Here is a 44,086-nt window from a genome sequence, read left to right on the forward strand (position 1 = left end):
CACCCGACGGGCCGGCGCCGCCGGACGGTCCGGCGCCGCCGGATGGCGCTGCCCCCCCGGGCGGCCCGCCTGACGGCCCGCCGCCCGCGGCGATGGTGACCCGCCAGGTGCCGCCGACGACCTCGGTCAGCGCGGCGCACAGGACGTCCACGTTGCTGCCCTGGCCGAACATCCGGGCGATCGGTGGCGCTGAGAAGGCCAGGACGACCTCGTCGCGGCGGACGTCCGCGACCGATGCGTACTCCTGCAGCAGGGCATGTGTGGTGGCTTTGCGTGACCGGGTTGCGCGCAGCACGTCGCCCCAGACCGCGCGCAGCCGGCCGACGTCGGCTCCGCCGCCCGGCCCGCCCGGCCCGCTTGGCCCGTCCGGCGGAGCCGCGGGAGGAACGGGAGCGAAAGAGCCAGGACGGACGTCGGCTGGTGGCGGCACCTCGGCCGCGGGAGCCCAGCCAGCCGGACCGGGAGCCGGCGCCGCGGCAGTCGCGGCAGGCCGCTGCGGGGCTCGGATCGGCGCGCCGGTTCCCGGCGCGGCCGCCGCGCCGGGAACCGTTCCCCCAGACCCAGGACCCGCCACGTTGGCCGGAGCTGTTCTGGATGCCGGTCCGGCGGCGGCCGGAGCTGCCGTCGGGACGCCCGGAGCCGCCACAGCGGCAACCGCGCCCACAGCGGCAACCGCGCCCACAGCGGCAGCCGGGCCCGTGGGAACCGCACCCGCCGCGACGTTTGGGCCTGCCGCGGCAACCGCGCCCGCGGCGGTGGCCGGACCTGGAAGGACGGCCGGTTGCGTGCCGGGGGCCGTACTCGCGACGCCCGTGGCGCCCGCGGGCGGGGCGGTGGCGGCACCGGGTGCCACCCCCTGACGTTCCAGCCGTTCGATGCGGACCAGCAGTGCCGACGGATCGGAGCTCGCGGCGGGCAGCAGTGCGCGCGCCAGTGTCAGTTCGAGCAGCAGCCGCGGGCTGGTCGTGCCGCGCATCTCGACCAGGCCGGTGTGCACGACGCCGGCGGCGTGGGAGAGCTCGGCCTGGCCCATCCGCGTGCACTGGTCACGCATCCGTTCGAGCTGGTCGGCCGAGTAGGTCTCCAGCAGCCCCTTGGCGGGGGCGTCCGGGACGGCCGCGAGCACGATCAGATCCCGCAGGCGTTCGAGCAGGTCCATGGCGAAGCGGCGTGGGTCGTGCCCGGAGGAGACGACCTTGTCGATGACGGTGAAGGCGCTGGCGCCGTCATGCGCGGCCAGGGCGTCGACCGCCTCGTCCAGCAGGACGCCGTCGGTCAGGCCGAGCAGCGCGACCGCCCGCTCGTAGCCCAGACCGTCCGGGCCGGCACCTGCGAGCAGTTGGTCGAGGACGGACAGTGAGTCCCGGACCGACCCGGCGCCGGCCCGCACGACCAGCGGTAACACGGTCGGGTCGACGTCCACGCCCTCCTGCGCGCAGATCGACGTCAGATGATCGCGCAGCACGCCGGGCGGGACCAGCCGGAACGCGTAGTGGTGCGTCCGGGACCGGATGGTGGCGATGACCTTGTCCGGCTCGGTGGTCGCGAACACGAACTTCAGATACGGCGGGGGCTCCTCGACGACCTTGAGCAGGGCGTTGAAGGCCGCCGCGGTGACCATGTGCGCCTCGTCCACGACGAACACCTTGAAACGCGCCGAGGCGGGCGCGAAGAACGCGCGTTCCCGCAGGTCACGGGCATCGTCGACGAGGCCGTGAGAGGCGGCGTCGATCTCGGTGACGTCCATGCTGACCCCAGCGCGGATCGACACGCACTGGTCACAGACCCCGCACGGTTGCGGCGTCGGGCCGTCCACGCAGTTCAGGGAGGCGGCGAGGATGCGCGCGGACGACGTCTTGCCACAGCCGCGCGGCCCACTGAACAGGTAGGCGTGGTGGATGCGGGTGGTGCGCAGCGCCTGCATGAGCGCGCCGGTGACATGCTCCTGGCCGACGACCTGGGCGAAGGTCGCCGGACGGTATCGGTTGTACAGCGCACCGCTCACTGGACCTACCTCGTCGTAACCCAGGACCGCGACCTCGTGACGAAGAAGACCCCGTAACGAAGGGCGACCCCCCGCACACCCGCCAGAGCCTGCTTACCCTTGCTGCCTTCCGGCCCTGGGGGGTTTCACGAGGGTGACGCCGCACGAGGGGTCTGTCCGACAGTCTATGGCCTGCCGGGAGGATCTTCGCGGCGGGGGCACCTGCCAGCGGTGACCATTGTCCGCACGGTGCGCCCCGGCAAACTGTTCCATACCACTCAGCGTCACGACGGCACGAGTGCGTCCCGTGCGAAGGTAGCGGCACCCGATCGCCCACGACACGCAGGAAACTCGGTGAGGTCGAGCATGAGCATCAGTATTCGCAACCAGCTCTCCGGCACTGTGACTGAGATCACTTCCGGTGAGGCGATCAGCGCCGTGAAGATCCGTCTCGCCGCCGGGCGGGAAGTGGTCACCGCGGTGACCACCGAGGCGGTCCGGGAGCTTGGCATCGCCAGTGGCGCACAGGTCCAGATCCTGGTCAAGGCGACCGAGGTGTCCCTGGCCGTGGGCGAGGTGTCCGGCCTGAGCATCCGCAACCAGATCCCCGGCACGATCACCGCGATCGACCAGGGCGGGGCGATGGCCGTTGTGAAGATCGTTATTGAAGGAGGGGAAACGATCACCTCCGCGATAACCAAGGCGGCCGTCGGCGAGCTCGGCCTCGCGGCGGGCTCCGAGGTCACCGTCCTGGTCAAATCCACGGAGATCTCCATCGCCGCGCCCTGGCCAGCGGTGGATCACCCGGCCCGCTGCCTCGATCGTCCCTCGGATCCGATAGTGTGGTCGACGGAGGATTCGCCTAGTGGCCTAGGGCGCACGCTTGGAAAGCGTGTTGGGGGCAACCCCTCGCGAGTTCGAATCTCGCATCCTCCGCCCTTTGGTACCAGGCGATTCCGCCGGGTCGGCCATCCCCGACCGACCCGGTATTGGATCATCCGGTCTCATTTCCGGTCTCAGTTGCCCTCTTCGGACCTGTCCGCCGGCCCCGGTGGCTCCTCCCACGGCAGCAGGCCCAGACGGGTGGCGACATCCCGAAGAATTGGGTCGGTCAGGTGCTGATAACGCCGCCGCATGCTCTCCGACGACCATCCCATGATCCCCATCACCACTCGGTCAGGGACGCCGAGCAGCAGCAACACCGTGGCCGCGGTGTGCCGGGCGTCGTGCAACCGGGCATCCCGCAGGCCCGCAGCCTGCAACAGCTCCTTCCACTCCTGGTAGTCGGTGTTCGGGTTGAGCGGGCCACCGGTCGGCGTCGCGAACACCCATCCGGCCTCCCGCCACAATTGGGCGGCCTCTACCCGCTCCTTGTCCTGCACCTCCCGGTGGTGCCGCAAGATCCTGACCGGCGGGTCGGGTAGACCGATGACCCTCCGGCCGGCCCGGGACTTCACGTCCTTGGTATCCGGCCGGACCTGCACCCGGTCCGGGCAGTACCCAGCCTTGCGCCCACACGTGGCCCCACAGCCGTGTTCGTACTTCGGACGCAACCGACCTCGCCGGATCCGCAGCAGGCCCGCGTCAAGGTCCACATCCGGCCACTTCAGGCCCAACGCCTCCCCCTGCCGCAGACCCAGTGCGAGCGCGATCGCCCACCGGGCACTGTTGCGCCGACGCGCGGCCTCGGTCAGTAGACGCTGAACCTTACTCACCGAGTATGGCTCCACCTCCTCATCCGACTCGGCAAGCCGGGGGCGCGGGCCAGTGCGGCGGAGTTACGGCCCAGGTGCCCCCGGCGCACCGCTTCGTTCAGTGCCGCACGCAACGTCCGGTGCGCTTGGTGCGCCGTGCCTGCGGACTTCCCCGCTTTCTGCATCCGTTGGTACAGCGCCTCGATGTGCTCCGGTTCGAGCCGTTCCAGACGATGCGCGCCCAGGCCCGGGATCAGGTGGACGCGCACCGCGACCCGGTAGCCGGCGATCGTGTTCTCACCCACTGACGGCGCGGCGTATCCGCTGGGTGGTTGGATGCTTGCTCGGGTGCGCTATTCGTGGATGACGTCGGCGGCGGTCGCGGTGGCCGCGCGACGCAGTCAGAGGTTCAACTGGGCCAGGTCGGTGCAGGTCATGATCTTCTCGCGCGCCGGCACGCCGCGCACGTCGAGCACGGTCAGGATCGCCTCCCTATCCGTCTGGGCGGCGATGTTGCGGAACAGTTCGCTGTGGTACTCGTAATCGACGGTGGTGGTCATGAAAGCCTCCCAGCGGGCCCGGGCCGCTTCGGGCAGCCCGGCCAGTACGCCCTAAAGCGCCGGCAGGTAACCATACGTATCCTCGCGAACGACGATACGTGTCGATGGACGTCCGACCATCGGCGGAGATCAGTGTGAGTTTGTTGTTGTGCATGCTTTTATGGCCAAAAAGCGTACCCGACGACAAACTCGCACCGATCATGGCCTGTGCGGATGGTTGTGAATGGGATTCACGCTGCTTGATCAGTGTTTTAACCGATCCAGGTGGCTCGGAGTACGGTGATGGTGACCCATCGGTCTTCGATGCTGTATGTCAGCAGCCCGTACCCGAAGACCGTCCGCCACAGTTCGGTGCGCTTGTCGTAGGTGCCCTGACGGCGCGGGTCGTTGATCAGCCGGTTCAGGAGCGCTTCAAGATCATGACGGCTCTCGGAGGGTAGCGTGTCACGCTGTTGCTCGGCGTAGGTGACCCAGCGGATCGTGTATCTGGCCATTGGTCACCTCCGGATCCCCGGCTGGGTATGAGGTGGTCGCTCCGAGCACGGTGGGGTCCCCGGCCGCTACGCGTCGACGGTCCGCGAGAGCGCCGGCTTCGATCTCTGGGTTGGCGGTGAGCACCGCCTGCCCCCACCACTTGTCGATCACTGCGCTCACCGGGTCGAGGTTGAGGGTGTTGTCCGCCTCTGCCAGCGCGATCCGCAGTTCCGCCACGAACATGTCGCGATCGTCTGGACGGAGCGCATCGCGGATCGCGGGCCCGTTCTTCTCAACGCGGTTGCGGACCCCGTAGATCGGGATGGTGTCGGCCATGCGATCCATTGTTCCACCCCGTCGGTGGAGCAACGGGGAGGAGAAGTGGTCGCCCGTGTGATCCGCTGTTCTCGTCGACAAGGCAGGTCAACAGAACAGTTGCCGCCCGCCGGCCGTTACCGCGAGGAGAAGATGTTGGCGACTGTGATGGTGCGGGCTCCGGTTGGCGGGTTTCTGATCGTCTCTCGGGCACAGACGGCAAGGCGAATCTGTCCTGGATCGCCCGCCTCCCGCCGATTGTCATCGTCGCGCGGATCCGCCGTGGGCAGGCGATGCTGGCTGCGTGATGCACACGGGTATGGTCACCCGCCAGACGCGGCGCGGGAGGCAATCGACCTCGTCATCGCCCAGACAGAGACCTTCGCCGAGGACTGGGCCGCCGGCACCGGGCAGGTGGGATAGATCGTTCGGGTGCGCTACTCGTCGATGACGTCGGCGGCGGTGGCCGCGGTGACCGCGCGGCGCAGCCAGACGTCCAGTTGGGCCAGGTCGGTGGAGGCCAGGATCTTCTCGCGCACCGCATCGGGCACCGGCACGCCGCGCGTGTCGAGCACGGTCAGGATGTCTTCTCCCTTCCCCTGTGCCTTCCCCTCAGCCTTCCCCTGAGCGGCGGTGCTGCGGAGCAGTTCACTGCGGTACTCGTGATCGGCGGTGGTGGTCATGAAAGCCTCCCAGCGGGCCCGGGCCGCTTCGGGCAGCCCGGCCAGTACGACGTCATAGTACAAGATCTCTTTCTGCGGGCCTACGGAACGCAACGCTTCCAACAACGCCGGGAACGCGGCGTCCACCTCGGCGCCACCGCCGTGGCAGAGCGCGGAGAGTACCGCCAGTGCCGGGTTCGCCCGGGCCAGCTCCACGTCCACCACCAGCGGCACGTCACCCGGCGTAAAGATCAGCGGCCGGAGCAGCAGGCCGCTCGGCCCGTCCGAGGGGAGCAGGCGCCGGTACCAGCGGGCTGTCGCCGAGTCGGGGCAGAAGACCACGAGCGCCGTGTCGACGTCCAGCTCGGCCTCCAGTTGGGCCACGTACAGCTTCCAGGTTCGCTGTTTCGCGAGGTCCCGGCCACGCTGGACCTCCAGCACGGCCGCCAGCAGCGGCCGGTCCACCGGATCGCAGAACAGCACGATGCCGTCGGCGTGGTAGGTGCGCGGGACCATGACGCGGACGTCGGTGGCCTCGGTGCGAGCGTGGTGGTAATCGGGCATTTTGACGTTGAACACGGTGGCCAACAGCCAGGCCATCAGGTCCGGGTCGAGCTTGGTCAGGGCGACCGGGGATTCGTGTTCGGCAGAGGGCATGGAAGCACGGTATGCACCGGATCCGCGTATACCGGGCCTTGTCCGTACTGAAACCGGTATCAGCAAACAACAAGGCTACTGTTCCGTCCGCTGTTCCGGCGGCTGCGGCTGCCGAACGATATGAATGCGGTGCCGCGGCCACAACCCTGGATTCACACCGTTTGTCGTGCCGCCCAGGAAATCCTGGAAACGCCGGCCCATCCGAGGCGGTTTGCGGACTTCGTGGATCGGGATGGTGCCCGCCACGCGCTCCAGCGTCCCTGCAGACCTGCCGACCCGCCGACAACGGACTGGCCCCGGAACCCGGCAGCGTCAGGGCGGGGAGAAGATGTCGCTGGCTGTGACGGTGAGGGTTTCGGGTGGCGGGTTCCGGATCTCCTCACGGGCGCAGACAGCGAGGCGGATCGATCCGGGAGGGTCCGCTTCCCGCTGGCCGCCACCGTTGCGTGGCCCGGTGCCGTCCTCTCGCGGATTCGCCGTGGGCCCGCCGGGCCGCAGGGCGCGGATCTTCTCCTGTAGGCCGGCGGCCAGCCGTCGGCCGTCGACGCTTCGCGTCCACTTCGCCTCGCCGGCCAGCACGGGATGCCGGTCCCGGCCGGCGAGTACGACCGCGTCGATCTCGTCCCGGCCGCGGCGCCCCAGTAGGGCCCGACCGCGACGATGCCCGGCCCCAGCGAGCCCGCGACGGCCAGCCGTCGCAGATGCTCCCGGAACGCCTCCTCCCATGGCGAGCCGAAATGATCGTCGAGGCTTTCGAGCAGTACGGGCAGCAGCGCCTCCCCGAGGCCGCGGTCGATCTCGGGGCGGAAGCGGGAAAGCGTGCCGAGATAGAAGGCGAGGAAGTTGTCGGCGATCCGGTAGACACGGCGTCGGCTGCGCGCGGTGTCGGTCACCGGCATGACGCGTTCGACGAGGCGCAGTTCGACGAGCCGGTCCAGGGTGCGTGCCGGCTCGGCCCGGATGTGATTCTTGATCTCGTTGTACTGCGTGCGGCCCGAGGCTATGGCGTGCAGCACCGCCGCTGGATGTTCGCTGTGTTCCACCTCGGTCGCCAGCACGAGTTGCCCCTCGGTGAGCAGGGACGCGCCGGGCTGGCAGGCCAGCCGCAGCAGGTTGTCGGTGACGTCCGCGTCCTGATCCCACCACGACAGGTAGAGCGGTACTCCGCCGACCAGCCCGTACACGAACGCCCGGTCGGCCGGGGTGAGCCCGGGCAGCATCAGCGCGGCCTCGTGCGGGCGGAACGGATGCAGCGACAGCGACAGGTCGAACCGGCCGTAGAGCGGTGCCCGCTGTTCCTGGAGCGCGGTCATGTGCCGCACCGCCGACCCGCACAGCAGCAGCCGCAGCCTGGTCCTGCCCGCGGCGCGGTCGAGGAAGGCCCGCAGCACGCCTGGCAGGTCCGGTGAGGTGGCGACGATCTCCGGAAACTCGTCCAGGACGACGAGGAGCGGCTCGTGTTCCGCCGCCGCGGCCAGGTCGTCGAGTGCGTCGTCCCAGTCGGTGTACGGGCGTGCGAGCAGGTCCCGGAACCGTCCGGGGAGGCTGTCGGCGACCTGGCGGGACAGTTGCGCCAGCTCACCCGGGGCGGCGCGGCCGGCGCCGGTGTGGAAGACCGACCGCCGTCCGGCGGCGAAGCGGTGCAGCAGGGCGGTCTTGCCGACTCTGCGCCGTCCCCAGACCACCGCCGGCCGCGGGTCGGTCGAGGCCCACCAGCGTTCCAGCGCGGCAAGCTCTTCGGTGCGATTGACGAACGCCATCCGCCTCTACTTACATCGCCTGTAACTTACGTCGACCGTAACTTACATCGGATGTCAGTAGGCTGCCGGCGGACGTGGGTGTCCCCACGCTGGTGAGGCAGCGGTGAGGCGGCGCCCACGCGTGGCTCAGATGGTCTTGAGGCCCAGGGCGTCGGCCGCCTGAGGGTCGCTGTCGGCGAGGAAGTCGCGGCAGCGGGTCGCTTCCTCGGTCTCGCCGATCGCGGTGGCCGCGCGGGCCAGTGCCGCGAGCGCCCGCAGGAAGCCCTGGTTGGGCTCGTGGGACCACGGAATCGGCCCGTGCCCGCGCCAGCCCGCGTGGCGTAGCTGATCGAGACCGCGATGGTATCCCGTCCGGGCATAGGCGTAGCTGGTCACCGGGCTGCCGGCGTCGAGGGAGCGTTCGGCCAGGGTTGCCCAGGCGAGGCTGGAGTCGGGAAAGTGGCCGGCGACGGTCTCCGGATCCTCGCCGGCGCCCAGCGCCCGCGCCGCGGCGGGATCGATGGTGAGTTTGGTCGGCGGTGGGCCACCGAGCAGATCCGGTCGTCCGGGCGAGGTTGTCATGGGGTTCATCCTGCCGGATCCGATCGGCGGCGCGTCCAGCCGGGAGAGTTCGTCAGATGATGGACCCGCCGGGAGGGGGGTGAGCCGGCAGGTCCATCACCTGATCGGGGCGCGCGGCGGGTAGGTCATCCGGCCGCGACCCGGCGGCAAAGGAACAGCGTTGAGCGTTCCGTAACCTTTGGCCGCAAAATTTCAAGCCGCAGAATTTCAAGCCACAAAATGGCGCGAAAGGTGCGCCTGGTATGTTACAGGACGGTCGGGTTGGTGACCGTGACGTCCCAGAGGTTCTTGCCGACCACACCGGTGCTGCCGTCGTCCACCCGGGTCAGATACGAGTAGAGCGATGCCAGGCCCTGGGACTCCTGTCCGAAGCGTCCGTCCACCTGGAGGATGAACTTCTTCTGGCGCATCTCGCTCTGCCAGACGTAGGCGTCGGGGCGGACCTCGCCGGCCAGCGCGGTGGACAGCGCCGTCCCGGTGAAGTCCTCCGAGTTCAACAGGGACTTGGCGCGTTCCAGCGTCATCGCCGGCTGCACCGGAGTGATCGCGCGCTGTATCGGGCTGCTGGGAGCGGAGGCGGCGGTGCTGCTGGACGACGACGGTGCCGGGCCGTTGCGGGTCAGACCCAGCTGGGCCGAGCAGGACGGCCATGGGGAGCAGCCGCGGGCGTTGTAGAGCTTGTAGGCGGCCTCGTCCTGGAGCGCCGGCGGTGCGTCGCTGGGCAGACCGGAGTAGCCCAGGCTGTGCCAGGTCTTGGCGTCGAACTGGTAGGCGCCATAGTAGCCGTTGCCGGTGTTGATCCGGTAGTTGCCACCGGACTCGCACTGGCGGAGTTTGGCGAAGTCGTCAGAGGTCGCCGCACTCGCGGGTGCGGCCGTGACGGCCAGGCCGCTGCTCACGAGTGCCGTTACGGCACCGGTGGTACGCAGAACCTTCATGACGGTGGAGGGAGGTTGCGGGGCGCGGTGCCTGCCACCAGACGGCATGTGGGTCGGTCCTTCCCGTCGCCTACGAGGTGAGCTGTCGGGTGCGGGCGGGAATCAAGCCCGGCCGGCGGCGCCGAGGGACGCTGCCGGCTTTACCCCAAGGACTCCGTGAGAGGACGTCCGGATGGTGGTTCCCCCGATCCTGTCCTTGTGGCTCCGCGGTAGCTCGGGCCGTACCGAACGGGGACAGGACTCGGCGTCCGTCCGGGCGGCCTCACCGATCCGGCGAGTGGGAGAACTCTAGCGAGTCTGGTTCTATCGAAGCAAATCGGGGTGTCGGATGAACTACACCCACGTGACCGTTATCACCCGAATGGGCTAGGCACCGTGAATGTGTCACCGTACCTGACGGTGTGACTCCGCTTCGCTGCGGGGTCACCTTCTCCGGATTCTGTGACTTATGGTGACGGGTAAAGCTTCTTGCGTATCGATAATGTGCTTGTTGTCACTTCTGGAGCACGCCGGGGAGCAGGATCGTCCGGGTCGGTTCCCGACCCCGCCGGATCGGCTCCCAGGCCGGCCGGATCCGGGGTTCTCCCGGATGCGGCCGGAGGCCTGACACGAGAAGAGATCATGGCTGTGCTGTCCGTGGTGCTCCAGCCCGATCCGTCGGATGTCCAGCCACGGGTGAGCCGCCTGTTTTCGGGCCGTGCGGGCCGCCGGTGGGCGGTGCTGGCCGCCGAGGGGCGTTCGACTGCCGGGTTGTTCAGTCGGCTGTTCAGTCGGTTGTTCAGCCGAAGGTGGCGGCCCTGGTCCGTGGGCCGCAGATGCCGTCCTCCTGCAGGCCCCGCGAGCCCTGCAAGAGGACGGCGGCGAAGGCGGACTGGGGGCCGTAGCGGCCGTCGATCTTGATCCGGTAGCCGAGCCTGTTCATCTGGCGCTGCCAGGCTCGTACGTCCGAGCGCACCTGGTAGATCAGCCCGGTGGTGAACAGCGTGTTGTCCGCGAGACGCTGCGCGCTCTGACTCACCACCCAGCGCTGGGTCCCGGTCGACCCACCCGCGCTCACCGAGCCGCTGCCGGACGAACTGGCCCCGGACGAACTGGCGCCTGCCGCCAGCTGGTCGGCGCCCATCCCCTGGCCGCAGACCGGCCACTGGCCGAAGCCGGACCGGTTGGCCAGTCTCAGCGCGGCCTCGTCCTGGGTGGCGGGCGAGGCGCTGCTGGGCAGCCCGGTGTAGCCGAGGCTCTGCCAGGTGCTCAGCGAGAACTGGTAGGCACCGTAGTAACCGTTGCCGGTACTGGTGCTGTAGTTCCCTCCGGATTCGCACTGGCGTAGCTGCGCCCAGGTGGTGGCGGCGCTGGCGGGTTGTGACATCACGATGCTTCCGCTGACCGCCGCGGCCAGGGCGGGAGCGACCACCAGCGCCCGAGCGCCCAGCCGGGTTCGGCCGGTTTCGTGATGTCGATTTCGGGAACGTGCACTGGACATATTGGTTTATGCCCTTCCCCACGCCTGCGAAGTGAGCTGTCGGGTTCGGGCTGGGACTGCCCGGCCGCATTTGCGGCTTCACCCCGAGGACGCCCGATATCGGCGCCCAGAAGTGGGTCCCCCGTTCCTGCCACAAGTTTGGGTTTTCGTCGGACGAGGGCAGGATTCGGCGTGCCGCCCGACGTGTGTTCGCTGTATCGCGAGCACGGCGCAGACCATAACAACAATTGCTGGGCGCCGAACAAGCGGGGAATCCGCTTCGTGAGGATGCGCACATCGGGCCGACAGCTCTTGCCGGGGCTCGGGAGCGGATGGTAGCGCGCGGGTGCGCGCGCTTATTGCTTTCATCGTACTTTTATTGCCGGGAAAACTCGGTATCCCGTCGTGGCGGTGACGATCGGAACCGGATTATCCGGGTAGGAACCCGTGTGCGAGCCGGCGGTCCGCGTGCTCCGGGCCAAAGGCCGGGCCCGGCCGGCCGGGCGCACGCGGCGCGGAACACCGTTGATTTCGCCGAAGACGCATAGAACGGCAGGACGGTGTGTACCGTACCCGTGATCCGACGATGGTGCGACCTTTCCGGAACCCGCGCCATATGCGGAATGACCGCTGACGGGTGACGGCTGGCGGTCACCCGATGCCCGGGGACTGACGCCCACACGCGAACGCTCGCCAGCCGGACGACGAAGCCCGGTCTGGCGAGCGTGTTGTGGAGCCGTCCCGTCCGAGCGGGGTCAGTTGGCGAGGGAGCGTCCCGCGGAACGCAGGTCCTCACACGCCTTCACGACGCGGGCGGCCATGCCGACTTCGGCCGCCTTGCCGTAGCTGCGCGGATCGTAGTGCTTCTTCACGCCGACCTCGCCGTCCACCTTCAGGACACCGTCGTAGTTCCGGAAGACGTGATCGACGACCGGCCGGGTGAACGCGTACTGGGTGTCGGTGTCCACATTCATCTTGATCACGCCGTAATCGACCGCTTCACGGATCTCGGACAGGTCGGAACCGCTCCCACCGTGGAAGACCAGGTCGAGGGGTTTGGCGTCGGCTGGCAGCCCGAGCTTCTGCGCGACATACTGCTGCCCATCACGCAGGATGCTCGGACGGAGTTTCACATTGCCCGGCTTGTATACCCCGTGCACGTTTCCGAAGGTTGCCGCGACCAGGTAGCGGCCCCGTTCCCCGGCGCCGAGGACCTCGACAGTCCGCCACATGTCCTCGGGCGTGCTGTACAGTTTCTCGTCGATCGCGCCGACGATGCCGTCCTCCTCGCCGCCGACGACACCGATCTCCACCTCCAGGACGATTTTCGCCTGGGCCGTGTCCGCCAGCAGCGCGTCGGCGATTTTGAGGTTCTCCTCGATCTCGACCGCGGAGCCGTCCCACATGTGGGACTGGAACAGCGGCTCGCGGCCCTCCCTGAGCACTCGCTCCTTGGAGATCGCGACCAGCGGGCGCAGGTAGGTGTCGAGCTTGCCGGCAGGACAGTGGTCGGTGTGCAGCGCGATGTTGACCGGATACGCCTTGGCGACATGGTGGGCGAACTCGGCCAGGGCCTGCGCGCCGAGCACCATGTTCTTCACCCTGGTACCGGAGAGAAATTCGGCCCCGCCGGTGGAAATCTGTACGATACCGTCGCTCCCGGCGTCCGCGAAGCCCTTCAGCGCGGCATTCAGGGTTTCACTCGACGTGACGTTGATCGCGGGGTAGGCGAATGCCTCCGTCTTGGCCCGGTCGAGCATCTGGGCGTAGATATCTGGGGTGGCAATGGGCATCGGTCTGGCTCCTGTGGACAGTCGGGGCGCGGCGTGCCCGGTTCGGTGATATTTTACCGATTCGGACGTGTGCCGTGCCGGGAAGTTGCGCGAAGGGTATGACGAACACTCCCCGTCCGGTAGGACGGCCGCAACGGGTGAGTACGGATGGTCTGCCGGGCTTGGTGCACCATGCCGTCGTCCTCACTCTCGGCCTCGTCGAGAGTGGTGTCATCCGTTGGTTTTCGGCTACCCGGTGGCATCGTCCCGCTCGCCGCCGGGGTTGCCCGCGGTCGGCCCGGGCGCGGGCGCGTCGCTCACCGCGCGGGAGCGCATCCAGCAGATCCTCGATCGCGTGGATCTCGTGGCTGCGGCCCGCGTCGACCCGTGCCCGGCAGACACACCCTGGCGGCCGGGGTATCGTCGATCGCGATTTCCGGTGCCATGCCTGGTTATGTTACCGGGAAGCACCCGGCCGCGCCCCGTGCGAATGCGTCGAGAGCCGTCCGTACGACCTGGGCGGTGCCTTCTATCAGCACTTTGGTACTCCGGCCCGTGGCCGTGGCCCGGTTTGTTCCCGACCACGGGCCTTATGCCCCGCCATGCCCTACCGGGATGCCCCGCCACGTGTACCCGCCACATGTCCCTGTCGCGATGCCCTGCCGCATTGCTCCCGCCGTGCCCGAAACGCGCTCCCCGTCGCGGCTGGGCGCGTGACGCGACCGAACCGTCCGGTGTCGCCCGCCGGAGCGGGCGAAGAGATGGCCGTCGGGCCGTTCACCGGCGCGGCGGTGGGCGCGCGCCCAGCCCCCGATGGCCCGTTCTGCCTGCTATTCGCTATTGTGAGCGCCGGCTGGACGACCGACGGCGACACGATAGTGATCTTGGTGGCCGATGGTTCGGTCCGGTAGGCCCGGATCCATGGGCCGGCGGAGGGGGACACGCGCGGGGGGCCGACCGGACGGAAGGTTCCATGGATCGACATCGCGGGTACGACCGTGCTCGCCGGAGGTGGCCTGCTGTTGTACCGGCGGTCGTCCTCGGCGTTCTCGGAACAGCCGTGCTGCTCCTGACACGATTCGCCGCGCCAGCCGGTACGGACGGGTCGGTCGTCGTTGCCCCGGCACTGGCGTCGTCGACGGCCGTGCTCGCGCTCGCCGCCCGGTCGACGGCGCAGCCGACAACCGACCGCGGCACCGTCAGCGGCATCGTGCGGCTGCGCGCCACCGCTTCCGCGGACACCCGGACCTGGGTGGCGTTCGTCCTGCGAGGGCCCACGACGAACGTTCAGATGGCGCCCACAGCCCCGTACGAGGCCACCGTGGACACCCGGCTGCTGCCCGACGGCGCCTACACACTGGCCGAGATCGTGTTCCATCCGTCCCGGACCCCCTCGATACGCGCGAGCCAGCTACGGATCGTCAACACGCCGCCGCGGCTGACCGCCACCCAGGTGCCCGCCCAGCCGCAGCCCACGGCCGACCTGCCGGCCGTCCCGGCCCCGGTGACGCCGGCGACCCCGGCCACGCCACCACCGGCGACATCGGCCGCGCCGGCCCTGGTGGCACGGGTATCGTCCCCGGCACTCCCGGTCACGCCGGTGACGAGTGCGCCGTCCGACCGGCTTCTGGGCGAGGTGTCCGAAGTGATCGCGCTCACGAACGCCGAGCGGGCGAGAGTGGGCTGCGCGGCGCTCACGACGGATCGCCGGCTGATCACGGCCGCGCAGGCGCACAGCGCTGACATGTCCGCCCACGACTACTTCAGCCACGACAGCCTGGACGGCCGGACGCCCTTCCAGCGCATAACGAAGGCCGGGTACGAGTTCTCCGCCGCGGCGGAGAACATCGCCGCGGGCCAGCGCACACCCGCGGAAGTGGTGCGGGGCTGGATGAACAGCGCCGGGCACCGCGCGAACATCCTGAACTGTTCGTTGAAGCAGATCGGTGTGGGCTATGCCACCGGAGGCCGCTACGGCACCTACTGGACGCAGGATTTCGGGACGCCGTAGGCCGTGCCTGACAGGTCCTGGCCGGTGCCTGACGGGTGCTGGCCGTGTCCGACGGGTGTTGGCCGATCTGGTCCGTCCGGATGCGCTCGGGGTGCTCCAGCGGTTGTCGCGCTCCGCTCCCGGACGGTCGTGCTCGTGGCATCCAGGCGTGGGCCGTGACGGCTGTGACCGTCATCACCGGTTAGTCTGGCCTTCCGGTCACGTCGGGTCGATGTCGAGCCGCTCGAACGACGTATTGACAGCGGAACGTGACGGGATGCGACGCCTATGATGTTGGCTCTTCCAGAGCTGTCAGGAAAGCGATGAGGGGGGACGTGGCTCGCGCGGTCGTTACTGGCGCCGGCGGATTCATCGGGGACGCGGTCGCGCACGAGCTGCGCCGACGCGGTTACCACGTCATACCGGTCGATGTCCGTCGTGGCCCGGGTATTGTCGTGGCGGACGTCACCCGGCCGGCGGATCTGGACAAGCTGCTGGTCGGTGCCGATCTTGTCGTGCACGCGGCGGCCGTCGGCACGGGTGGCGGTGGGGAGCTGGGTGCGGTGCGCGCCGGCGTGCGCCGACGTCTGGCACCGCTCACCGACAGTGAGCTACACTCGGTGACGGTCGGGGGCACCGCCGGACTGCTGGACGCCTGTGAGCGCGCCGATGTCGGCCGCGTCGTGCACCTCTCCTGTGTGAGCGTGCTGGGCGACTCCTTCCCGGATCTGGTGGACGAGAGCGCGCCGGTCACGGCCACCGGCCTGACGCGCCCGGACACGCTCGCCGCGGCCGAACGGGCGGCGCTCGCCGCGTCCGCCCGGGGGCTGCCGGTGACGGTGCTGCGGGTCGGCGACGCCTACGGCCCACGGGCCGGCCGGTGGACGCTGTGGCCGCTGCTGCTGCTGCGGGCGGGGCGTTTCGCCCTGGTGGACGGTGGCCGTGGGCTGTTGAGCCCGATCCACGTCGACGATCTGACCACGGCCGTCGCCACCGTCGCCGGTGCCGAGCGGACCGCCGGTGAGATCCTGCACGTCACCGGCGGCGAGCCGATCACTGCGTCGGACTTCTTCGGCCGGTACGCGCGGATGGCCGGCGTGCCCCTGCCGGGACAGGTGCCGGCGGCGCTGGTACGCGCGCTCGACGCCACCGACCGGCTGCTGGCCGAACGCGGCTGGCTGTCCGGCCGGGTGACCTCGCGGCTGCATCCCCGCGGCTATGTGGATCTCGGCCCGCTGACGCTGGCCGAACTGACCCGTACGGGAACCTACTCGATCGCCAGAATCCGAGAGCTGACGGGCTGGCAGCCGCGCGTCGGCCTGGACGAGGGGATGGCCCGCACCGAGGCGCTGCTGCGGGAACGGGGACTGCTCGGCGTCGCGGAGCCCGCCCGCCGTGGCTGATGCGCCGACCCTGACGACCCTGCGTCTGCTTGCGCTTCCGCTGACCGTCTGGAACGCCGGGTTCGTCGCCGAGGAACTCGGGCCGCTGCTGGTGGGCACCCATCTGCACAAGGTGCAGGGGATCGCCGTCGACGTCACCGGTGATCCCACCGAGGCGTTACGCCGCGCGCTGCGCCGCCGGGCCAGCGCCGGCCGTGGTGTGATGACCTGGACGATCCGTGGTGACGACTCGGCGGCCATCGGGCTGCTGGCGGTGGACGCGTTCGGCCGGCGCGCGCTGGTGTCGGTGTCCATCGGGCGGCCCTACCGGCGTCACGGCTATGCCACCGAGGTGTTGCGGGCGTTGGCCGGCTGGCTTGAGTTCCGCGGCCCGATCGTGGTTGAGGCCCGGTTGCGCCTGGGCGACCGGACGAGCGAGCGGCTGGCCGTCGCGACCGCGTTCGTGCCCACCAGCGTCATCCTGCCCGACGGCTGGCGGGTCTGGTATCGCCCGCCGCCATTCTGATCATTATTGTTCTGATCATTGTGTTGTAATACTGATCGTTTTTTGTGTTGTCCCTGCTCCGGCCCGCTTTTGCCGGGCCTGGTAGCTGCTGCCTGATCCGGCCGTTTTCGTCACGTAACGCGACCGATCTGGCCCCGGTGTTCACCGCCCGACAGGATGCGGCACCATAAGATGCGATGTCGCGAATCGGGTGGTAAGGCTGGCCGCTCACTTCGCAACTCCGTGTCGGCTGACCGGCCGCGCGTGTCCTGGATGGGGGGCGTACGGCTGGCGCGCAGGCGCTGGGGAGGTTCTCAGAGTGAGCGTGGAAACTCAACGCGAAGCCGCGTTCGCAGGAACCCTGGACGGATCACTGCCCGGGCAGCGTGCCTCGGAGGTCACCTACGACCATTTGATCATTCCGCCGCACTGGCGCCGCTCGGAGGAGTCCGGCCCCGGAGCGCACAACCCGCTGTTCGCGGGCGATCCTGCCGTCAGCCCGCTGAACCCGCCGACGGGCCCGATCACTGGGCCGATCACTGGGCCGATCACCGGTGGCATGACCAGCCCCCTGTTGGTCGGTACCACGGCCCGTGCCTTTGCCAAGCTCGACGACCTGATCCGGCTCAATGCCGACGACCGCGCGGTCATCGACGCCCGCCGCAACGACGCCGAGCAGGCCCTGCGGACGATCTTCCCGCCGCGGTGCGCGCTGCCACTCGTCGGAGTGGCGACCATCGGCTCCGCGGGCCGCGACACGATGATCCGCCCGGTGGACGAGGTCGACATCATCGTGGTCTTCAGCGCGGCCAACAGCGCCTGGAAGCGCTTCCGCTGGGACTCCCGCGATCTGCTGCTCCGCGTCCGTAACGCGATCGGCGGCGACCGCATCCAGATGATCGGTAGTCGCGGCCAGGCGATGCGCGTCGTCTACAACTGCGCGCCGGACGTCCACCTGGTGCCCGCCTTCGACCATCCGCGGGCGGGCTACGTCATGCCGGACTGTGTCGGCGGCTGGCTGCCGACCCGCCCGGAGCGGCATGCCAGCTGGATGGCGGACGCCGGCCCCCGGGTCGCGTCGGCCGTGCGGCTGCTCAAGGCCTGGAACCGGGTCTACGGCAGCCGGCTGCGCTCCTTCCATCTGGAGGCGCTCGCCGGCAAGATTCTGATCAATCGTGGGCTGAACACCCGGCAGGGGCTGGCGGCGGTCTTCCGGCACATCGAGAGCAGGGGATTCGCCGCCTACGACCCCGCGGAGGTCGGCGGCGACCTGTCGACCTACCTGCAGCCGCAGGACGTCGACGCGCTGCGGGAGCCGGTGGCCTTCGCCCGTGCCCGTGCCGACGAGGCGGTCGAGGCGGAGCAGGTCGGCCGGCACGAGGAGGCGGTCAACCTCTGGCGTCTGATCTTCGGCCCGGAGTTCCCGACCTTCGGCTGACCAGCCGGCGGCTTTGGCTGGGTAGCGGTCGCCCATCCGAAAAGTCTCGTAAAAAACTACTCGTCCGAGGGCTGTGTGAGCATTGTGTTCGTACGGCCGGCGGCTCCATAAAGAGTTCCGACGGCGGCCGCTCCGCTGTCCGCTTCTCGGACGGCGACGTCGGTCGCCGTCGTGGGCTGGTCCGGTGGCAGCTTCGCAAGCCGGCTGGGCCACCAGATTTTCGGGCCGATGTCGATGGCGAGCGCGGGGACGAGAACAGAACGCACCACCAGCGTGTCGAGCAGGACGCCGAAGGCCACCAGGAAGCCGACTTCCGCGAGCTGCACGAGCGGGAGGATGAACAGCGCCGAGAACGTGGCCGCGAGCACGACCCCGGCGGAGGTGATGACGCCGCCGGTGACGGCCAGGCCGTGGCGTACCCCCGGCCGCGTGCCGATTCTCCCGGCTTCTTCCCGGACCCTTGTCATGAGGAAGATGTTGTAGTCGATGCCCAGCGCCACCAGGAAGATGAAGCCCAACAGTGGCAGGGCGGGATCGGCTCCGGCGAAGTCGAACAGCCAGTCGTAGGCCAGCGCGCTCGCGCCGAGCGCGGCAAGGAAGGACAGCACCACCGTCGCGATCAGGAGCAGCGGGGTCACCACCGACCGCAGCAGCAGCCCGAGAATCACGACCACGATCGCCAGTACGGCCGGAATGACGACCTTCCGGTCGTGCACGGAGGCGGTGCGTACGTCCAGGTTCACCGCCGTGTTCCCGCCTACCAGCGCGTCCGCCGCCGGTATCGCGTGAACGGTGTCCCGAAGCTGTCTGATCGTGTCGAAGGACGCCTTCGTGTCCGGCGGCTGTGAAAGAATGACGAGGAACTGCACCAGCCCCGCGCCGCGGTCGCTTTCCACGACGGTCGCGACCGCGGGATTTTTCGCGATGGCCGCGTGTACCTCGTCCGCCCTGGTGGCGTTCGCGACAATGTATGTCGGTGCGGTGGTACCGGCCGGAAAGCTGTGTTGCACGATTTCCTGACCGGTGACCGAGTCCATCGGTCTGGTGAATCCCTGGTCCTGACGCAGGCCGGTGTTCAGATGTGTGGTCGCGAGTGCGAGCCCGGCCAGCACCAGGACGGCGGCGATCCAGATCGTGCGCGGCCGGGCGGCAATCGTCGCACCGACCCGTGACCAGGCCCCGGACTCCTCCCGCGTCCGCGCGCCGTAGCTGGGGATGAACGGCCAGAACAGCCTCCGTCCGCACACGACCAGCGCCGCCGGCAGCAGCGTCATCATGGTCACCAGCGCCACGGCGATACCGATCGCGCTGACCGGGCCGAGGCCACGGTTGGAGTTCAGTTCGCCCAGCAGCAGGCAGAGCATGCTGATGATGACCGTGGCGGCTGAGGCGACGATCGCCGGTCCGGCCCGGTGGATCGCGACCCGCATCGCCGCGTGCGCATCTGCGTGACGGGTCAGCTCCTCGCGGTAGCGGGCGATGAGAAGCAGCGCGTAGTCGGTGCCGGCGCCGAAGACGAGCACCCGCAGAATGCCCGCGCTCTGCCCGTTGACGGTCAGCCCCGCGTGCTCGGCCGCGAGATAGACCAGAGCAGTGGCGGTCTGGTCGGCGATAGCGACCGTCAGTAGCGGAATCAGCCACAGGATGGGGCTCCGATAGACGAGCAGAAGAATGACCGCCACGACTCCCGCGGTGACGAACAGCAGCCTGGTCTCCACTCCGCTGAACACCTCGAAGGTGTCCGTCACCAGCCCGGCCGGCCCGGTCAGTGACGTCTGGAGCCCCGGCGGTGCCGCGTCCCGGGCAATCCGCCGGATTTCCTCGACCTTGTCGGTGAACACCACGACGTCGGCGCTCTGGGCGATACTGACGGCAAGTAGCAGGGTATTTCCCCGTGGTGAGGAAATGGGCATGCTGACCGGGCGCTCGGAGAACTCACCGATCCGGCGGCCGACGTCCTCGACCACTTTCCGGTCGGTAGGTATCAGCTCAGGGTCACGAGAGAAGACGACAATCGCCGGTACGGAGTCCCCGCCCGGCAGGAGTTTCTGGGCCTCGAACAGCCTGGTGGACTCGGCGCGCGAGGGCAGAAAGGACGAGGCGTCGTTCCGCTGCGCGTCGGACAGCCTGAACGCGAGTGGGCTGGCGACAGCCACGATGACGATCCAGCCAAGGAGAAGCGCCCATTTCAGACGCGGCCCCGCCGACCATGCCACGGCCTGCCAGATCCTGCCCACCGGACCCCCTCCGCGCTGTCCACGACAATCGATCGTCGCAGGTAGGAGGCCTGACACGAAAGCGGTACGGCTGCTCAGGGGCCTCCGGCGCCTTTATGTCTGGTCCGGGGATGTCTGGTCCGGGCCGGTCGGGTGGGCGGACCAGGCAACGGCGATGTCGGCGGCGACGGTGACGTTGTTACGGACCACGGCGATGTTGGTCTCCAGGCTGGCGCCGGCCGTCTCGCGGTGGAACGTCGCCAGCAGGAACGGGGTGACGGCCTTCCCCCGCAGCCCCCGGCGGGCCGCCTGCGTCAACGCCTCGTCCAGGACCCGGTCGTGCAGCTCCTGGTCGAGCTGGTCCGCCTCCGGCACCGGGTTGGCGACGACCACGGCCGCGCGCAGGCCCAGTGCCCGCGCGTCCGCCATGACGGTCGCGACGTCGGCGGCGGCACCCACCCGCCAGTCCACGGTGAACTCGGTCCGGGACAGGTAGAAGCCCGGGAAGGTGTTCGTCCGCCAGCCGAGCAGCGGCACACCGAGGGTTTCCAGCCGTTCGAGGGTCGCGCCGACGTCCAGGATCGACTTCACCCCCGCACAGACCACGGTTATCGGCGTGCCTGCGAGAGTGACGAGGTCGGCGGACTCGTCGGCGCTGTCGGCCCAGCCGCGGTGCACCCCACCGAGCCCGCCGGTGGCGAACACGCTGATACCGGCGCGGGCGGCGAGCAGGGACGTGGACGCGACCGTGGTCGCCCCGGTGCGGCCCAACGCGGAGGCGACCGGCAGATCCCGTACCGACAGTTTCGCCACGTTCGGGGTGTTCGCGATTCTGGTGAGCTCGATGGCGTCCAAGCCGATGGTGGGTATCCCGTCGATCACCGCTATGGTCGCCGGCGTCACCCCGCGGTCGCGGAGCAGGGTTTCCAGGTCGGCCGCCACTTCCAGATTGCGGGGGCGGGGCAGGCCGTGCGCGATCAGCGTTGACTCCAGGGCGACCACGGGCCGCCCCGTCTCCACCGCCGCCCGCACCTCGTCGGCAATCACCAGCTTCAGCACGACCAAGAGTATATTTCTGATTTCGGATAGCTACTATTCGACAGGTGATCGGTGTTTTCCGCTGTCAGGACGACGAAAACCCCCTACGGGTTCGAGGCCCGTAGGTGGTTTTCGTCGGTGTGACAGCGGTTTTTGCCTACGCTTTCTGGACGGTCAGGCCGTGCTGGTTCGGGGCGACGTCCACGAGGACGTTGTCGCCGTCCCGGATGGTGCCGGTGAGCAGTTCCCGGGCGAGCGGGTCGCCGATCGCGGTCTGGACGAGCCGGCGCAGCGGGCGGGCGCCGAAGACCGGGTCGTAGCCGGCGTCGGCGAGCCAGGAGCGGGCGGCGTCGGTGGCCGTCAGGGTGATCCGCCGGTCGGTCAGCCGGGCGCGCAGCAGGTCGAGCTGGAGATCGACGATGCGGGCCAGGTCGTCCTTGTCGAGCTGGTCGAAGATGAGGATGTCGTCGAGCCGGTTGAGGAACTCGGGCTTGAACGCCTCCCGTACCGCGATCATGACCGAGTCGCGCCGCACCTGCGGGGGCAGGGTCGGGTCGGCGATGAACTGGGAACCGAGGTTGGACGTCAGCACCACGATCGTGCTGCGGAAGTCCACGGTGCGCCCCTGCCCGTCGGTGAGGCGTCCGTCATCGAGGACCTGCAGGAGAATGTCGAAGACGTCGGGGTGCGCCTTCTCCACCTCGTCCAGCAGGATCACGCTGTAGGGGCGGCGCCGGATCGCCTCGGTGAGCTGCCCGCCGGACTCGAAGCCGACGTAACCGGGCGGGGCGCCGATGAGCCGGGCCACCGAGTGCTTCTCGGCGTACTCGCTCATGTCGATGCGAACCACCGCGCGTTCGTCGTCGAACAGGAAGTCCGCGAGCGCCTTGGCCAGCTCCGTCTTGCCCACGCCGGTCGGGCCGAGGAACAGGAACGAGCCGGTCGGCCGGTCGGGATCGGAGATGCCCGCGCGGGCCCGGCGCACCGCGTCGGAGACGGCCCGCACCGCGGCGTGCTGACCGATGACGCGGGCGTGCAGCTCCTCCTCCATGCGCAGCAGCTTGGTGGTCTCCCCCTCCAGCAGCCGGCCGGCGGGAATACCCGTCCAGGACGCGACGACCTCGGCGACGTCGTCGGGGCCGACCTCCTCCTTGAGCATGGCGCTGCCGGGCTCGCCCGCGCCGGGCAGCGCGTCGGTGGCCGCGGCGAGCCGCTTCTCCAACGTCGGGATCGTGCCGTAGCACAGCTCACCGGCCTTGGCCAGGTCGAGATCGCGTTCGGCGAGGTCGAGGGCGCGCCGGGCGTTCTCCAGCTCCTCCTTGGCCTTCTGCACCTCGGCGATGGAACTCTTTTCACGCTGCCAGCGGGCGGTCAGGCTGGACAGCTCCTCCCGTTTCTCGGCGAGCTCGCGCCGCAGCCGCTCACGGCGCTCCTTGGACGCGCTGTCGCTCTCCTTGGACAGCGCCATGTCCTCGATCTCGATGCGCCGGACGGCGCGCTCGAGCTCGTCGATCGCCACCGGCCGGCTGTCGATCTCCATCCGGAGTCGGGACGCGGCCTCGTCCACCAGGTCGATGGCCTTGTCGGGCAGGAACCGCCCGCTGACATATCGGTCGGACAGGGTGGCGGCGGCGACGAGCGCGGCGTCGGTGATCCGGACACCGTGGTGCACCTCGTAGCGTTCCTTCAGCCCGCGCAGGATACCGATGGTGTCCTCGGCCGACGGCTCGCCGACCAGCACCGGCTGGAAGCGGCGTTCGAGCGCTGGGTCCTTCTCGATGCGGGTGCGGTACTCGTTCAGGGTGGTGGCGCCGATCATGCGCAGCTCGCCGCGGGCGAGCATGGGCTTGAGCATGTTGCCGGCGTCCATCGCGCCTTCGGCGGCACCCGCGCCGACGACCGTGTGCAGCTCGTCGATGAAGGTGATCAGCCGGCCCTCGGCGGAGCGGATCTCGTTGAGGACGGCCCGCAGCCGCTCCTCGAACTCGCCCCGCAGCTTCGAGCCGGCCACCATCGAACCGAGGTCGAGCGAGACGATGCGCCGGCCGCGCAGGGACTCCGGCACGTCACCGGCGACGACCCGCAGGGCGAGCCCCTCGACGATCGCGGTCTTGCCGACGCCGGGTTCGCCGATGAGGACCGGGTTGTTCTTCGTCCGCCGGGACAGGACCTGTACGACACGGCGGATCTTGGCGTCGCGTCCGATGACCGGGTCGAGCTTGCCGGCGCGGGCCTGCTCGGTGAGGTCCACGGAGTACTTGTCCAGCGCGCGGTAGGAGCCCTCGGGATCGCGGCTGGTCACCCGGTGAACGCCGCCGCGCACGATGTCGAACGCGCCGCGCAGGGCCTCCGAGCTCGCCCCGAACTCGGTGAGCACCCGGGACGCCTCGCCGCCCTCCTCCGCGAGCGCGACCAGCAGGTGCTCGACCGAGGTGTACTCGTCGCCGAGCCGGTTCGCCTGCCGCTCGGCGTTGTCCAGGACGGTGATGAGCTGCCGGGACAGCTGCGGCGGGGCGACGGACGCGCCGGTCGCGTGCGGCAGCCGGCTGACCGCTGCCTCGGCGCGGGCGCGCACCTGGGGGACAGGCGCGTCGACGGCCTCGAGCAGGTCCACCGCGACCCCGCCGGTCTGGCTCAGGACGGCGACCAGCAGATGCAGGGGGTCGACGAGGGGTGAGCCGTCACCGGTGGCGCGGCTGACGGCGGAGGACAGGGCTTCCTGCGAGCGAGCGGTGAGGCGGTCAGCGTTCATCGGAATCCTAAGATGATCGTTTTGGTCGTACCATCTTCATAACGCTCAGAATAGTTGAGTCGTTCCCGCTTAGGTTTGCGTGATGCGAAGCTTCGCGACGCGGCGTTCCCAGGCATTGCCGCCTCCTGGAGCCCGCTGGTGACAGGGCCGTCGAGCGTGGGGCGTGGCAACCGGCCGCCCCACGCTCAGCGGCCCTGGCCAGGGCCCGGGCCCACGCCGTCCGCGTCGTTTGCTCCGGCCGCTCCCGCTCGCCACTCGGCGGCCTCGCCGCGGATCGTCGACGGCGCGCCGTTCGGTGAAACCGATAGCCGACGAAGAACCGGTGCTCGACGAAGGAGGACGAAGGAATCAGTACCCGACGAGCCAACGCTCATGGCTGCCGACCCGGTCTAGCGGCGGGAGCCGGGCCGCCAGAGCACTATCGCGCTGCGGTCGACGGGCACCAGGTCGCGCCGGTGGCTGCGATGTGCCTCGGCGACCCGGCGCTCGGCTTCGGCGCGGACCGCCGCCAACTCCTCGGTCAGCTGCCGGACCTGCGCCTGCAACATCATTACCTGGCCGCCCAGCTCCAGGATCCGTCGGATGCCCTGGAGGTTGACGCCCTCCTCCTGGGACAGCCGCTGCACCTCGCGCAGCAGCGCGACGTCCCGCACGGAGTACCGTCGCCCGCGTCCGGACGTGCGGCCGGGAGTGACCAGGCCGAGACGGTCATAGGCCCGCAGCGTCTGGGGGTGCATGCCGGCGAGCTGCGCGGCAATGGAGATCACGTATACGGGTGTGTCGTCGTCGTGGGCAGGGCTCGGGCGGGGCGCCGACGGCGCCCCGGACGGGCCGGCCGGGGCGCCGTCGGCCCTCGGCGGCCCCGGGGACGGCGACGCCGGCGGGTCGGCGGTACGGCTCGGTCGTGACTTCATGACCGGCCCTCCATCTGTTCCATCAGTGTTGTGCGGGGATCCTCGGGATGGGCGTGGGCGAACTCCTGCAGCGCCGTCCGCGCCTTCGCGGAGAGATCCGTCGGTTTCGGCACCGTGACGTCAACGGTCACGATGAGATCGCCGTGACCGCCGCCGCTACGCGGCACTCCACGACTACGTACCCGCAGACGACGTCCACTCGACGTGCCGGGCGGGATCTTCACCGTCAGCGGGGCACCGTCGATCGTCGGAACCTTCACCGAGGCGCCCAGGGCGGCCTCCACGAAGGTCACCGGCAGGACGATCGTCAGGTTCTGCCCCTCGCGGTCGAACACCGGATGGGCCAGTACGTGGACGGTGACCTCCAGATCGCCTGCCTGGCCGCCGCGTTCACCCGGCGATCCGCGTCCGCGTACCCGCAGCCGCTGACCGTCGGCGACCCCCGGTGGGATGCGGATCCGCTGTTCGCGTTCGCGCCGGCCGCTGCCCCGGCAGTCCGGGCAGGGCGAATCGATCACCGTTCCCTTGCCGAGGCAGTCCCGACAGGGTTCGGAGAGCGCGAAGCCTCCCTGTGACCGCGACACCACACCCAGCCCCCGGCAGGTCGTGCACGTCCGCGGTGTGGTGCCCGGCCGGGCACCGTTGCCCCCGCAGGTCAGGCAGGTCGCGGCGCCGGGCAGGCGGACCGTCGCCTCCAGACCGGAGAGGGCCTTCTCGAACGAGATCGTGACCTCGGCCGTGATGTCGGCGCCACGGCGTGGCCCGCGGCCGCCCGGTGACCGCTGGAACAGGTTGTCGAAGAGCCCGCCCAGCCCGCCCGGGGCCGTGCCGGCGCCCGCCCCGCCCAGCAGGTCGTCGAGGTTGAACGCGGTGGATCCGCCATGGTAACCGGGCCCACCGGGCCCGAACCCGCCCGGCTGGAAGCCGTAGCCACCAGCCTGGCCGCCGGGGACGCCACCCGCGGCGAACAGGGCCCGGGCCTCGTCGTACTCCCGCCGCCGGGTCTCGTCCGAGAGCACGTCGTACGCCTCGGAGACCTCCTTGAACCGGGCCTCCGCCTTGGGATCGCCGGGGTTCTTGTCCGGGTGCAGCTCAAGCGCGAGGCGGCGGTACGCCTTCTTGATGTCGGCTGCCGAAGCGTCCTTGGGCACGCCGAGAGCGGCGTAGTAGTCCTTTTCGACCATGTCGCGAACACTCACGGCGCCCCTCCTTCCGTCATCATGTCGTCTACCGACGCCCGATGTGGACGCTGTTCAGCAAGAACCGCGATGGCATTGACTACTCGGCGGCTACTCGGCGGCTTCTGCCGAGCCGCCGCCGGCTTCCGGCGCAGCCCCGGCGGCCGTGCCGTCGGCGCCCTGACCGGCGTCGGGGTCTTCCGCCGCCGGTTCGGCGACCGCGACCTGCGCCGGCCGCAGCACGCGGCCAGCGTGCCGGTAGCCGGCCCGGAAGATGTCCACGCAGGTCGGCCTGGTCACCTCGGCCGAGTAGGTGTGCATGAGCGCATCGTGGACGAGCGGGTCGAACTCGTCCCCGCGGGCGCCGAACCGCTCGAGCCCGGCGGTCTCAAGGGTGGCTTCCAGCGACTCCGCCACCGCCTTGAACGGGCCCTCCAGATCGCCGTGGTCGCGGGTGCGGCCGATGTCGTCGAGGGTCGGCAGCAGCGCCAGGAGCAGCCTGCCGGCCGCCTGCTCGGCCAGGGCCTGCCGGTCACGCTCGACACGACGCCGGTAGTTGTCGAATTCGGCCTTGAGGCGTTGCAGGTCACTGGTGCGCTCGGCGACCTGCTGGCGCAGCGACGCCACCTGCTCGGCCTCCCCGGCCGGCGGCCCCCCGGCCGGGGACGTGACGGTGTCCCCGGCCGGGGAGGCGGTCTGCGTTCGCGCGGCCTCCACCCGGACCTGCCCGCTCTGTGGGTCTATGCGGCGCTTGTCCCGGACGATCACTGGCTCGTCCGGCGCGGGGGCGCCCTGCGTCCAGTCGTTGGGGGCCGAGGTCACTTCTTGTCCTCCTCGTCCACTATCTCGGCGTCCACCACGTCGTCGTCCGCGCTCGCGCCGGCGGCGCCGCCGGGGTTGCCGGCCGAGCCCTGCGCGTCCGCGTAGAGCGACTGGCCCATGACGGAGCTGGCCTTGGCGAGTTCGGTCGTGGCGTCACGGATGGCCGCGATGTCGGTGCCGCCGACCGCCGCCCGCAGCGCGGACAGCTTCTCCTCCACGTCGGCCCTGACCGTGGCGTCGATCTTGTCGCCGTTCTCGGCCAGGAACCGCTCGGTGGAGTACACCAGGGTCTCGCCCTGGTTGCGGGTCTCGGCCTCCTCGCGGCGCTTGCGGTCCTCCTCGGCGTACTGCTCGGCGTCGCGGACCATCTTCTCGATGTCGTCCTTGGGCAGCGCCGAACCACCCGTGATGGTCATCGACTGTTCCTTGCCGGTGCCGAGATCCTTGGCCGAGACGTGGACGATGCCGTTGGCGTCGATGTCGAAGGTGACCTCGATCTGCGGGACGCCGCGGGGCGCCGGCGGCAGGCCGGTGAGCTCGAACATGCCGAGCTTCTTGTTGTAGGCGGCCATCTCGCGCTCGCCCTGGAAGACCTGGATCTGCACGGACGGCTGGCTGTCCTCGGCGGTGGTGAAGATCTCCGAGCGTTTGGTCGGGATGGTGGTGTTGCGCTCGATGAGCTTGGTCATGATCCCGCCCTTGGTCTCGATGCCCAGGGACAGCGGGGTGACGTCGAGCAGCAGGACGTCCTTGACCTCACCCTTGAGGACACCGGCCTGCAGGGAGGCGCCGACGGCGACGACCTCGTCGGGGTTGACGCCCTTGTTCGGCTCCTTGCCGCCGGTGAGCTCACGGACCAGGTCGACCACGGCCGGCATCCGGGTGGAGCCGCCGACGAGCACGACGTGGTCGATGTCGCTGACCTTGACCCCGGCGTCCTTGACGGCCTGCTGGAAGGGGTGCTTGCAGCGGTCGATGAGGTCCTGGGTCATCCGCTGGAGCTCGGAGCGGGTCAGGGTGATGTCGAGGTGCAGCGGGCCCTCGGCCGAGGCGGTGATGTAGGGCAGGTTGATGCTGGTCTGGGTGGACTGCGACAGTTCGATCTTGGCTTTCTCGGCGGCCTCGCGCAGCCGCTGCAGGGCCATCTTGTCCTTGCCCAGGTCGACGCCGTGCTGACCGTTGAAGGTCTTGATCAGATGGTCGGTGATGCGCTGGTCCCAGTCGTCACCGCCGAGGTGGGTGTCCCCGGAGGTCGACTTGACCTCGACGACGCCGTCGCCGATCTCCAGCAGGGACACGTCGAAGGTGCCACCACCGAGGTCGAAGACCAGGATCGTCTGCTCCTTCTCGCCCTTGTCCAGTCCGTAGGCGAGGGCAGCGGCGGTGGGCTCGTTGACGATCCGCAGGACGTTCAGCCCGGCGATGGTGCCGGCTTCGGTGGTGGCCTGGCGCTGCGCGTCGTCGAAGTAGGCGGGCACGGTGATGACCGCGTCGGTCACGGTGTCGCCGAGGTAGGACTCGGCGTCCCGCTTGAGCTTCTGCAGGATGAACGCGCTGATCTGCTGGGGGGTGAAGTCCTTGCTGTCGATCTTTATCTTCCAGTCGGTGCCCATGTGGCGCTTGACCGACCGGATGGTCCGCTCGACGTTGGTGACCGCCTGCCGCTTCGCGACCTCGCCGACCAGGACCTCGCCGTTCTTGGCGAAGGCGACGACGGATGGAGTCGTTCGCGAGCCCTCGGCATTGGCGATCACCGTGGGTTCGCCGCCCTCGAGCACGCTCACGACGGAGTTCGTGGTGCCGAGGTCGATGCCGACCGCTCGTGCCATGTCTGTGCGCCTTTCGAATCAGGATGGATCCGGCTCCACCGGCTCCGTCGGGATGCCGGGTGGGCCGCTCATGTGGTAGTTGAGCCGTGCTGGCTCAGGATCCAACAATAACTCTCCTGCCGTCAAACCTGAGCCTCTTCTGCTCATGTTTTTTGCGATGGCCTTTGCGATAGTCGGACGGCTCTGGTGCGCCGCGTCATCACGGGCACGGTTCGGGCGCGACTGGATGCGCGGGGCGCACGACCGGCGCGACCGGCACGACCGGCACGACCGGCGCACGACTGAGGCCGGCGGGATGTCCGCCGGCCTCAGGTTGCTTCAGGATTTTTGTGTGTGCTTTCAGGTGTTATGTCCTGTTTGACCGTGGTTCTGCTGGTCTGCGCCCCGTTCAGGCGCTGGACGGTCCGGCGGGGCCGTGTGGCGGTCGGCCCGGTCCGTCGGCAGAGCTGTCGACGTCCAGGTCCGCGCTGGTGCCGCCGTCGTTCGCGACGTCGCCCGCCGGGCGGCTCGCGGCCGGCCGCAGCGGGCGGACCGCGGCCAGTATGCGCCCCCGCCGTCGTCCCGTCGACGGGTCGTCCGCGGCACCGAGCGCGGGTCTACCGGCCGGGCCGGCCGAGCCGGTGAGTTCGTTGATGAGGTCGTCGCTGTCACCGTCACCGCTGTCACCGTTGTCGCCGGTACGCGCTCCCGGGATGCCGGACCGCCCACCCGGCTCGGCGAGCCGGGCGAGATCGTTCTCGATCCGGGTGAGCCGGTCGAGCATGTCGGTCGCGTTCCCGCCGCGTTCCAGGATGGTGCGCAGCGCGTCCATCAGGGTCAGCCACTGGTCGCGGTCCAGGGTGACGTGATCGGCGAGCTGGTTGGCCGTGGCGGGCGGGAACAGCCGCTGGGCGACGGCGACCACCTTCGTCACCTCGGCCGGGTTGAGCCGGTCCGGCCGTCCGCGGACATAGGAGACGAGGTCCTTCAGGCTGATCAGGGTCACCCCGTCGATCGCCCCGTCGCTCCACAGGACACCCGCCTCAACCATGATCAGAATTGGCCGGACCGGCACTTTGAGCATCGGCAGGGCGTCGCGGGTCTGGTTGCGGACCTCTTCCCCGAGCCACTTGGTCAGGTCGAGCGGCTTCTTCAGGGACTGCCCGTCGACCTTCGCACCGTCCTTGGAGTAACGGACCGTCCCGGGGGAGGCGTCGCTTTTCATCACCATGACGCCGCCCGGCCCGACCAGCAGGTGCCCGATGCTCGCCTCGGAGTGAGCCACCCGACGGTCGTGCATCACCACGTAGCCATACCGACGTAGCCTGTTGACGATACGTGCCGTCTTGCGCTCGGATTCGGCGCCTTCGCGCAGCGCCTCGATCTCGGGCACCGGATCGAACGAACGACCGATCACGACCAGCGGCCAGCCGAGCTGGACCACCAGGTACGCCGTCACCGCGACGGACACGGGCAGCCGCAGGCCCGAGGCGACCAGCACGGCGAACACCACCGCGATGGGGAAGGCCCGTAGCGCGGCCCGGGGCACGGTGTAGGCAAGCCGCTCCCGGCGCATCTGCGCCTGCTGCTCCCGGGCTCGCCGGTAGGCCACCTCCAGGGAGTGGCCGGGACGGTCGCGGGTGTGGTCGCGCAGCGGGCTGCTGCTCCTGATCGGGCTCTTGGTCGTGCTCGCCATCATGTCCACCGTGGATCGTGAGGTCGTGGTCCGGAATCTGAGTCATCAGCGGTCGTCGCCGTGCCGGCGCGGCAGAGCGCAGACATGTTACGGGCTGCACTGATGGTGCAACCGGAGCACGTCCTCGGACAAGGGAATCCCGAAACCGGTCCAAATTTTCCAGGGCGGGTGAGACGTTGATCCCAACTTTATCTTAGACGATCATGCCTGGCTCGATCCTGGTCGGCGGTGCCGGTCGGCGCTGTCCGGGCCCTCGCGCCGGCCGTGTCCGACCGGCGATCGGCTGCGCCTAGCCGGTGCGAAGAGGAAGGTGAAGGCGCAAAGGGGTGAAATGGCCCGTCGCGGATCCCGGCGGTGCCGGCGGCGGTGGGCTGGTTCGGCGTGCAAGTTACCAATGGGTAGCGATACGCTCCCACCGTCGGTAGAAGACTGGAGGACGTGTGAGACTCGCTATCGGCGGCGTGATCGTCGTTGTCGCCCTCGCGGTGGCCGGACGCCGGTTCTACTGGCTGTTCAGGCTAATCCGCCAGGGACAGCCCGCTGCTGGCCGGCTCGACGGGGCAGGCCAGCGGCTGTGGAGTGAGATCAGCGAGGTCGGCGCCCAGCGGAAGCTGCTGACCTGGACGGCCCCCGGGCTCGCGCACGCCTTCACCTTCTGGGGATTCACGATCCTCATGCTGACCGTCATCGAGGCGTTCGGCGCGCTGTTCGACCACGACTTCCACATCCCGCTGTTCGGCCACTGGGCCGCCATCGGTTTCATCGAGGACTTTTTCACAGTCGCGGTCCTCGCGGGGCTGCTGGCCTTCACGATCATCCGGCTGCGCAACGCGCCCGCCCGACTCGAGCGCAGGTCGCGGTTCTACGGGTCGCACACCGGCCCGGCCTGGGTCATCCTCGGGATGATCACTGCGGTGATGGTCACGCTCCTGATCCTGCGCGGCGCCCAGTTCAACGCCGGCACACACCCGCAGGGCGACACGAGGTGGGCGTTCGCCTCCTACCTGGTCAGCCGGCCGCTCGACGTCTTCTCCACCGAGGCCAACGAGCACATCGAGACGGTCTTCCTGCTGCTCAACATCGCCGTCATCATGGGCTTCCTGGTGCTGATCGCCTACTCCAAGCACCTGCACATCTTCCTGGCGCCGATCAACGTCATCCTCAAGCGTGAGCCCAAGGCGCTGGGCCCGCTGGGCAGCACCCCGGACATCGAGAGCCTCATGGAGGCCGACGATCCGATCGTCGGCGTCGGCAAGGTTGAGGACTTCTCCTGGAAGGCGATGCTCGACTTCTCCACCTGCACCGAGTGCGGACGCTGCCAGAGCCAGTGCCCGGCCTGGAACACCGGCAAGCCGCTGTCGCCGAAGCTTCTGATCATGGATCTTCGTGACCACCTGTTCGCCAAGGCGCCGTACCTGCTCGCCGCCAACGGGGCCGCTGACGGGGAGGACGCGTCGAAGGCGGTCACCGGTGTCTCCGAGGACGCGTCGGGCGGGCATGCCGTCCACCACGTCCCCGAGTCCGGGTTCGGACGGGTTCCCGAGCCCGGCCAGGCGCAGGTCGACCGTCCGCTGGTCGGGACCGAGGACGAGGGCGGGGTCATCGACCCCGACGTGCTGTGGTCGTGCACCAACTGCGGCGCGTGCGTGGAGCAGTGCCCGGTCGACATCGAGCACGTCGACCACATCGTCGACATGCGCCGTTACCAGGTGATGATCGAATCGTCGTTCCCCAGCGAGGCCGGGGTGATGCTGCGCAACCTGGAGAACAACGGCAACCCGTGGGGCGTCTCGCCCCGGATCCGCACCGAGTGGGCCGAGGACCTGCCGTTCGAGGTCCGCGTGCTCGACGAGGGCGAGCCCATCCCGGACGACGTGGAGTACCTGTACTGGGTCGGTTGCGCCGGCGCCATCGAGGACCGGGCCAAGAAGGTCTCCCGTGCCTTCGCCGAGCTGCTGCACACCGCGGGTGTCTCCTTCGCCATCCTCGGTTCCGGCGAGACCTGCACCGGTGACCCCGCCCGCCGGCTCGGCAACGAGTACCTCTTCCAGGAGCTGGCCAAGGCCAACATCGAGGTCCTCAACGCCGCGGGCGCCAAGAAGATCGTCGCCACCTGCCCGCACTGCTTCAACAGCCTGGCCAACGAGTACCCGGCGCTCGGCGGCGCGTACGAGGTCATCCACCACACCCAGTTGCTCGGCCGGCTCGTCGACGAGGGCAAGCTCGTCCCCGTCCAGCCGGTGGACTCCTCGGTCACCTACCACGACCCCTGCTTCCTCGGCCGGCACAACGAGGTCTACACCCCGCCCCGGGAGATCCTCGGCAGCATCCCCGGTATCCGCAGCCAGGAGATGCACCGCTGCAAGGAGCGCGGCTTCTGCTGCGGCGCCGGCGGCGCCCGGATGTGGATGGAGGAGAAGATCGGCAAGCGGGTCAACGTCGAGCGGGTGGACGAGGCGCTCGCCCTCGACCCGGACATCGTCTCCACCGCCTGCCCGTTCTGCATCGTCATGCTCACCGACGCCGTCACCGAGAAGAAGCAGTCCGGCGGGGCGAAGGAGAGCGTCGAGGTGCTCGACGTCTCCCAGCTGCTGGCCCGCTCGCTGGCCGCACCGGCCGGCGTCGACGCCTCCTGACAGGGTCCTGTAGGGGCCCTGCCAGGGCCCTGTAGGTAGGGAACCGCTGTAGCGACGACGGTTTCCACCTACGGCCTTCGCGCCTGTAGGTGGAAACCGTCGTGGGAGTGGCGGTTTCTACCTACGAGGGCAGGCGCTGGCTGGGCGGACGAGCCTCCGTAGCCGGTGCGCGGCGGGCCGTGCCCCCAGCCGGGGCCAGTTCAGGAAGGCTTCGGCCTCCAGCATGGCCAGCGCGATGCGCGGCAGGTTCCGGTTCGCCGGGAAACAGACGTAGCGGGGCGACCAGGCCGGCCGGAACTTCGCGTTGAACCGGTAGAGGCTGTCGATCTGGAACCAGCGGGAGAGGAAGACCAGCAGGCTCCGGAAACAACGGGTGACCGGGCCCGCGCCAAGCCGCTGCCCGCGTTCCAGCGCGGCCCGGAAGAAGGCGAAGTTCAGCGACAGACGCTCCACCCCGAGCCCGGCCGCGGCCCGTACCGCCGAGACGATCAGGAAGTCGTTCAGCCCGTTGTCGGCGGTACGGTCACGCACCATCAGGTCCAGCGACAGGCCCCGGTGCCCCCACGGGACGAAGTGCAGCAGCGCGCGCAGCCGCGGCTCGCAGCCCCCTTCACCGCCCGCCGAGTCGTCCCCGCCACGGTCGAAGGCCATCAGGACGACGCAGTCGCCGTCGGCGGGCGCGCCGATCCGGCCGAGCGCCATGGAGAAGCCGCGTTCGGTCTCGGTGCCGCGCCATGCCTCGGCCTGCGCCCGCAGCCGGGCCCGTTCCTCGGCGGGCAGGTCGCGCATCCGCAGGGCCCGACAGGTGTAGCCGGCCCGTTCGACCCGGCCGACGGCCTGCCGGACGTTGCGCATGTCACGGCCGTCGAGGGTGAAGGCCGCCACGTCGATGACGGCTTCGTCGCCGAATTCCAGCACGGACAGGCCGGCACGCTCCCACGCCTTGCCGCCCGTCTCGGAACATCCGATCACCGCTGGTATCCAGGCGTGTTCGGCGGCGATCCGCAGGAACTCCCGGATCGCACCCGGCCACGCCTCGTTGTCGCCGAGCGGGTCGCCGCTGGCGAGCATCACCCCGGACACCACCCGGTAGGGGACACAGGCCTTGCGCGTCGCCGACCAGACGACGGTCTTGTCGGCGCGCAGGGCGAAGTAGCCCAGCGAGTCGGCGTCACCGTGGCAGGCCAGCAGCGCGCGCATGCCGGCGATGTCGTCGTCGGACAGCTTCGGCCGCGGCCGCGGCGGCCGCAGCACGAGGTACACGACAGCGCTGATCGTGAGCAGGCCCATGGACAGCAGCGTCCGGGTGACAAGGTCCGAGACCCGTTCGGAGGAGAAACGCAGCGGTCCGTGGATGCCGACCAGGCCGTCCACGACGTGCGCGAACTGGACGGACAACGGGTGCGGCCCGAGCAGCCGCCCACCGCCCACCTGCAGCAGCAGCATGCCGATCGTGACCGAGGCGGCGGCAAGGGTCGTCCCGACCCGCAGTGCCCGCCAGCGGGTGCTCGGATCCCCCTTGGCCTGGAACTGCCCGCGGGCCAGCAGCAGGCCGCCGACGAGTACGGCGGAGGCGGCCGCCTCCTCGTAGTCGAGGCCCTTGACCACGTGCAGGACGACGCTCGCCGTGAGCAGCGCCACCACTCCGTGCCAGGCGCGGCGCTTGCGCCGGCGCAGACCGCGCGCCAGGAGCAGCAGCAGGAGCCCGACCACAACCGTGAACGCCGCGGCCTGCCGGGAGATCGATCCGGGCAGGATCTGCCGGATCAGGTCGAGGCGGCTCCGCCAGCCGGGCGTCACCGCGGAGACGATGTCGATGAGCCCCGCGACGAACACCAGGGCGGCGGCCACGGGCGGCACCCATGGGCGGTTCCACGCCGGTAGCGCGGACCGGGCGGCCCGCGTCGGTGACACCGGGTGCGCGGACGTCTCAGATGCCGACGCCGCGGGTGTCGACGTCTCGGATGCCGATACTGAAGGTGATGCCGGTGCTGCGGGTGCCGACGCCGCGGGTGTCGGTGTTCTGGGTGTCGACGTTCGGGGGAGAGCGGTCCCAGGGGCTGGCGTCCCGGAGATCGTGCCGATGCCGTCGCCGTGCCCGTTGGCCTTGGCCCGGCTGGTCTTCGGGGGACGGCTTCCACGGCTGACCGTTGTCACGGACGCTGGCTCTCCTTTTCTTCCCTTTGCTCAGCCCGTTTTCCGGCCCGACGGGGTGCCGGCCGTGCGTGGGACGTTACCCCGGCCGGTCCGCGGTCAGGCAGGGGCGTTGCGGGTAATAGGACGGTCACAGGTGCCCTCGGGAGGAGGGGATGGATGCTCGGACTACCCGAACAGATCAAGGCGTGTCTGTTCGACCTGGACGGTGTGTTGACCCCGACGGCCGCCGTCCACGCCGCGGCCTGGAAGGAGATGTTCGACGCCTTCCTCGAACAGCGGGCCCGGCACGGAGGTGACCCGTTCGTCCCGTTCAGCGTCCATGACGACTACCCCGCCTACGTGGACGGCAGGCCGCGGGCGGACGGTGTCCGGTCGTTCCTCGCCTCCCGGCGCATCGGGCTGCCCGTGGGCAGCCCGGCGGATCCGCCGACGGCGCAGACCGTGCACGGGCTGGGGAAGCGCAAGAACGAGATCGTGACGGCCAGGCTGCGCCAGGGCGGGATCGCCGCGTACCCGGGATCCGTGCGGTATCTGCGCGCGCTGGCGGACGCCGGGGTCGGACGCGCGGTCGTGTCGTCGAGCGCGAACTGCGCGCAGGTCCTCACCGCGGCCGGCATCGACGGGCTGCTGCCCGTCCGGATCGACGCCGCGGTCGCGGCGCGTGAGCGGCTGGCGGGCAAGCCGGCGCCGGACACCTATCTTGCCGCGGCCCGTAAGCTGCGTGCCGAGCCCTGGCAGTCGGCGGTGTTCGAGGACGCGCTCGCCGGGGTCGAGGCCGGGCGGGCCGGTGGTTTCGGTTTCGTGGTCGGCGTCGACCGGGTCGGGCACGCCGACGCCCTGCTCACGCACGGGGCGGACATCACCATCCCCGATCTGGCCGTCCTGCTCGAGCCGGGCGAACAGCCGGGCGCACATGGCCGCGCCGACCGTGCCGGCCGCGCGACGGCGGATGACGGGAGCCTTTCATGAGCGGAAGCGTGTCGTGATCGGTAACATATCGTGATCGGTGACGTGTCATTCCCGGTCGAGCCGTGGCATCTGCGTGAGTGCGGTCTCGACCCGAAGCTGCTGGCCCGGTCGGAGTCGCTGTTCGCCCTGTCCAACGGCCATGTCGGCCTGCGGGCGAACCTGGACGAGGGCGAGCCGCACGTCCTGCCCGGCACCTATCTGAACTCGGTGCACGAGCTGCGTCCGCTGCCGTACGCCGAAGCCGGCTACGGGTATCCGGAGTCCGGCCAGACGGTCATCAACGTCACCAACGGCAAGCTCATCCGCCTGCTGGTGGACGACGAGCCCTTCGACGTCCGCTACGGGGATCTGCGGGCCCACGAACGGGTGCTGGACTTTCGCGCGGGCGTGCTGCGGCGCACGGCCGAGTGGGTGTCGCCGGCCGGCCAGGCGATCAAAGTGTCGACGGTGCGCCTGGTGTCCTTCGTCCAGCGGGCCATGGCGGCGATCTGCTACGAGGTCGAGCCGCTGGACGCCCCGGCGCGGCTGGTGATCCAGTCCGAGTTGGTCGCCAACGAGCAGATACCGCCGCAGAGCGTGGACCCGCGGGCGGCCGCCGTGCTGGAGGCGCCGTTGCAGGCGGAGTGGAACGGCAGTCACGGTACGTACGCGGAGCTGGTGCACCAGACCCGGCGCAGCGGCCTGCGGGTCGCCGCCGCGATGGACCATGTGATCGACCCGCTGCCCGGGCTGGGGGTCACCGCCGAGAGCGACGAGGACTCCTGCCGGATCACCGTGACGGCCGTGCTGGACGCCGGCAGCACGCTGCGCATGGTCAAGTTCATCGCCTACGGCTGGTCGGAGCAGCGTTCCCTGCCGGCGCTGCGGGACCAGGCCGCCGCCGCGCTGACCGCGGCCCGGCAGACCGGCTGGGCGGGCATGCTCGCCGAGCAGCGGGCCTACCTCGACGACTTCTGGGCGCGGGCCGACGTCGAGGTCGACGGCGACGCCGAGGTGCAGCAGGCCGTTCGGTTCGCCCTGTTCCACGTGCTGCAGGCCGGCGCGCGGGCCGAGCGCCGGTCGATCCCGGCCAAGGGGCTGACCGGCACCGGCTACGACGGGCACGCCTTCTGGGACACCGAGAGCTACGTCCTGCCGATGCTCACCTACACCGCCCCGCACGCGGCGGCGGACGCCCTGCGGTGGCGGCAGGCCACCCTGCCGATGGCCCGGGAGCGGGCCCGCACGCTCGGCTTCTCCGGCGCGGCGTTCCCCTGGCGGACGATCCACGGCGAGGAGTGCTCGGGATACTGGCCGGCGGGCACGGCGGCGTTCCACATCAACGCCGACATCGCGGACGCGGTCGTCCGCTACGTCCGCGCGACCGGGGACGACGGCTTCGAGCGCGACGTCGGCCTGGAACTGCTCGTCGACACCGCCCGGCTGTGGCGTTCCCTAGGCCACCACGACCTCGACGGCGACTTCAACATCGACGGCGTGACCGGCCCGGACGAGTACAGCGCCGTCGCGGACAACAACGTCTACACGAACCTGATGGCGCAGCAGAACCTGGTCGAGGCGGCGAACGCCGTCCGGCGGCATCCGGACAAGGCGCGCGAACTCGGCGTGGACGCGGAGGAGACCGCGTCCTGGCGCGACGCCGCCGAGGACATGTACATCCCGTTCGACGAGAAGCTGGGCGTGCATCCGCAGTCGGAGGGGTTCACCCGGCACCAGGTGTGGAACTTCGAGCGCACCCGCCCCGACCAGTACCCGATGCTGCTGCACTTCCCGTACTTCGACCTGTACCGCAAGCAGGTCGTCAAACAGGCCGATCTGGTGCTGGCGATGGTGCGCAGGGGGGACGCGTTCACCGAGGAGCAGAAGGCTCGCAACTTCGCCTACTACGAGGCCCTGACCGTCCGCGACTCGTCGTTGTCGGCGTGCTACCAGGCGGTGATGGCCGCCGAGGTCGGCCACCTCGGGCTCGCCCACGACTACCTGCGCGAGGCCGCGCTGACGGATCTGCGCGACCTGTCGAACCGGGCCGTGGACGGCCTGCACATCGCCTCGCTCGCCGGGAGCTGGATCGCGTTGGTCAAGGGGTTCGGCGGGTTGCGCGACACCGGGGAGACGCCGTCGTTCGCGCCCCGGCTGCCGGAGGGGATCAGCCGGCTGGCGTTCACGCTGTCCCGGCGGGGCCGGCGGCTGCGGGTCGAGGTCACCGACGCCGTCGCGTCCTACGTGCTGCTGCGCGGCGACCCGACCGTCATCGTCCACCACGGCGAACAGGTGCGGGTGACGACGAAGGAGCCGGTGAGCCGTCCGGTGCCGCCGTCGCCCACCTGGCCGGCTCCCGGCCAGCCGTTCGGACAGGAGCCGGTGCGCTTCCGCCCGAACCTGTGAGGCGACCGCCGCGCCCACGTGGACGCGCCGGTGCCGCCATGCCCGTGCGACCGCTGCGCCCACGTGGATGTCACCGGGTGTGGTCGTGGTTGTGGTCGTCCGAGGAGACGGTGGCGCGGGTGAAGTCGCGGTAGGCGCGAGACGGTGTGGGACCGCGCTGGCCCTGGTAACGCGAGCCGTAGACAGCCGAGCCGTAGGGATGCGTCGCAGGCGAGGAGAGCCGGAACAGGCACAGTTGGCCGATCTTCATACCCGGCCAGATCTTGATGGGCAGAGTGGCCACGTTCGACAGCTCGAGCGTGACGTGGCCGGAGAAACCCGGGTCGATGAAACCCGCGGTCGAGTGTGTGAGCAGGCCGAGGCGGCCGAGGCTGGACTTGCCCTCCAACCGGCCGGCGAGATCGTCCGGCAGGGTGACGATCTCGAGGGTCGAGCCGAGGACGAACTCCCCGGGATGCAGGACGAACGGCTCGTCGACGTCCGGCGCGACAAGCTCGGTCAGGTCCTCCTGCTCGATGGCGGGGTCGATGTGGCTGTACCGGTGGTTCTGGAACACCCGGAACCACCGGTCGAGCCGCAGGTCGATACTGCTGGGCTGGACGAGAAGCGGATCGTACGGTTCCAGGCGGACGCGTCCCGCGGCGATCTCAGCTCGGATATCCCGGTCAGACAGCAGCACGTCCCAGCACGCTACCGTCCGCCGGCCTTGTCGCGGTCGTCAGCCGGGAGCATTCCTTCGTCCTTCGCCCGGTCGTCGCGGCTACGGGCAGGGATTGGTCGCATCGGTCGTCGAGCAGATGAGGTGGTTGTCGAGCAGCCATTGGATGGGCAGCGCGTCGGTGACCGGGTCGAGGACCGGAGCCCCCGGGATGAGGGCGCTGACCACCTCGTACTGCTGTCCGTAGCCGGGCTGGTCGAACCACGGACGGATGGTTCCGCTGTAGACGGAGAACGTCTGCAGCACCCGGTAGTCGTGGTAGTTGCAGCTACCCGGGTCCGTCACGGAGTCCAGGTTGGACGGCGGGATGGCCCGGGCCGCGTATTTCGTCCCCTCCGGGGAGGCGAAGTTGCCGCTGGTGCCCCCGAAGCGGTCGAACTCCAGCCCCGGGGTCAGCGATGTCACCGCCCTCCTGGGGGTACCGTCCGGGTTGATCAGGTATCCGGATTGCGGCGGATACTGCCAGCCGCCCTGGCCGGACCGGGCGGACGGGTCCCACCAGGTGTCCAGGAACTGCTGGACCGGCTCCCCGCCGGTCCGCTGGTAGTGGGACAGTTCCTGGCCCACCTCGCCGGTGACCGGCAGTTTTCGGGGTCCCAGCCGCGAGTCGTCCCGGAAGTCGGCCTCCGAACATTCGCCCAGCGACCGGTGCCCACCCGTCGGATCACTGGTCGTCGAGTCATCGGTCGTCGCACCGACGGTGATCGTGGCGCCGTCGGTGGTGGAGGCGGGCGCGGCCGAGGCGGATGTGGCGTCGGCGAAGGCGGCACCGGCAAGGAGCAGGGCTCCAGCCGTCAACGAGATCATGCTCTTGCGAAACTGCACGTATTCCTCCCGGAGGTGTGCTCTGAGTAGCACATCGATCTGGGAGAGTAGTAAAAGATCTGCTCACGGACATGGATCGCGTTCTCCGGGCGGATATACCGTGTGTCGTCCGCCCTGTAGCGACACGCGCCTCCGGCTGACGCCGGTTGGGTCCCACCGCACCTCGCCCACGCGAGCCTGTAGGATGCTGAAGGCAGCGCGCGGGCGTAGTTCAGAGGCAGAACACGAGCTTCCCAAGCTTGCAACGCGGGTTCGATTCCCGTCGCCCGCTCCACTTGGGGTCAGCTATGTCAGCCGGGGGCTGACCTGGGCGTTTCGCAATATCTGCCGGGGGATCGAATCCCCCGAACCCCCTACGGTTTTCGGTGGTTGGGCGGGTTGTGCCCGCTACGTGCCCGCTGGGGTTGGCGTGCCCTGGGACCGTCTGGCTGTCAGTCGGCTGTTGCCTGCCAGGGGTCTATGAGGTCGATGCCGGTGTGGGCGAAGTCCTTGGTGTTGCGGGTGGCGAGGTCGGCGGAGTGTGAGCGGCAGATGGCCGCGATCTGGGCGTCGGCCATGGCGATGGGCAGGCCCTGCTGCTCGCGGCCCACGACTATGTCCGCGTAGTGGGCCGCCGCGTCGTCATCGAAGGGCAGTACACGGCCGGTGAAACCCGCCTCGACGGCACGCTGTAGTCGGTCGGTCAGGTCGGTACGGCGTCTCCCCTCAGGCAGCCGGGCGACGCCGTACCGCAGTTCGGCCATGGTCACCGCGGTCAGGTAGATCTCGTCGGCGGGCTGGCTGTCGATCCAGGCAACGACCCCTGGATCGGCCCGGGCGCGCATCAACTCCGAGACGACGTTCGTGTCCAGCGCGATCATGAGGAGAGGTCTGCCGCCCTCGGTGGCTCCGTGCGTGGCGGCAGCGCAAGCTCCACGTCCTCATCGAGGTCCGCGAAGTACTGGTGGATCTGGCTGCCCAGCCCGCGTCGCGGGGCCGGCCCGGTCAGAGCGGCCCGGAGGATCGCTCGGGCCTCCGCCTCCATGGATCGGCCGTTGTGCGCCGCGCGGACCCGCAGCCGCGCCTTCACCTCGTCATCCAGATCTCTGATCGTCAACGTCGCCATGACCCGCCCCCCCTTCCAGCCACTCTTTCCGACGATCCAATGCTAGCACTGCATGCATTGCAAGCTGGGTGTGCGGAATCCGCGCCAGATCCGGCTGACGTCGCGGACAAGCCTGGAGGCTGCTCGCATTCGATCCGAACCTACTGTGGGAAAGTGGGAAGAAGACCGTGGATACGGGGAAAAAGTGCTGCTAGAGTCCGTATCCGCTGACCGCGACTTGCTGTCGTCCCGGACCATAGGCGCTGCGGGCAGAGTCCACGTCATGAGACTTCCGTAACCATCCGGCACAGGCTGGGACGTGTGCTGTCGTCGCTGACAGCACGGTCCCGGCCACGAGGAACGATCCGACCATCTCGACCCGCATGACTGTCGATCACGCTGTCGGAGCTGGACCGCGTGATCGACAGATCGTCTGGGCCGGGTAGTTCGGCGCGCCCTCCTCGTGGTTGCTCCGGGCGTCTCGTGACGGGCCAGCGCATGCCCCGGCGCGCCGCTCCGCACAGGAGCCGCTCTCCACAGGATCACAGGAAAGGACACGATGCCGCGAAACGTCCTGATCACTGGTGGCTCCAGTGGTGTGGGTCTGGCCACCGTGACACGGTTCGCTCGTAATGGTGACAATGTGTGGTTCACCTACCACTCCCGGCGGGACGTCGCCGAGTCGGTTGCGTCGGACCTGCGCACGACTGACGGCGCCCGGATACGCGCCTTCGAGTTCAGGCAGGGGGAGCGGGACAGCCATGACGCTCTGCTGGCAGCGCTTCCCGGTCCTGTGGACGTGCTCGTCAACAACGCCGCCGTGGGCACGCGGAGCATCGACCGGTATATCCAGGACCCACGCGACCGAGACGAGGCGTTCCTGCGGATCAACAGCATCGGCCCGCTGTGGCTGATCCGGCGCCTCCTGCCGGGCATGCTGGAGCGCGGCTACGGGAAGATCGTCAATATTTGCAGCGTCGGCGGCGGGGTGGCGCAGTTCCCGGGGTTCGACGTCGTGGACGGCATGAGCAAAGCGGCGCTCGCCTACCTGACCCGCCATCTCGCGGCGGAGACGGCGCATTCTCCGGTCGATGTCATGGCGGTGTGCCCGGGGGCGGTCGACACGCCCATGCTGCGGGAGAGCACGCTCGACCGGCTGGCGCCGCAGGCCCGGCTCGACTTCGAGGCGAATCTGCCGAAGGGCAGGCTGATCCGGCCGGAGGAGATCGCGGAGCTGGTGTGGTGGTTGTGCGGCAACGGATCCGGCGTGCTGCACGGGGCGGTCGTGGACGCGTCGATGGGCCTGGGAGTACGTCCCGGCCTGCTTGCCGAGCACTCCGCGGAATCCGACCGGGTGTGTGGCGGCCGTCCGGGGGGTCGCTGATGGTGTCGAGGCGCGCGGCGGCGCTGGCCGCCCAGCCGCCGGCGATCGCCGCGGCGCACTTCCGGGCGGAGGCGCATCCGTACCATCCCCGGCTGCGCCCGGGCGGATACATCAATCTCGGTACGGCGGAGAACCGACTGGTGTGGGACCTGCTGGCACCCCGGCTGACCGGCCCGCGTCCACTGAGCGCCGCGGACACCCACTACGCCCCGCTGCACGGCACCGACGCCTTCCGGGAACAGCTCGCTCGTTTCCTCGGCGGAGTCTGCCGGACGGAGGTGGACCCGGAACACCTTGTCGTGGTCAGCGGGGTGACGAGCGCTCTGGACGTCATCGCCTCCGTCCTGTGCGATCCGGGGGAGGCGATCGTCGTGCCCGCTCCCTACTACGGGGCTTTCGACGTCGACCTGGTCGGGCGTTCCGGCGCCCGCCTGCTGCCCGTGCCCCTGAGCGCTGGCAGGAACTTCCAGGTGACGGCCTCGGAGATAGGCCACGCGCTGACCCGTGCTCGCGAGCGGGGTGTCACCGTCCGTGCCGTGGCACTGGCCTCACCGGGGAACCCGGTCGGTCACGTCCACCCGCCGCAGGTCCTCCGGGAGATCGCCGAGGTCGCCGGTCAGCACGGGGTGGACGTCATCGTGGACGAGATCTACGCCAACTCGGTCTTCGGCGGGGCGCCGTTCGTCAGCTTCCTCGATCCCGAGGTGAGGAGGGCCGGGACCGGACGGGTCCACATCGTGTGGGGATTCGCGAAGGACTTCGGACTACCCGGCTTCAAGATCGGCGTTCTGTGCAGTCCCGATCCCGAGGTCTGTGCCGCGGCCCGGGCACTCGCCTACTTCGCCGCGACCTCGACCGACACCCAGGCAGTTCTGCGGGATGTGCTCGCCGACCGGGCATGGGTCGCTCGTTTCCTCGCGGAGAGTCGTCGACGGCTTGCCCTTTCCTATGCCTCGTCGGTCGAGCTCCTCACCGCCGCGGGTGTTCCCTTCGTGCCGGTGGGAGCGGGGTTTTCGCTGTGGGTCGACCTGGGGGCGTGGCTGACCGCCCCCACCTTCGCGGCCGAACACGCCCTGTGGGAAAGAATTCTTGAACAGGCCTGTGTCAACGTCCTGCCGGGCCAGCTCTTCGCCAGCCCGGATCCCGGATGGTTCCGGATCTGCTATGCCACCGACCTGGCCGTGGTAACGGAGGGCATCAGCCGTGTTGTTCGGCTCCTTGGCGCGTCCGAGCCGCGGGGTGACGAAAGAGCCGCTGTCTCCTCCCGTCCGGTCGGTGCTACACGGTACGAAAGCATCGAGGACTGACGATGGAGAAGAAACCGAGCAGGCCGAGAGTGGCTCAACCGATGGT

Annotated in this window: 32 protein-coding genes, 2 tRNA genes, 1 other RNA gene, 2 pseudogenes and 2 riboswitches; of the genes and pseudogenes, 12 read left to right on the forward strand and 25 right to left on the reverse strand. The window is 69.6% G+C overall.

What is annotated here, in order from left to right; translation table 11 throughout:
- Nucleotides 1-2,005, reverse strand: a 2,005-nt coding sequence (locus CM1CMNOD_RS02560; protein WP_131773818.1) for a DNA polymerase III subunit gamma and tau, incomplete at its 3' end; no start/stop codon positions are given.
- 59 nt (nt 2,006-2,064) lie between these two features.
- Nucleotides 2,065-2,161, reverse strand: an RNA gene (ffs, locus tag CM1CMNOD_RS02565) — signal recognition particle sRNA small type.
- Nucleotides 2,162-2,350: 189 nt separating this feature from the next.
- Here ffs and CM1CMNOD_RS02570 point away from each other — a divergent pair.
- Nucleotides 2,351-2,707: pseudogene (locus CM1CMNOD_RS02570) on the forward strand (TOBE domain-containing protein); the annotation flags it as partial.
- A gap of 128 nt (nt 2,708-2,835) precedes the next feature.
- Nucleotides 2,836-2,920, forward strand: a tRNA-Ser gene (locus CM1CMNOD_RS02575).
- A gap of 80 nt (nt 2,921-3,000) precedes the next feature.
- Here CM1CMNOD_RS02575 and CM1CMNOD_RS02580 read toward each other — a convergent pair.
- From CM1CMNOD_RS02580 to fbaA, 10 genes and pseudogenes are all read right to left on the reverse strand, one after another.
- Nucleotides 3,001-4,016, reverse strand: a pseudogene (locus tag CM1CMNOD_RS02580) (tyrosine-type recombinase/integrase).
- A 63-nt stretch (nt 4,017-4,079) separates the two neighbouring features.
- Nucleotides 4,080-4,238 (reverse strand): hypothetical protein, encoded by a 159-nt coding sequence (locus tag CM1CMNOD_RS21410; protein ID WP_157490964.1) that lies wholly within the window; start codon nt 4,236-4,238, stop codon nt 4,080-4,082.
- A gap of 251 nt (nt 4,239-4,489) precedes the next feature.
- Nucleotides 4,490-4,732, reverse strand: coding sequence for a hypothetical protein (locus CM1CMNOD_RS02585; protein ID WP_013872113.1), 243 nt, complete (start codon nt 4,730-4,732; stop codon nt 4,490-4,492).
- Nucleotides 4,683-5,048: a DUF6247 family protein gene (locus CM1CMNOD_RS02590; protein WP_165001377.1), complete on the reverse strand. Its 366-nt coding sequence runs from the start codon at nt 5,046-5,048 to the stop codon at nt 4,683-4,685. The genes CM1CMNOD_RS02585 and CM1CMNOD_RS02590 overlap by 50 nt, the downstream gene beginning before the upstream one ends.
- A 416-nt stretch (nt 5,049-5,464) precedes the next feature.
- On the reverse strand, nt 5,465-6,346 hold the full coding sequence (locus CM1CMNOD_RS02595; RefSeq protein WP_043602849.1) for a hypothetical protein: 882 nt from the start codon (nt 6,344-6,346) through the stop codon (nt 5,465-5,467).
- Nucleotides 6,347-6,498: 152 nt separating this feature from the next.
- Complete coding sequence (locus CM1CMNOD_RS02600) at nt 6,499-8,106, reverse strand: ATP-binding protein (RefSeq protein ID WP_013872115.1); 1,608 nt, start codon at nt 8,104-8,106, stop codon at nt 6,499-6,501.
- A 126-nt stretch (nt 8,107-8,232) separates the two neighbouring features.
- Nucleotides 8,233-8,667: a DUF3151 domain-containing protein gene (locus CM1CMNOD_RS02605; RefSeq protein ID WP_013872116.1), complete on the reverse strand. Its 435-nt coding sequence runs from the start codon at nt 8,665-8,667 to the stop codon at nt 8,233-8,235.
- Between the two features lie 245 nt (nt 8,668-8,912).
- Entirely contained in the window at nt 8,913-9,653 is a 741-nt protein-coding gene (locus CM1CMNOD_RS02610) for a transglycosylase family protein (protein WP_013872117.1), read from the reverse strand.
- A 5-nt stretch (nt 9,654-9,658) separates the two neighbouring features.
- A riboswitch (cyclic di-AMP (ydaO/yuaA leader) is annotated at nt 9,659-9,824 on the reverse strand.
- A gap of 559 nt (nt 9,825-10,383) precedes the next feature.
- On the reverse strand, nt 10,384-11,085 hold the full coding sequence (locus CM1CMNOD_RS02615; protein ID WP_013872118.1) for a transglycosylase family protein: 702 nt from the start codon (nt 11,083-11,085) through the stop codon (nt 10,384-10,386).
- Nucleotides 11,086-11,091: 6 nt separating this feature from the next.
- Nucleotides 11,092-11,240: riboswitch (cyclic di-AMP (ydaO/yuaA leader) on the reverse strand.
- A 579-nt stretch (nt 11,241-11,819) separates the two neighbouring features.
- Complete coding sequence (gene fbaA / locus CM1CMNOD_RS02620) at nt 11,820-12,857, reverse strand: class II fructose-bisphosphate aldolase (protein ID WP_013872119.1); 1,038 nt, start codon at nt 12,855-12,857, stop codon at nt 11,820-11,822.
- Nucleotides 12,858-13,896: 1,039 nt separating this feature from the next.
- Here fbaA and CM1CMNOD_RS22770 point away from each other — a divergent pair.
- From CM1CMNOD_RS22770 to CM1CMNOD_RS02640, 4 genes are all read left to right on the forward strand, one after another.
- Nucleotides 13,897-14,847 (forward strand): CAP domain-containing protein, encoded by a 951-nt coding sequence (locus CM1CMNOD_RS22770; RefSeq protein ID WP_013872121.1) that lies wholly within the window; start codon nt 13,897-13,899, stop codon nt 14,845-14,847.
- Nucleotides 14,848-15,161: 314 nt separating this feature from the next.
- Nucleotides 15,162-16,229 carry an NAD-dependent epimerase/dehydratase family protein gene (locus tag CM1CMNOD_RS02630; RefSeq protein WP_043604617.1) on the forward strand — a complete coding sequence of 356 codons (1,068 nt, stop codon included), beginning with the start codon at nt 15,162-15,164 and terminating at the stop codon, nt 16,227-16,229.
- On the forward strand, nt 16,222-16,734 hold the full coding sequence (locus CM1CMNOD_RS02635) for a GNAT family N-acetyltransferase (RefSeq protein ID WP_013872123.1): 513 nt from the start codon (nt 16,222-16,224) through the stop codon (nt 16,732-16,734). The genes CM1CMNOD_RS02630 and CM1CMNOD_RS02635 overlap by 8 nt, the downstream gene beginning before the upstream one ends.
- Before the next feature lie 298 nt (nt 16,735-17,032).
- Nucleotides 17,033-18,151, forward strand: a complete 1,119-nt coding sequence (locus CM1CMNOD_RS02640) for an SMODS domain-containing nucleotidyltransferase (RefSeq protein ID WP_013872124.1) — start codon at nt 17,033-17,035, stop codon at nt 18,149-18,151.
- Nucleotides 18,152-18,207: 56 nt separating this feature from the next.
- Here the strand turns inward: CM1CMNOD_RS02640 and CM1CMNOD_RS02645 are convergent, their stop codons facing one another.
- The 8 genes from CM1CMNOD_RS02645 to CM1CMNOD_RS02680 form a co-directional block, all read right to left on the reverse strand.
- Complete coding sequence (locus tag CM1CMNOD_RS02645) at nt 18,208-20,388, reverse strand: MMPL family transporter (protein ID WP_013872125.1); 2,181 nt, start codon at nt 20,386-20,388, stop codon at nt 18,208-18,210.
- A 93-nt stretch (nt 20,389-20,481) separates the two neighbouring features.
- Nucleotides 20,482-21,426: a pseudouridine-5'-phosphate glycosidase gene (locus tag CM1CMNOD_RS02650; RefSeq protein ID WP_013872126.1), complete on the reverse strand. Its 945-nt coding sequence runs from the start codon at nt 21,424-21,426 to the stop codon at nt 20,482-20,484.
- Nucleotides 21,427-21,562: 136 nt separating this feature from the next.
- A complete protein-coding gene (gene clpB, locus CM1CMNOD_RS02655; protein WP_013872127.1) occupies nt 21,563-24,157 on the reverse strand; it encodes an ATP-dependent chaperone ClpB in 2,595 nt (864 codons plus the stop codon).
- Between the two features lie 389 nt (nt 24,158-24,546).
- On the reverse strand, nt 24,547-25,071 hold the full coding sequence (locus CM1CMNOD_RS02660; protein WP_013872128.1) for a heat shock protein transcriptional repressor HspR: 525 nt from the start codon (nt 25,069-25,071) through the stop codon (nt 24,547-24,549).
- Complete coding sequence (locus CM1CMNOD_RS02665) at nt 25,068-26,270, reverse strand: DnaJ C-terminal domain-containing protein (RefSeq protein ID WP_013872129.1); 1,203 nt, start codon at nt 26,268-26,270, stop codon at nt 25,068-25,070. The genes CM1CMNOD_RS02660 and CM1CMNOD_RS02665 overlap by 4 nt, the downstream gene beginning before the upstream one ends.
- A gap of 90 nt (nt 26,271-26,360) precedes the next feature.
- Complete coding sequence (gene grpE, locus CM1CMNOD_RS02670) at nt 26,361-27,071, reverse strand: nucleotide exchange factor GrpE (protein WP_013872130.1); 711 nt, start codon at nt 27,069-27,071, stop codon at nt 26,361-26,363.
- A complete protein-coding gene (gene dnaK / locus CM1CMNOD_RS02675; protein WP_013872131.1) occupies nt 27,068-28,900 on the reverse strand; it encodes a molecular chaperone DnaK in 1,833 nt (610 codons plus the stop codon). The genes grpE and dnaK overlap by 4 nt, the downstream gene beginning before the upstream one ends.
- A 388-nt stretch (nt 28,901-29,288) precedes the next feature.
- On the reverse strand, nt 29,289-30,575 hold the full coding sequence (locus CM1CMNOD_RS02680; RefSeq protein WP_013872133.1) for a nuclease-related domain-containing protein: 1,287 nt from the start codon (nt 30,573-30,575) through the stop codon (nt 29,289-29,291).
- Nucleotides 30,576-31,015: 440 nt separating this feature from the next.
- On the opposite strand from CM1CMNOD_RS02680, the gene CM1CMNOD_RS02685 reads away from it, so the two are divergent.
- On the forward strand, nt 31,016-33,211 hold the full coding sequence (locus CM1CMNOD_RS02685; RefSeq protein WP_013872134.1) for a heterodisulfide reductase-related iron-sulfur binding cluster: 2,196 nt from the start codon (nt 31,016-31,018) through the stop codon (nt 33,209-33,211).
- A gap of 117 nt (nt 33,212-33,328) precedes the next feature.
- On the opposite strand, the gene CM1CMNOD_RS02690 is transcribed toward CM1CMNOD_RS02685, so the two are convergent.
- Nucleotides 33,329-35,071, reverse strand: a complete 1,743-nt coding sequence (locus tag CM1CMNOD_RS02690) for a phosphatidylglycerol lysyltransferase domain-containing protein (protein WP_013872135.1) — start codon at nt 35,069-35,071, stop codon at nt 33,329-33,331.
- 453 nt (nt 35,072-35,524) lie between these two features.
- On the opposite strand from CM1CMNOD_RS02690, the gene CM1CMNOD_RS02695 reads away from it, so the two are divergent.
- Nucleotides 35,525-36,337: an HAD family hydrolase gene (locus tag CM1CMNOD_RS02695; protein ID WP_013872136.1), complete on the forward strand. Its 813-nt coding sequence runs from the start codon at nt 35,525-35,527 to the stop codon at nt 36,335-36,337.
- Between the two features lie 30 nt (nt 36,338-36,367).
- Complete coding sequence (locus CM1CMNOD_RS02700; protein WP_013872137.1) at nt 36,368-38,722, forward strand: glycoside hydrolase family 65 protein; 2,355 nt, start codon at nt 36,368-36,370, stop codon at nt 38,720-38,722.
- Between the two features lie 70 nt (nt 38,723-38,792).
- Here the strand turns inward: CM1CMNOD_RS02700 and dcd are convergent, their stop codons facing one another.
- Both dcd and CM1CMNOD_RS02710 read right to left on the reverse strand, forming a co-directional pair.
- A complete protein-coding gene (dcd, locus tag CM1CMNOD_RS02705) occupies nt 38,793-39,401 on the reverse strand; it encodes a dCTP deaminase (RefSeq protein ID WP_013872138.1) in 609 nt (202 codons plus the stop codon).
- 81 nt (nt 39,402-39,482) lie between these two features.
- Nucleotides 39,483-40,265, reverse strand: a complete 783-nt coding sequence (locus tag CM1CMNOD_RS02710) for a TNT domain-containing protein (RefSeq protein WP_013872139.1) — start codon at nt 40,263-40,265, stop codon at nt 39,483-39,485.
- 200 nt (nt 40,266-40,465) lie between these two features.
- On the opposite strand from CM1CMNOD_RS02710, the gene CM1CMNOD_RS02715 reads away from it, so the two are divergent.
- Nucleotides 40,466-40,539: transfer RNA gene (locus CM1CMNOD_RS02715), tRNA-Gly, on the forward strand.
- Between the two features lie 157 nt (nt 40,540-40,696).
- Here the strand turns inward: CM1CMNOD_RS02715 and CM1CMNOD_RS02720 are convergent.
- Together CM1CMNOD_RS02720 and CM1CMNOD_RS02725 are read right to left on the reverse strand one after the other, a co-directional pair.
- The gene (locus CM1CMNOD_RS02720) at nt 40,697-41,125 is read right to left on the reverse strand and encodes a type II toxin-antitoxin system VapC family toxin (protein WP_013872140.1); all 429 of its coding nucleotides are present in this window, start codon (nt 41,123-41,125) and stop codon (nt 40,697-40,699) included.
- Nucleotides 41,122-41,370 (reverse strand): FitA-like ribbon-helix-helix domain-containing protein, encoded by a 249-nt coding sequence (locus tag CM1CMNOD_RS02725; RefSeq protein WP_013872141.1) that lies wholly within the window; start codon nt 41,368-41,370, stop codon nt 41,122-41,124. The genes CM1CMNOD_RS02720 and CM1CMNOD_RS02725 overlap by 4 nt, the downstream gene beginning before the upstream one ends.
- A gap of 538 nt (nt 41,371-41,908) precedes the next feature.
- Here CM1CMNOD_RS02725 and CM1CMNOD_RS02730 point away from each other — a divergent pair.
- Nucleotides 41,909-42,733 carry an SDR family NAD(P)-dependent oxidoreductase gene (locus CM1CMNOD_RS02730; RefSeq protein WP_013872142.1) on the forward strand — a complete coding sequence of 275 codons (825 nt, stop codon included), beginning with the start codon at nt 41,909-41,911 and terminating at the stop codon, nt 42,731-42,733.
- Complete coding sequence (locus tag CM1CMNOD_RS02735) at nt 42,733-44,040, forward strand: aminotransferase class I/II-fold pyridoxal phosphate-dependent enzyme (protein ID WP_013872143.1); 1,308 nt, start codon at nt 42,733-42,735, stop codon at nt 44,038-44,040. Before CM1CMNOD_RS02730 ends, CM1CMNOD_RS02735 begins: the two co-directional genes overlap by 1 nt.
- Nucleotides 44,041-44,086 lie beyond the last annotated feature (46 nt).

This window comes from Protofrankia symbiont of Coriaria myrtifolia (genome assembly GCF_900634755.1).
Classification (GTDB): Bacteria; Actinomycetota; Actinomycetes; order Frankiales; family Frankiaceae; genus Protofrankia; species Protofrankia coriariae.

Coding starts and splice junctions, on each gene's coding strand:
- CM1CMNOD_RS02600 (WP_013872115.1), bottom strand. CDS start 8,106: ATGGCGTTCGTCAATCGCACCGAAGAGCTTGCCGCGCTGGAACGCTGG.
- CM1CMNOD_RS02680 (WP_013872133.1), bottom strand. CDS start 30,575: ATGGCGAGCACGACCAAGAGCCCGATCAGGAGCAGCAGCCCGCTGCGC.
- CM1CMNOD_RS02730 (WP_013872142.1), top strand. CDS start 41,909: ATGCCGCGAAACGTCCTGATCACTGGTGGCTCCAGTGGTGTGGGTCTG.
- CM1CMNOD_RS02725 (WP_013872141.1), bottom strand. CDS start 41,370: ATGGCGACGTTGACGATCAGAGATCTGGATGACGAGGTGAAGGCGCGG.
- CM1CMNOD_RS02585 (WP_013872113.1), bottom strand. CDS start 4,732: ATGGCCAGATACACGATCCGCTGGGTCACCTACGCCGAGCAACAGCGT.
- CM1CMNOD_RS02615 (WP_013872118.1), bottom strand. CDS start 11,085: ATGTCCAGTGCACGTTCCCGAAATCGACATCACGAAACCGGCCGAACC.
- CM1CMNOD_RS02605 (WP_013872116.1), bottom strand. CDS start 8,667: ATGACAACCTCGCCCGGACGACCGGATCTGCTCGGTGGCCCACCGCCG.
- CM1CMNOD_RS02695 (WP_013872136.1), top strand. CDS start 35,525: ATGCTCGGACTACCCGAACAGATCAAGGCGTGTCTGTTCGACCTGGAC.
- dnaK (WP_013872131.1), bottom strand. CDS start 28,900: ATGGCACGAGCGGTCGGCATCGACCTCGGCACCACGAACTCCGTCGTG.
- fbaA (WP_013872119.1), bottom strand. CDS start 12,857: ATGCCCATTGCCACCCCAGATATCTACGCCCAGATGCTCGACCGGGCC.
- CM1CMNOD_RS02595 (WP_043602849.1), bottom strand. CDS start 6,346: ATGCCCTCTGCCGAACACGAATCCCCGGTCGCCCTGACCAAGCTCGAC.
- clpB (WP_013872127.1), bottom strand. CDS start 24,157: ATGAACGCTGACCGCCTCACCGCTCGCTCGCAGGAAGCCCTGTCCTCC.
- CM1CMNOD_RS02590 (WP_165001377.1), bottom strand. CDS start 5,048: ATGGCCGACACCATCCCGATCTACGGGGTCCGCAACCGCGTTGAGAAG.
- CM1CMNOD_RS02660 (WP_013872128.1), bottom strand. CDS start 25,071: ATGAAGTCACGACCGAGCCGTACCGCCGACCCGCCGGCGTCGCCGTCC.
- CM1CMNOD_RS02720 (WP_013872140.1), bottom strand. CDS start 41,125: ATGATCGCGCTGGACACGAACGTCGTCTCGGAGTTGATGCGCGCCCGG.
- CM1CMNOD_RS02610 (WP_013872117.1), bottom strand. CDS start 9,653: ATGCCGTCTGGTGGCAGGCACCGCGCCCCGCAACCTCCCTCCACCGTC.
- CM1CMNOD_RS21410 (WP_157490964.1), bottom strand. CDS start 4,238: ATGACCACCACCGTCGATTACGAGTACCACAGCGAACTGTTCCGCAAC.
- CM1CMNOD_RS02735 (WP_013872143.1), top strand. CDS start 42,733: ATGGTGTCGAGGCGCGCGGCGGCGCTGGCCGCCCAGCCGCCGGCGATC.